Annotated in this window: 57 protein-coding genes (1 of these 57 running past the window's edge); 33 read left to right on the forward strand and 24 right to left on the reverse strand. The window is 72.5% G+C overall.

Features of this window, described 5'->3' with window-relative positions; translation table 11 throughout:
* Positions 1 to 137: 137 nt before the first annotated feature.
* Both IO20_RS0112060 and IO20_RS0112065 read left to right on the forward strand, forming a co-directional pair.
* Positions 138 to 1,349: a pyridoxal phosphate-dependent aminotransferase gene (locus IO20_RS0112060; RefSeq protein ID WP_030548793.1), complete on the forward strand. Its 1,212-nt coding sequence runs from the start codon at positions 138 to 140 to the stop codon at positions 1,347 to 1,349.
* A 113-nt stretch (positions 1,350 to 1,462) separates the two neighbouring features.
* Positions 1,463 to 1,864, forward strand: coding sequence for an SCO4983 family protein (locus IO20_RS0112065; RefSeq protein WP_030218002.1), 402 nt, complete (start codon positions 1,463 to 1,465; stop codon positions 1,862 to 1,864).
* Positions 1,865 to 1,916: 52 nt separating this feature from the next.
* Here the strand turns inward: IO20_RS0112065 and IO20_RS0112070 are convergent, their stop codons facing one another.
* Positions 1,917 to 2,345 (reverse strand): hypothetical protein, encoded by a 429-nt coding sequence (locus tag IO20_RS0112070; RefSeq protein WP_030548795.1) that lies wholly within the window; start codon positions 2,343 to 2,345, stop codon positions 1,917 to 1,919.
* Positions 2,346 to 2,446: 101 nt separating this feature from the next.
* On the opposite strand from IO20_RS0112070, the gene IO20_RS0112075 reads away from it, so the two are divergent.
* The 5 genes from IO20_RS0112075 to IO20_RS0112095 are packed head-to-tail and all read left to right on the forward strand — an operon-like array spanning position 2,447 to position 7,928.
* A complete protein-coding gene (locus IO20_RS0112075) occupies positions 2,447 to 3,583 on the forward strand; it encodes a hypothetical protein (RefSeq protein WP_211270364.1) in 1,137 nt (378 codons plus the stop codon).
* Entirely contained in the window at positions 3,580 to 4,818 is a 1,239-nt protein-coding gene (locus IO20_RS0112080) for a toxic anion resistance protein (RefSeq protein ID WP_037635275.1), read from the forward strand. The genes IO20_RS0112075 and IO20_RS0112080 overlap by 4 nt, the downstream gene beginning before the upstream one ends.
* Positions 4,815 to 6,413, forward strand: coding sequence for a substrate-binding and vWA domain-containing protein (locus IO20_RS0112085; protein ID WP_030548799.1), 1,599 nt, complete (start codon positions 4,815 to 4,817; stop codon positions 6,411 to 6,413). Before IO20_RS0112080 ends, IO20_RS0112085 begins: the two co-directional genes overlap by 4 nt.
* Positions 6,400 to 6,990 carry a prefoldin domain-containing protein gene (locus IO20_RS0112090; protein ID WP_030548800.1) on the forward strand — a complete coding sequence of 197 codons (591 nt, stop codon included), beginning with the start codon at positions 6,400 to 6,402 and terminating at the stop codon, positions 6,988 to 6,990. Before IO20_RS0112085 ends, IO20_RS0112090 begins: the two co-directional genes overlap by 14 nt.
* A 17-nt stretch (positions 6,991 to 7,007) precedes the next feature.
* On the forward strand, positions 7,008 to 7,928 hold the full coding sequence (locus IO20_RS0112095) for a poly-gamma-glutamate hydrolase family protein (protein WP_030548802.1): 921 nt from the start codon (positions 7,008 to 7,010) through the stop codon (positions 7,926 to 7,928).
* A gap of 133 nt (positions 7,929 to 8,061) precedes the next feature.
* Here IO20_RS0112095 and IO20_RS0112100 read toward each other — a convergent pair whose 3' ends face one another.
* Positions 8,062 to 9,885, reverse strand: coding sequence for a phosphoenolpyruvate carboxykinase (GTP) (locus IO20_RS0112100; protein ID WP_030548804.1), 1,824 nt, complete (start codon positions 9,883 to 9,885; stop codon positions 8,062 to 8,064).
* Between the two features lie 196 nt (positions 9,886 to 10,081).
* Here IO20_RS0112100 and trhA point away from each other — a divergent pair, with 196 nt between their 5' ends.
* Positions 10,082 to 10,756: a PAQR family membrane homeostasis protein TrhA gene (trhA, locus tag IO20_RS0112105; RefSeq protein ID WP_030548806.1), complete on the forward strand. Its 675-nt coding sequence runs from the start codon at positions 10,082 to 10,084 to the stop codon at positions 10,754 to 10,756.
* 22 nt (positions 10,757 to 10,778) lie between these two features.
* Here trhA and IO20_RS0112110 read toward each other — a convergent pair whose 3' ends face one another.
* Genes IO20_RS0112110 through IO20_RS0112120 form a run of 3 tightly spaced genes read right to left on the reverse strand, consistent with a single transcriptional unit; the run spans position 10,779 to position 12,975 of the window.
* Positions 10,779 to 11,801 carry a glycoside hydrolase family 26 protein gene (locus IO20_RS0112110; protein WP_030548808.1) on the reverse strand — a complete coding sequence of 341 codons (1,023 nt, stop codon included), beginning with the start codon at positions 11,799 to 11,801 and terminating at the stop codon, positions 10,779 to 10,781.
* A gap of 1 nt (position 11,802) precedes the next feature.
* Complete coding sequence (locus IO20_RS0112115) at positions 11,803 to 12,453, reverse strand: vitamin K epoxide reductase family protein (RefSeq protein WP_037635278.1); 651 nt, start codon at positions 12,451 to 12,453, stop codon at positions 11,803 to 11,805.
* Between the two features lie 18 nt (positions 12,454 to 12,471).
* A complete protein-coding gene (locus IO20_RS0112120; RefSeq protein ID WP_030548812.1) occupies positions 12,472 to 12,975 on the reverse strand; it encodes a DUF5949 family protein in 504 nt (167 codons plus the stop codon).
* A gap of 176 nt (positions 12,976 to 13,151) precedes the next feature.
* Between IO20_RS0112120 and IO20_RS0112125 the strand changes: the two genes are divergently transcribed.
* Both IO20_RS0112125 and IO20_RS0112130 read left to right on the forward strand, forming a co-directional pair.
* On the forward strand, positions 13,152 to 13,565 hold the full coding sequence (locus IO20_RS0112125; RefSeq protein WP_030548814.1) for a tyrosinase family oxidase copper chaperone: 414 nt from the start codon (positions 13,152 to 13,154) through the stop codon (positions 13,563 to 13,565).
* Positions 13,549 to 14,415: a tyrosinase family protein gene (locus IO20_RS0112130; RefSeq protein WP_030548817.1), complete on the forward strand. Its 867-nt coding sequence runs from the start codon at positions 13,549 to 13,551 to the stop codon at positions 14,413 to 14,415. The genes IO20_RS0112125 and IO20_RS0112130 overlap by 17 nt, the downstream gene beginning before the upstream one ends.
* Positions 14,416 to 14,482: 67 nt before the next feature.
* Here the strand turns inward: IO20_RS0112130 and IO20_RS0112135 are convergent, their stop codons facing one another.
* The 6 genes from IO20_RS0112135 to IO20_RS0112160 form a co-directional block, all read right to left on the reverse strand.
* Positions 14,483 to 14,764 carry a chaplin gene (locus IO20_RS0112135; protein WP_030548819.1) on the reverse strand — a complete coding sequence of 94 codons (282 nt, stop codon included), beginning with the start codon at positions 14,762 to 14,764 and terminating at the stop codon, positions 14,483 to 14,485.
* Between the two features lie 278 nt (positions 14,765 to 15,042).
* Positions 15,043 to 15,555 (reverse strand): hypothetical protein, encoded by a 513-nt coding sequence (locus tag IO20_RS0112140; RefSeq protein WP_030548820.1) that lies wholly within the window; start codon positions 15,553 to 15,555, stop codon positions 15,043 to 15,045.
* A gap of 121 nt (positions 15,556 to 15,676) precedes the next feature.
* The gene (locus tag IO20_RS41320) at positions 15,677 to 16,819 is read right to left on the reverse strand and encodes a hypothetical protein (RefSeq protein ID WP_051874374.1); all 1,143 of its coding nucleotides are present in this window, start codon (positions 16,817 to 16,819) and stop codon (positions 15,677 to 15,679) included.
* Between the two features lie 233 nt (positions 16,820 to 17,052).
* Positions 17,053 to 17,334: a hypothetical protein gene (locus IO20_RS0112150; RefSeq protein WP_030548823.1), complete on the reverse strand. Its 282-nt coding sequence runs from the start codon at positions 17,332 to 17,334 to the stop codon at positions 17,053 to 17,055.
* Between the two features lie 235 nt (positions 17,335 to 17,569).
* Positions 17,570 to 18,427 carry a hypothetical protein gene (locus IO20_RS40260; RefSeq protein WP_051874375.1) on the reverse strand — a complete coding sequence of 286 codons (858 nt, stop codon included), beginning with the start codon at positions 18,425 to 18,427 and terminating at the stop codon, positions 17,570 to 17,572.
* 278 nt (positions 18,428 to 18,705) lie between these two features.
* Positions 18,706 to 18,945: a chaplin gene (locus tag IO20_RS0112160; RefSeq protein ID WP_030548827.1), complete on the reverse strand. Its 240-nt coding sequence runs from the start codon at positions 18,943 to 18,945 to the stop codon at positions 18,706 to 18,708.
* A gap of 403 nt (positions 18,946 to 19,348) precedes the next feature.
* On the opposite strand from IO20_RS0112160, the gene IO20_RS0112165 reads away from it, so the two are divergent.
* The 9 genes from IO20_RS0112165 to IO20_RS0112205 all read left to right on the forward strand — a co-directional run bounded on the left by IO20_RS0112165 (position 19,349) and on the right by IO20_RS0112205 (position 29,587).
* Positions 19,349 to 20,044 carry a hypothetical protein gene (locus IO20_RS0112165; protein WP_342668754.1) on the forward strand — a complete coding sequence of 232 codons (696 nt, stop codon included), beginning with the start codon at positions 19,349 to 19,351 and terminating at the stop codon, positions 20,042 to 20,044.
* Between the two features lie 4 nt (positions 20,045 to 20,048).
* Entirely contained in the window at positions 20,049 to 21,182 is a 1,134-nt protein-coding gene (locus IO20_RS0112170) for a glycosyltransferase (RefSeq protein WP_037635328.1), read from the forward strand.
* Positions 21,179 to 22,630 (forward strand): sugar transferase, encoded by a 1,452-nt coding sequence (locus IO20_RS0112175; protein WP_030548840.1) that lies wholly within the window; start codon positions 21,179 to 21,181, stop codon positions 22,628 to 22,630. The genes IO20_RS0112170 and IO20_RS0112175 overlap by 4 nt, the downstream gene beginning before the upstream one ends.
* Before the next feature lie 2 nt (positions 22,631 to 22,632).
* Positions 22,633 to 23,943 (forward strand): O-antigen ligase family protein, encoded by a 1,311-nt coding sequence (locus IO20_RS0112180; protein ID WP_030548842.1) that lies wholly within the window; start codon positions 22,633 to 22,635, stop codon positions 23,941 to 23,943.
* 178 nt (positions 23,944 to 24,121) lie between these two features.
* Positions 24,122 to 25,909: a murein biosynthesis integral membrane protein MurJ gene (gene murJ, locus IO20_RS0112185; protein ID WP_051874399.1), complete on the forward strand. Its 1,788-nt coding sequence runs from the start codon at positions 24,122 to 24,124 to the stop codon at positions 25,907 to 25,909.
* A complete protein-coding gene (locus IO20_RS0112190) occupies positions 25,806 to 26,609 on the forward strand; it encodes a polysaccharide deacetylase family protein (protein ID WP_051874400.1) in 804 nt (267 codons plus the stop codon). The genes murJ and IO20_RS0112190 overlap by 104 nt, the downstream gene beginning before the upstream one ends.
* Positions 26,606 to 27,739: a glycosyltransferase gene (locus IO20_RS0112195; protein ID WP_030548846.1), complete on the forward strand. Its 1,134-nt coding sequence runs from the start codon at positions 26,606 to 26,608 to the stop codon at positions 27,737 to 27,739. Before IO20_RS0112190 ends, IO20_RS0112195 begins: the two co-directional genes overlap by 4 nt.
* A gap of 13 nt (positions 27,740 to 27,752) precedes the next feature.
* On the forward strand, positions 27,753 to 28,430 hold the full coding sequence (locus IO20_RS0112200; protein ID WP_030548848.1) for a YveK family protein: 678 nt from the start codon (positions 27,753 to 27,755) through the stop codon (positions 28,428 to 28,430).
* Positions 28,427 to 29,587 (forward strand): GNAT family N-acetyltransferase, encoded by a 1,161-nt coding sequence (locus tag IO20_RS0112205; protein ID WP_030548850.1) that lies wholly within the window; start codon positions 28,427 to 28,429, stop codon positions 29,585 to 29,587. The genes IO20_RS0112200 and IO20_RS0112205 overlap by 4 nt, the downstream gene beginning before the upstream one ends.
* Before the next feature lie 36 nt (positions 29,588 to 29,623).
* Here IO20_RS0112205 and IO20_RS0112210 read toward each other — a convergent pair whose 3' ends face one another.
* Both IO20_RS0112210 and IO20_RS40265 read right to left on the reverse strand, forming a co-directional pair.
* Positions 29,624 to 31,243, reverse strand: a complete 1,620-nt coding sequence (locus IO20_RS0112210) for a glycoside hydrolase family 26 protein (protein ID WP_030548851.1) — start codon at positions 31,241 to 31,243, stop codon at positions 29,624 to 29,626.
* A gap of 424 nt (positions 31,244 to 31,667) precedes the next feature.
* Positions 31,668 to 32,036: a hypothetical protein gene (locus tag IO20_RS40265; protein ID WP_051874377.1), complete on the reverse strand. Its 369-nt coding sequence runs from the start codon at positions 32,034 to 32,036 to the stop codon at positions 31,668 to 31,670.
* On the opposite strand from IO20_RS40265, the gene IO20_RS40960 reads away from it, so the two are divergent.
* The gene (locus IO20_RS40960) at positions 32,035 to 32,469 is read left to right on the forward strand and encodes a hypothetical protein (protein ID WP_051874378.1); all 435 of its coding nucleotides are present in this window, start codon (positions 32,035 to 32,037) and stop codon (positions 32,467 to 32,469) included. The genes IO20_RS40265 and IO20_RS40960 overlap by 2 nt on opposite strands.
* Positions 32,470 to 32,878: 409 nt before the next feature.
* Here IO20_RS40960 and IO20_RS0112225 read toward each other — a convergent pair whose 3' ends face one another.
* Positions 32,879 to 33,112, reverse strand: coding sequence for a chaplin (locus IO20_RS0112225; protein ID WP_030548852.1), 234 nt, complete (start codon positions 33,110 to 33,112; stop codon positions 32,879 to 32,881).
* 179 nt (positions 33,113 to 33,291) lie between these two features.
* Complete coding sequence (locus IO20_RS0112230; protein WP_030548854.1) at positions 33,292 to 33,705, reverse strand: rodlin; 414 nt, start codon at positions 33,703 to 33,705, stop codon at positions 33,292 to 33,294.
* Positions 33,706 to 33,925: 220 nt separating this feature from the next.
* Here IO20_RS0112230 and IO20_RS0112235 point away from each other — a divergent pair, with 220 nt between their 5' ends.
* The 3 genes from IO20_RS0112235 to IO20_RS0112250 all read left to right on the forward strand — a co-directional run bounded on the left by IO20_RS0112235 (position 33,926) and on the right by IO20_RS0112250 (position 36,285).
* Positions 33,926 to 34,336, forward strand: a complete 411-nt coding sequence (locus tag IO20_RS0112235; RefSeq protein WP_030217900.1) for a rodlin — start codon at positions 33,926 to 33,928, stop codon at positions 34,334 to 34,336.
* Positions 34,337 to 34,739: 403 nt separating this feature from the next.
* Positions 34,740 to 35,783, forward strand: coding sequence for an LCP family protein (locus IO20_RS0112245; RefSeq protein WP_030548857.1), 1,044 nt, complete (start codon positions 34,740 to 34,742; stop codon positions 35,781 to 35,783).
* A 94-nt stretch (positions 35,784 to 35,877) separates the two neighbouring features.
* Positions 35,878 to 36,285, forward strand: a complete 408-nt coding sequence (locus IO20_RS0112250) for a rodlin (RefSeq protein WP_030548859.1) — start codon at positions 35,878 to 35,880, stop codon at positions 36,283 to 36,285.
* 80 nt (positions 36,286 to 36,365) lie between these two features.
* Here IO20_RS0112250 and IO20_RS0112255 read toward each other — a convergent pair whose 3' ends face one another.
* The 3 genes from IO20_RS0112255 to mca form a co-directional block, all read right to left on the reverse strand.
* Positions 36,366 to 38,387 (reverse strand): thioredoxin domain-containing protein, encoded by a 2,022-nt coding sequence (locus tag IO20_RS0112255; RefSeq protein ID WP_030548861.1) that lies wholly within the window; start codon positions 38,385 to 38,387, stop codon positions 36,366 to 36,368.
* 125 nt (positions 38,388 to 38,512) lie between these two features.
* Positions 38,513 to 38,749 (reverse strand): hypothetical protein, encoded by a 237-nt coding sequence (locus IO20_RS0112260; RefSeq protein ID WP_030217888.1) that lies wholly within the window; start codon positions 38,747 to 38,749, stop codon positions 38,513 to 38,515.
* Entirely contained in the window at positions 38,742 to 39,623 is an 882-nt protein-coding gene (gene mca, locus IO20_RS0112265) for a mycothiol conjugate amidase Mca (protein WP_030548863.1), read from the reverse strand. The genes IO20_RS0112260 and mca overlap by 8 nt, the downstream gene beginning before the upstream one ends.
* A gap of 98 nt (positions 39,624 to 39,721) precedes the next feature.
* Between mca and IO20_RS0112270 the strand changes: the two genes are divergently transcribed.
* From IO20_RS0112270 to IO20_RS0112285, 4 genes are all read left to right on the forward strand, one after another.
* Positions 39,722 to 40,123, forward strand: coding sequence for a DUF4307 domain-containing protein (locus IO20_RS0112270; protein WP_030548865.1), 402 nt, complete (start codon positions 39,722 to 39,724; stop codon positions 40,121 to 40,123).
* A gap of 189 nt (positions 40,124 to 40,312) precedes the next feature.
* The gene (greA, locus tag IO20_RS0112275; RefSeq protein ID WP_030548867.1) at positions 40,313 to 40,810 is read left to right on the forward strand and encodes a transcription elongation factor GreA; all 498 of its coding nucleotides are present in this window, start codon (positions 40,313 to 40,315) and stop codon (positions 40,808 to 40,810) included.
* Between the two features lie 119 nt (positions 40,811 to 40,929).
* Complete coding sequence (locus IO20_RS0112280; RefSeq protein WP_030548869.1) at positions 40,930 to 43,398, forward strand: protein kinase domain-containing protein; 2,469 nt, start codon at positions 40,930 to 40,932, stop codon at positions 43,396 to 43,398.
* Positions 43,399 to 43,402: 4 nt separating this feature from the next.
* The gene (locus IO20_RS0112285) at positions 43,403 to 45,718 is read left to right on the forward strand and encodes a protein kinase domain-containing protein (protein ID WP_030548871.1); all 2,316 of its coding nucleotides are present in this window, start codon (positions 43,403 to 43,405) and stop codon (positions 45,716 to 45,718) included.
* Positions 45,719 to 45,740: 22 nt separating this feature from the next.
* Here the strand turns inward: IO20_RS0112285 and IO20_RS0112290 are convergent, their stop codons facing one another.
* From IO20_RS0112290 to ilvA, 3 genes are all read right to left on the reverse strand, one after another.
* The gene (locus IO20_RS0112290; protein WP_030548873.1) at positions 45,741 to 46,592 is read right to left on the reverse strand and encodes an ABC transporter permease; all 852 of its coding nucleotides are present in this window, start codon (positions 46,590 to 46,592) and stop codon (positions 45,741 to 45,743) included.
* Positions 46,589 to 47,578, reverse strand: coding sequence for a daunorubicin resistance protein DrrA family ABC transporter ATP-binding protein (locus IO20_RS0112295; RefSeq protein WP_030548874.1), 990 nt, complete (start codon positions 47,576 to 47,578; stop codon positions 46,589 to 46,591). Before IO20_RS0112295 ends, IO20_RS0112290 begins: the two co-directional genes overlap by 4 nt.
* A gap of 110 nt (positions 47,579 to 47,688) precedes the next feature.
* Positions 47,689 to 48,918 (reverse strand): threonine ammonia-lyase, encoded by a 1,230-nt coding sequence (gene ilvA, locus IO20_RS0112300; RefSeq protein ID WP_030548876.1) that lies wholly within the window; start codon positions 48,916 to 48,918, stop codon positions 47,689 to 47,691.
* A gap of 148 nt (positions 48,919 to 49,066) precedes the next feature.
* On the opposite strand from ilvA, the gene IO20_RS0112305 reads away from it, so the two are divergent.
* Genes IO20_RS0112305 through IO20_RS0112320 form a run of 4 tightly spaced genes read left to right on the forward strand, consistent with a single transcriptional unit; the run spans position 49,067 to position 50,622 of the window.
* Positions 49,067 to 49,639 carry a MarR family winged helix-turn-helix transcriptional regulator gene (locus tag IO20_RS0112305; RefSeq protein ID WP_030548878.1) on the forward strand — a complete coding sequence of 191 codons (573 nt, stop codon included), beginning with the start codon at positions 49,067 to 49,069 and terminating at the stop codon, positions 49,637 to 49,639.
* Between the two features lie 31 nt (positions 49,640 to 49,670).
* Entirely contained in the window at positions 49,671 to 50,141 is a 471-nt protein-coding gene (locus IO20_RS0112310) for a sigma factor-like helix-turn-helix DNA-binding protein (RefSeq protein WP_030548880.1), read from the forward strand.
* Positions 50,138 to 50,389, forward strand: coding sequence for a hypothetical protein (locus IO20_RS0112315; protein WP_030548882.1), 252 nt, complete (start codon positions 50,138 to 50,140; stop codon positions 50,387 to 50,389). The genes IO20_RS0112310 and IO20_RS0112315 overlap by 4 nt, the downstream gene beginning before the upstream one ends.
* 41 nt (positions 50,390 to 50,430) lie before the next feature.
* On the forward strand, positions 50,431 to 50,622 hold the full coding sequence (locus IO20_RS0112320; protein ID WP_030217838.1) for a DUF1059 domain-containing protein: 192 nt from the start codon (positions 50,431 to 50,433) through the stop codon (positions 50,620 to 50,622).
* A 93-nt stretch (positions 50,623 to 50,715) separates the two neighbouring features.
* On the opposite strand, the gene IO20_RS0112325 is transcribed toward IO20_RS0112320, so the two are convergent.
* A complete protein-coding gene (locus IO20_RS0112325; RefSeq protein WP_030548885.1) occupies positions 50,716 to 51,870 on the reverse strand; it encodes a cystathionine gamma-synthase in 1,155 nt (384 codons plus the stop codon).
* 72 nt (positions 51,871 to 51,942) lie between these two features.
* Here IO20_RS0112325 and IO20_RS0112330 point away from each other — a divergent pair, with 72 nt between their 5' ends.
* Positions 51,943 to 53,049, forward strand: a complete 1,107-nt coding sequence (locus tag IO20_RS0112330; RefSeq protein ID WP_030548887.1) for a hypothetical protein — start codon at positions 51,943 to 51,945, stop codon at positions 53,047 to 53,049.
* Between the two features lie 75 nt (positions 53,050 to 53,124).
* A complete protein-coding gene (gene msrA / locus IO20_RS0112335) occupies positions 53,125 to 53,793 on the forward strand; it encodes a peptide-methionine (S)-S-oxide reductase MsrA (protein ID WP_030548889.1) in 669 nt (222 codons plus the stop codon).
* A gap of 123 nt (positions 53,794 to 53,916) precedes the next feature.
* Here msrA and IO20_RS0112340 read toward each other — a convergent pair whose 3' ends face one another.
* A complete protein-coding gene (locus tag IO20_RS0112340; RefSeq protein WP_030548891.1) occupies positions 53,917 to 54,273 on the reverse strand; it encodes a DUF1330 domain-containing protein in 357 nt (118 codons plus the stop codon).
* Positions 54,274 to 54,354: 81 nt separating this feature from the next.
* A protein-coding gene (locus IO20_RS0112345; protein ID WP_030548892.1) for an NAD(P)-dependent alcohol dehydrogenase crosses the window boundary here: on the reverse strand, positions 54,355 to 55,283 show its 3' portion. Its footprint extends 124 nt past the window's final position; 929 of the gene's 1,053 nt are visible here — the last part of the coding sequence; its start codon lies beyond the right edge, outside the window; the stop codon is at positions 54,355 to 54,357.

Here is a 55,283-nt window from a genome sequence, read left to right on the forward strand (position 1 = left end):
GCCCCCGACCGGCCCCCGACCGGCCCCCGCGAATCGAGCGCCTCCCCCGCCCCCCGACCTGCGCCGCGACCGCCCTCCGTGTCCGACGTGTCCCAAAACACGAGGCGTCCCGGCCCACCCGGCCGTAAGCTCTCGTCATGCAGGTGATCCAGTCCACGAAGCTCGCCAACGTCTGTTACGAAATCCGGGGTCCGGTGCTCGAAGAGGCGATGCGGCTTGAGGCCGCGGGTCATCGCATCCTCAAGCTCAACACCGGAAACCCGGCCGCCTTCGGCTTCGAGTGCCCGCCCGCCATCCTCGAGGACGTGCTGCGGAACCTCTCCGAGGCGCACGGCTACGGCGACGCGAAGGGGCTGCTCTCGGCCCGCCGCGCGGTGATGAGCCACTACGAGACCAAGGGCATCCCGCTCTCCGTCGAGGACATCTACCTCGGCAACGGCGTCTCGGAACTGATCCAGATGTCGATGCAGGCGCTGCTCGACGACGGCGACGAAGTCCTCGTCCCGGCCCCGGACTATCCGCTGTGGACCGCTTCGGTCTCGCTGGCGGGCGGTACGGCCGTGCACTACCGCTGCGACGAGCAGGCCGACTGGATGCCGGACCTCGCCGACATCGAGCGGAAGATCACCGACCGCACCAAGGCGATCGTGATCATCAACCCGAACAACCCGACCGGCGCGGTCTACGACGACGAGATGCTCCGCTCCCTGACGGAGATCGCCCGGCGGCACAACCTCGTGGTCTGCTCGGACGAGATCTACGACAAGATCCTCTACGACGGCGCCACGCACACCCCGACCGCCGCCGTCGCCCCCGATCTGCTCTGCCTCACCTTCAACGGGATGAGCAAGAACTACCGGGTGGCGGGCTTCCGCTCGGGCTGGCTCGCGGTCTGCGGCCCGAAGCACCACGCGTCCTCGTACATCGAGGGCCTGACGATCCTCGCCAACATGCGCCTCTGCGCGAACATGCCGGCGCAGCACGCGGTGGCCGCCGCGCTGCAGGGCCGGCAGTCGATCGAGGACCTGGTGCTGCCGGGCGGGCGGCTCCTGGAGCAGCGGGACACGGCGTACGAGCTGCTGACGCAGATCCCGGGCGTGACGTGCGTGAAGCCGAAGGGCGCGCTGTACCTCTTCCCGCGTCTCGACCCGAACGTCTACAAGATCAAGGACGACCGGCAGATGGTCCTGGACCTGCTGCGGGCCGAGAAGATCATGGTGGTGCACGGGACGGGCTTCAACTGGCGCGAGCCGGACCACTTCCGGATCGTCACGCTGCCGGCGGCGGCGGACCTGGCGGACGCGGTGACCAGGATCGGGCGCTTCCTGGACGGCTACAGCCAGCCCTGAGGCCGACTCCCGACCGACCGCACCCGGGCCTCACCCCCGCCCCACTCGGACTTCACTCAACTTTAGACGGGATCTAAGCTAGGATGGCTCCAGAGCACTGAGGAGGCCATCCCATGTACGAACCGATCCGCCCCAAGTCGGTCCACCGGATGGCCGACGACGCCCACGACGCGTACCCGCACCGCTCCCGCGAGGAGGAGCTGGACATCCAGCTCGCCGGACACCTGTCCGCCCTGCTCGCCGTCACCGACGAACTCGGCGACACCGAGGCCGGCGAGCAGATCGCCCGGCAGGTGGCGCGGTTGCGCGGCACACCGCCCGCGCGCCACGCGGGCCTGAGCGGCTCGCCCTCGCGAGACCTGCACCGCAAGGCGCACGCCCTCGCGGGCCGCGCCCTGCTCGTCGCCGCCTCCCGGCCCGACACGGCCGCCGCGATCCTCGCCGCCGGGCGCATGGACGCGCACACCGCGGCACTGGCCGGGGAACCCACCCTGGCCGCGGCCGGCACCCCCTGACGGCCCCGGTCCGCGCGCCACGAACCGCGCGGACCGGGCGCCACCCACACCCCTACGGACCGACCGCGGCGCCCGTCGTCGGTGCGGTCGACCTGAAGTCCGCCTCGTACACGACACACCGCGGTACGCCCGGCCCGTACGCCTCGGCACCCGCGACGACCGTCCGACCGGTCGCCCCGACCGCGAGGTCCTCGACGACGCCGACGCCCCGGTCGACGGCCTCCCCCCGCTCGTCCTGGAACTCGACCGTCACCGTGTAGGTGCCCCGGCGGCCCGCTTCGCTGGTGACCGACAGTTCCGCCACCGGCCGCCCGGACACCCTGTCGACGGCGCAGCGGGCCACCGTCACGTCCTCCGACGGGAACCGCAGGTTCTCGTGGTTCTCCCCCACGGCGTACACGTACGCGGCGATGCCACCGAGCGGCACCAGCACGACGAGCGAGCCCACCACCCACAGCACCACGACCACCCAGCGCGGCATCGCGCCACCCCCCCTCTTCGGCGGGGTTCACGGTACATCCCCCTCCGGTTCGGTACCGGGATCGCTCCTTCACACCCCGTACACCCAACTCCCCCTGGAATGTGGGTTTCCGCGAGCACGCTGCCCGCGTGAGACGCATCCTGGGAATCGTCCTCGCCGTCCTGCTCCTCGGCGGCGTGGCCGCCGTCCTCGTGACGGGCGGCGACAAGGACACGGGCACGGCAACGAAGACCGTGCGAGGAGTCATCGGGTCGGAGAAGGCGGAGTTCTTCGCCGACCCGCAGGTGGTGAAGGCCCTGGCCGCGAAGGGCTTCACCGTGGGCACCGAGACCTCCGGGTCCTGGGACATGGAGGAACTGCCCCTGGAAGGCTACGACTTCGCCTTTCCCTCCTCCAAGGGGCCGGCCGACCAGCTCCGCGCGAAGGCCCAGAAGCAAGGCGCGGACACGGCGACGACCGCGCCCCTGCGGCCCTTCTACTCGCCGCTCGTCGTCGTCGCGCACAGCGCCGCCGCCCGGGTCCTCGCCGGGAACGGCCTGGCGACCCTCGGCCCGCGCGGCACGAGCGGCACCCTGAAGATGGACGCCTACCTCGCGGCGGCCCGCGCCGACCGGACCTGGCAGCAGCTCAAGGGCTCCGCCGGGCACGCCGAGCTGAGCGGCACCCTCTTCATCACCTCCACCGATCCGCTCGCCTCCAACTCCGGCGCCCTCTACCTCGCCGCCGCGAGCTACGTCGCCGACGGCGGGCGCGTCGCGAACGACAAGGCCGCCGTCACCCGCACGGCCCCACTGCTCCGCAAGCTCGTCCAGGTGCAGGGCTCCCAGCAGTCCGGCTCGGACGCCCCCTTCCGGGACTTCGTCAGCGGCGTCGGCAATCCGCTCGTCCTGGTGTACGAGTCGCAGGTCGCCGCGCAGCTCCTGGCCGGCCGCCCGATGGGGGACCTCGTCGTCCTCTACCCGGACACCACGGTCAACAGCGACCACACCCTCGTACCGATCACCCCGAACGGCCGGGCGCTCGGCGAACTCCTCTCCACCGACCCGGAGCTGCGCAAGCTCGTGGTCCGCCACGGCTTCCGGCCGCAGGGCGCGGCGAACGAGTTCACCACCGCGACCGACCGGCACGCCGCCTACCTCAACCAGACGCTGACCGGAGTCCGCCAGGCGCCCGTGCCCACCGGCAAGGTGCTGCGCGAGATGGCCTCGCGGGCCCGCGACCAGGGGGACACCGCATGACCACGCCCCAGGACCCGAGAAGGACGATGGCCCTGACACCGCCGGAGCACGACACCCCGCTCGTCCTCACCCCGCCCGAGCCCGTTCCCGCGGTCCGCGCGGAACAGGCCTCAGGACTGGTGCCGATGGACGAGGCCACCCGTACGGAGATGTCCCGCCGGGCCGTCGAGTACGTGGGCTCGCTGTCCGGCCTCGACCCGCGCTCCCCCGAGTTCGCGGGCCGCGTCGGCGAGATCGCGGCGCTCGGCGCGGGCGAGATGCGCGCCGCCGCCCAGCAGTCGAACCGCATGCTCGACCGCACGGTCCGCTCGCTCGGCTCCGGCGGCTCGGGAGGATCCGGCGGCTCCGGCGGCGACGCCCAGTCCCGCGTCGGCTCCTCCCTCGTCGAACTCCGGCGCACCGTCGAGGACCTGGACCCCCGAGACGCCCCCGGCAAGGGCCTCAAGGGGCTGCTCTCGAAGCTCCCCGGCGGCAACAGGCTGCGCGACCACGTCGCCAAGTACGCCTCCTCGCAGGCCACCCTGAACCGGATCGTCGGCTCGCTCCGCAGCGGCCAGGACGAACTGCGACGCGACAACGCCGCGTTGCTGACGGAACGGGCCCGGCTGTGGGAGACCATGGGCAAGCTCCAGGAGTACGCGGTGCTCACCGACGCCCTCGACGCGGCCGTGGAGGAGCGCGTCGCCCTCGCGTCCGACCCGGTCCAGGCGGACGCGCTCCGCGCCGACCTCCTCTTCCCCGTCCGGCAGAAGCACCAGGACCTGCTGACCCAGCTCGCCGTCTGCGCCCAGGGATACCTGGCGATGGACGTCGTCCGGCGGAACAACGACGAGCTGATCAAGGGAGTGGACCGGGCGGCGACGACGACCCTGTCGGCGCTGCGGATCGCGGTGATGCTCGCCTCCGCGCTCGAGAACCAGCGGAAGGTCACCGAGCAGGTGAACGTGCTGCGCTCGACGACCGAGGACCTGATCCGCGGCAACGCCGAGATGCTGTCCACGCAGGCCGGCGAGATCCAGCGGATCGCGGCGGACCCGGCCGTGGGCGCCGAGACGCTCCGTACCGCGTTCCAGCAGATCTACCGGACGCTCGACGCCATCGACACCTACAAGGCACGGGCGACGGAGTCGATGGCGGCGACCGTCGAGTCCCTGACGGCCGAACTGCAGCAGGCGAGCGCGCACTTGGACCGCAGTCGCCGCACGAGCGCCCTGGAGGGTGGCACCCCCGCATGAGGACCTCCAAGGCCCCCCGCACCCGCCTCCTGAGGCGTACGTTCGCCGCACTCGGCCTCGCCCTGCTCGTGACGGCCACCGGAAGCTCCTGCGACACCGACCGCACAGGGCCCGACGGCGAGGGCGCGAAGATCGTCCCCGGCGTCCTGCGCGTCCTCGCCTCCTCCGAGCTCACCGACATGGAGCCCGTCCTCGACACGGCCACGCGGACGACCGGCATCCAGGTCCGCCCCACCTACGTCGGCACCCTCGACGCCGTCGAGCAGATCGCCTCGGGCAGGGCCGACAAGGAGTACGACGCGGTCTGGCTCTCCTCCAACGACTACCTCCGGCTCGACCCGGACACCGCGCGCCGGATCACCGCCGAGACGCCGATCATGACCTCGCCGGTCGCGCTCGGGGTGCGGCCCGCCACCGTCGCCCGGCTCGGCTGGGACCCGGCGAAGGTCACCTGGTCGCAGCTGCACCGGGCCGTCGCCGACGGCAGACTCAGCTACGGCATGACGGACCCGAAGCGCTCCAACTCGGGCTTCTCCGCCCTCGTCTCGGTGGCCTCGGGGCTCTCCGGCGCGCAGTCCGCGCTGACCGGGTCGGACGTCCGCCGGGCCACCCCGAAGCTCAAGGAGTTCTTCACCGGGCAGAAGCTGACCTCGGGCTCCTCCGGCTGGCTGGCCGCCGCGTACGGCCGTCGCGACGACGTCGACGCGCTCGTCAACTACGAGTCGGTGCTGCTGTCCTCGTTCCCGTCCGGCGAACTGACCGTGATCCGCCCGACCGACGGCGTGGTCACCGCCGACTACCCGCTCAGCGTGCTCACCTCCGCCCGCCCCGAGGCGAAGGACGCGGCGCGCCGGCTCACCGAGTACCTCCGCTCCCCCGAGGTCCAGGAGCGGATCACCGGGGCGACGCTCCGCCGCCCGGTGGTCCCGGGCGTCCGCCCGGCGTCCGCGCTCGCCCGTGACCTGCGGCGCGAGCTGCCGTTCCCGGGCAGCCGGGCCGTGGCGGACGGGCTGCTCGACGCGTACGACAACACCCTGCGCAGGCCCTCCCGCACGGTCTACGTGCTCGACACCTCGGGTTCCATGAGCGGCGAGCGGCTCGAACGGCTCAAGACCGCCCTCGCCGAGCTGACCGGTGACTTCCGGGACCGGGAGGAGGTCACCCTGATGCCCTTCGGATCGGCGGTGAAGAAGGCCGAGGTCCGTACCCACACGGTCGACCCGGCCTCACCACAGAAGACGCTCGACGCGATCAGGTCCGACGCGGGGAAACTCTCGGCCTCGGGCGGCACCGCGATCTACTCCAGCGTCCAGGAGGCGTACCGCTTCCTCGGCAGGGCGCCCGGTGACACGTTCACCTCGATCGTCCTCATGACGGACGGGGAGAACACCGACGGCGACCCGGCCACCGCCTTCGACGCCTTCTACCGCTCGCTGCCCGCCGAGCAGAAGCGCACCCCGGTCTTCCCGATCCTCTTCGGGGACTCCGACCGTGGCGAGCTCGACCACATCGCGGGCCTGACCGGCGGGCAGCTCTTCGACGCCACCAAGGGGTCCCTCGACGGCGCCTTCGAGGAGATCCGTGGCTACCAGTAACCCGCTGCTGCGGTACGCCGAGTCCCGCAAGAACCTCGTCGGGAGCGCCTGCGGCCTGGCCGGTGTGGGCATCACCCTCACCGGCGCGGCGGGCGCCCTCTGGCCCCTGGTGGTCGCGGGCCTGTACGGGGCGGGGGCGCTGCTCGCCCCGCCGGAGCGCCCGGACACTCCGCACTTCCCGAGCGCCGACGAGCAACTGGGCGCCCTGCGGGTCGACTTCGCCAAGCTCCGCGCGTACCTGGCCGAGGTGGAGCTGCCCCCCGCCCCGCGCGAGCGCCTCACGGCACTCGGCACCCTGGTGGAGGCCCTCCTCGAACCGGGCTGGGTGAGCGACCCGGAGCACCTCCACGTGCTGGCCCGCGCGGTCCGCCTGGACATCCCTGAGGCCGTCGACACGTTCGTACGGACACGGTGGTGGTCACGGTTCACCGCGGGCGCCGAGGCGCCGGAGAGCCACCTCGAACGGCAGCTGGCCGCGCTCCACGAGGAGGCGACGTCGATCGCCGCCGCCCTCCAGGAGGCGGAGGCGATCCGTCAGCACATCCACACGGAGTACGTGGAGGGCCGCGGCGACTGATCGACTACGTTCCGTACATGACGTTCTCCGATCGCCCCGCCTCCCGCCGCACCGTCCTGACCGGCCTGGCCGCCGCCACCGTCGCCGCCCCGTTCTTCGGCCAACTCGCGGCCTCGGCACCGGCCTACGCCGGCACCGAGAACGACCTCTACGACAACAACACCGACCTCTACACCAGCACGGAGAACCCGGTCACGGAGGGCACGGACTACGGCCGCCGGTACAGGCGCCACGAGCAGCTCGACAGATACCTGAGCAAGCCGTCCGCACCGCCGAAGACGGCGATCATGGCCATCCACGGCGGCCAGATCGAGCGCGGCACCTCCGAACTCTGCCTGGCGATAGCGGGTTACGACCCGGCGGACGTGGAGAAGCCGCTCGTCACCCAGGGCTTCCACGACTACTGGATGTTCGAGGGCATGCGCTCGGTCGACAACAGGGAGCTGCACGTCAGTTCGGTGAACTGCGACGACCACGTGGCCCGGGGCATCGCCGCGAGCCACCTCAACGTGCTGAGCCTGCACGGCTGCCAGTACAGCCAGCTGGCCATGCCGGAGAAGATGATCTGGCCCTCGGTCTCCGACCCCAAGCTCGTCGTCGTCGGCGGTCTGAACACGGTCTTCCGCGCGGCCCTCGTGACGGAGCTGAACCAGGCCGGCTTCCCGGCGGTCGACGCCTTCGCCCCCGAGTACGCGGAGAACCTCAGGAACTACGCCGGAGGCATCACGACCAACATCTGCAACCGGACGGCGACCGGCACCGGCGCCCAGCTGGAGATCACCGAGGACATGCGCAGGTCCCTCTTCGGCCCCCAGGTGACGGACTTCGACTGGAAGAGCGGCCGGCTCGAGACCTGGGACAACGCGCGCTTCCGCGGCTTCACGGACGCCTGCCGCCGCGCCATAGCCACCGTCGAGGCCGGCCAGGTCATCCTCTGACCCCGGACGCGGACATGCGCCGGCCCCCGGAGCCTGAGGGGGCGCCGGGGGCCGGTTGCGTCGTGGTGGGCCGTCGTGACCCCACTGGTCAGGGCGGTGTTTCGGGGCAACCCACCACGAGTCTTCGAGGGGACTAGCCCAGGCGCTCCACGAGCGCGCGGTACTCGTCCCACAGCTCCTTCGGCGTGTGGTCGCCGAAGGTGTTGAGGTGGTCGGGGACGAGGGCGGCCTCTTCGCGCCACACGTCACGGTCGACCTTGAGGAGGAACTCCAGGTCCTCGGCCGGCAGGTCCAGGCCGTCGGTGTCGAGGGACTCCGGGGTCGGCAGGATGCCGATCGGGGTCTCGACGCCCTCGGCCTTGCCCTCCAGGCGCTCGACGATCCACTTCAGGACGCGGCTGTTCTCGCCGAAACCGGGCCAGACGAACTTGCCGGCCTCGTTCTTGCGGAACCAGTTCACGTAGTAGATCTTCGGCAGCTTGGCGGCGTCGGCGGTCGCGCCCACCTTGACCCAGTGGGCCATGTAGTCGCCCATGTTGTAGCCGCAGAACGGCAGCATGGCGAAGGGGTCGCGGCGCAGCTCGCCGACCTTGCCCTCGGCGGCGGCGGTCTTCTCGGAGGCGACGTTCGCGCCGAGGAAGACGCCGTGGTTCCAGTCGAAGGACTCGGTGACCAGCGGGACGGCGGAGGCGCGGCGGCCGCCGAAGAGGATCGCCGAGATCGGCACGCCCTTCGGGTCCTCCCACTCCGGCGCGATGATCGGGCACTGCCCGGCCGGCACGGTGAAGCGGGCGTTGGGGTGGGCGGCGGGCGTCTCGGACGCGGGCGTCCAGTCGTTGCCCTTCCAGTCCGTGAGGTGCGCGGGGGCCGTCTCGGTCATCCCCTCCCACCACACGTCGCCGTCGTCCGTGAGGGCGACGTTGGTGAAGACGGAGTTGCCCCACATGGTCTTCATGGCGTTGGCGTTGGTGTGCTCGCCGGTGCCGGGCGCGACGCCGAAGAAGCCGGCCTCGGGGTTGATCGCGTACAGACGCCCGTCCTCGCCGAAGCGCATCCAGGCGATGTCGTCGCCGATGGTCTCGACGGTCCAGCCGGGGATCGTGGGCTCCAGCATGGCCAGGTTGGTCTTGCCGCAGGCCGAAGGGAACGCGGCGGCGACGTACTTCGAGTCGCCGTCCGGCGGGGTCAGCTTGAGGATGAGCATGTGCTCGGCGAGCCAGCCCTCGTCGCGGGCCATGACGGAGGCGATGCGGAGCGCGTAGCACTTCTTGCCGAGCAGGGCGTTGCCGCCGTAGCCCGAGCCGTACGACCAGATCTCGCGGCTCTCGGGGAAGTGCGAGATGTACTTGGTGGAGTTGCAGGGCCACGGCACGTCCTCCTGGCCCTCCTCCAGGGGGGCGCCGAGGGTGTGGACGGCCTTGACGAAGAAGCCGTCGGTGCCGAGCTCGTCGAGGACGGCCTGTCCCATGCGGGTCATGGTGCGCATGGAGACGGCGACGTAGGCGGAGTCGGTGATCTCGACGCCGATGGCGGAGAGCGGGGAGCCGACGGGGCCCATGCAGAAGGGCACGACGTACATGGTGCGGCCACGCATCGAGCCACGGAAGATGCCCTCGGAGCCCGCGAAGAGCTCCTTCATCTCGGCCGGGGCCTTCCAGTGGTTGGTCGGGCCCGCGTCCTCCTCCTTCTCGGAGCAGATGAAGGTCCGGTCCTCGACGCGCGCGACGTCGGTCGGGTCGGAGGCGGCGTAGTACGAGTTCGGGCGCAGCGCCGGGTCGAGCTTCGTGAAGGTACCCCTGGCGACGAGCTCCTCGCAGAGGCGCTCGTACTCGGCCTCGGAGCCGTCGCACCAGACGATGTCGTCCGGCTGGGTGATCTCGGCGATCTCGCTCACCCAGGAGACGAGCTCCTGGTGCTGGGTCGGAAGGGTCTGGGGAGCCGCGTTCTCGCGCGCCACGATTGCTCCTTGTAGAGGGGTTTTTTGGTGTGTGCCCCGTGGGGGCCGCGACCCGGATGCTTCGTAGCTGCTCATCCGGTGCCGACCGCACTCATTTGATCATCCGACGGATCCGCCCATATGTCCAGAGGGCCGCCCACGTGAGCATCGCCACTCATATCCGGGACCTACGGGCGCGTAGGTACGATTCGTTCTCATGACAGCTGCCACGCCGGAAGCCACCCCGATCGAGCTCCCGACGAAGCCCAGGCTCAGAGGATGGCTGCACGCGGGCATGTTCCCCGCCGTGATCGTCGCCGGCCTCGTCCTGGTCGCCTTTGCCGGCACTCCCCGGGCCCGCATCGCCTGCGGGATCTTCGCCCTCACCGCCTGCCTGCTCTTCGGCACCAGCGCGCTGTACCACCGCGGCACCTGGGGTCCGCGCGGCGAGGCGATCCTCCGGCGCCTCGACCACGCCAACATCTTCCTGATCATCGCGGGCACCTACACCCCGCTCACCCTGCTGCTGCTCCCCGACTCCACGGCCAAGCCGCTCATGTGGGCGATCTGGGCGGCGGCCCTCGCCGGGATCGCCTTCCGGGTCTTCTGGGTCGGCGCCCCGCGCTGGCTGTACACGCCCTGCTACATCGCGATGGGCTGGGCCGCCGTCTTCTTCCTGCCCGACTTCATGCGCACGGGCGGCATCGCCGTCCTCGTCCTGGTGATCGTCGGCGGACTGCTCTACAGCGCGGGCGGGGTCATCTACGGCATCAAGCGCCCGAACCCGTCCCCGCGTTACTTCGGCTTCCACGAGGTCTTCCACTCGCTGACCCTGGCCGCCTTCATCGCCCACTACGTGGGCATCTCCCTGGTGGCCTACCAGCACGCCTGACGGACCCGGCCGGCCCGGCCTCTCACGGACGGGCCGGCGCCCCCAGCGCGTCCCTGACCACCCGCGCCGACTCCGGGTTGTCCGCGCACCCCCACACGCCGTGCGGACAGTAGTCGGTGACCGTCTGGTACACCGGCCGGTGCGTCGCGAACCAGTCGAGCATCCCCCGTACGTACGCCGGATTGTCCCCGTTCCGGAAGAGCCCCCACTCCGGGTACGAGACCGGCTTGCCGTGCGCCGCCGCGAACCGGACGTGGTGCTCGAGGCCGTACTCCTCCGCCACCTGGTCCTCGAAGGCGAGCCCGGCGGGCTGGTCGTACGCGTCCAGCCCGATGATGTCGACGACGTCGTCCCCCGGGTAGCAGCGCGGCCACTCCACGGCGTCCCGCCCCCGGCTCGGCGTGAAGTCGAATCGGAACCGCTCCCCCGGCACCGCCCGCAGCACCCCGACCACCCTGCGCCAGTACGACTTCCAGGCCGCCGGGTCCGGCCCGCAGCGATGGCTGTACGTGGTGCCGTTCATCTCCCAGCCGAGCACCAGGACCGCGTCCTCGAGGCCGTGCTCCACCAGCCGCTCCCCCAGCACCCGGAAGTGCCGGTCGAACGAACCCGCGGCACCTTCGCGCAGCCCCTCCCGCACCTCGGCGTCCGGCAGCCCCGCCTCGCTGCGGTCGAGCAGCGGCACGTTGAGCACGAAGAGACGTCCGGGCCTGGCCTTCTTCCAGCGCGCCCAGGGCCCGAACAGCGCCGGATGGCCCTCGATGTTGGACCAGCGGTCGCCCGGCAGATAGGTGTGTCCGACGGTCAGGGTCTCGCCGCCGAGCCAGGCCTGCGCCTGCGCGATCCTGCGCACCCCCGCCTCGTCGGAGCCCGTGAAGAACCCCGAGGGCACCCCGGGCAGCGGCCGCCGCTCCGGTTCGGGCGCGGCCCGGGTGCCGGTGTGCCGCTCGCCCGGCGCGATCCGTTCGGACACGGTCAGGAGCACGAGAACGGCCGCGAGCAGCACGGCGAGTGCGGCCCACGGCCTGAGCGGGGGACGGCTCACGTCAGCTCGTCCAGAATTCCCACCATCGGGTCAGGATCAGCATCCCGATGATCCCGACGTGCAGGACGGGCAGGGCGAACGCGAACTCGCCGAAGAAGGTCCGCAACCCGGCCGGGGCGGGAATCGTCCCGTGCCGGACGTTGTGCGCGGTGACGTACCAGAACATGACGATGGTGGCGACCCAGGCCAGGCAGCACCACAGGCACAGCGCGTTGATCTCGTACAGCGACTGGTACATCAGCCAGGTGCAGAAGCCGACACCGAAGAGCATTCCGGCGTTGAGGCCGAGCCACAGCCAGCCCCGGTAGCGGGCCCCGGCGAGGAGCCCGGCGCCGAGGGCGACGACGACGGCGTACGTGACGAGCCCGAGCATCGGGTTGGGGAAGCCGAAGACGGCGGCCTGCTCGCTCTTCATGATGTTGCCGCAGGAGACGACCGGGTTCAGGCTGCACCCGGGCTGGAAGCCGGGGTCCTCCAGGAGCTTGAACTTGTCGATCGTGATTACCCAGCCGGCGAGCACGCCGGCCGCCCCGGTGATCACCAGCATCCAGGCGAAGGCACGGCCCGCGCCGATCGTCCCCACGGCCTCCCGCGCGGACTCCTCCTCCTGCCGCCGGCCCGGCACCCCGCTCCGTACGTTCACCGTCGCCATGACGCGGCCCTTTCCCGCTCAGCCCTGGAGGCGCCGGACCGGCATCTGGACGTGGGCGCTGTCCGCGAGCATCTCCTCGTCGGAGACGAAGGCACGCAGCCGCGCCTCGTCGACGGGCTGTCCGGGGACGCCCTCGGGCCAGGGGCGCACGGAGCAGATCAGGTAGACCTTGCCGCTCTCGCGGGCGGCCGCCTGCCACTCCTCGGGTACCGGGCACTGCACCTTCAGGAAGGGCAGGTTGAGCACGGCGGAGCCGCCCTCGACGAGCAGCGAGGCGTTGATCCCGGCGTCCTTGTCCAGATCGAAGAGCCGGTCGCCGACGGAGAGGCCCATGGCCTCCAGGGCCGTCCGCATGGCCTGCTGACCGGCCTCCGGTCCGTCCCGGCCGTCGCCGAGCGAGTACGCCATGAGGAACGGCGTCCCGGCCGACTCGGCGGAGGGCTCGCTGGACCACGGAATCACCGTGAGAGTTCCCAGCGGAGAGGCGCTGCGCGCCGAGGAAACGACGTTGGAAGTGGTCATGAATCCGGATGCTAATGCTCCAACCGTCCTTTCCCCGCGCCGCTTTCACCCGAACGGCCGACATTCACGTCGCCGGCATTTCCGCCGCAACGAACGCGGGTTTTCATCGTTGTGCCCCTGAGGGCTCCCCCTGCTCATGGCGAGGGAACCCCCAGCCGACCCCGAGGAGATCACTCATGATCGTCCCGCGCCGCGTCGCACTGCGGTCCCTCTTCGCCCTGGCCGTCACCGCTTTCACCGGCGGCGCGCTCGGCCGCATCGCGAGCCGCCCGCCGTCCGGGGAGCACCCGGCGGGGCCGCGCGATCCGCACGCGTTCGACGAGATGTACGGGGGCCGCCACATCCTGGGCTTCTCCGGGCCCGAGGGCGAGCCGGTGGCCCTCGTCGACGGCCGGCCGCTGCATCTGATGCGCTGCGCCGACGGCGGTTACGTCACCCCGATCGACCACTACGAGTCCTGCCCGACGCCGCGGGCGGCCGTCCGCGCGGCGGTGGACGAGCTGGGCACGGCCCCGCTCTCCCCGCTCGCCGCCGCCCATGGCGTCCACACCGACCCGACGGGAGGGAGCCCGCGTGGTGTACACGCGTAAGAACCAGCGCGATCTGACCGTCGCCGAGCGCCGGAAGTTCGTCGCAGCGGTCCTCGAACTCAAGCGCACGGGGACGTACGACCGCTTCGTACGCACCCATATCGACCACTACACGGCCGACGGAGAGGGCCGTCTCCGGGTCGCCCACATGACGCCGAGCTTCCTGCCCTGGCACCGCAAGTTCCTGCTGGAGTTCGAGACGGCCCTGCGCCGGATCGACCCGACGGTCTCCGTCCCGTACTGGGACTGGACCCGCGACAACACTCCGACGTCCTCGATCTGGGGCGAGGACTTCATGGGCGGCAACGGGCGCCGCGCCGACCTCCAGGTGATGACCGGCCCGTTCGCGCACTCCGGCGGGCACTGGACGATCACCCAGTCGATGACCGAAGGCCGCTTCCTGACCAGGGACTTCGGCCGCCCGCGCGATCCTGTCGCCCTCCCGACGCGGGCGCAGCTCGACGAGGTGATGCGGGAGCGGGTGTACGACGTGGCGCCCTGGAACTCGACGAGCGCCTCCGGCTTCCGGAACCGTCTGGAGGGCTGGGCCCCGGGCCGGGGCAACGAACGGTTCCGCATCCACAACCGGGTGCACCGCTGGGTCGGTGGTCTGATGCTGGGCGGCGGTTCCGTGAACGACCCGGTGTTCTGGCTGCACCACTCCTTCGTCGACCTGGTCTGGTCGCGGTGGCAGCAGCGCAACCCCGGCGCCGCCTATCTGCCGGCGGAGCCGCCGCCGCTCGGGGACGCGCAGTACCGCAAGGTCGTCGCCCGGCACGAGCCGATGGCGCCCTGGGGAGTGTCCCCGGCGTCCATGTTCGACCACAGCCGGATCTACCGGTACGTCTGAGGCCCCCCGCACACACGTGTCCCCCCGACCCTCACGGGTCGGGGGGACACGGTCGGAGCGGGGGGGATCAGCCGCCGTAGCCGCCGTCACCGTTGTCGTGGCCGTTGCCGTCGGCGTTGACGCAGGTGTTGCCGAAGGCCGGGTTCAGCAGGCCGATGACGCTGACGGTGTTGCCGCAGAGGTTGACCGGGACGTGGACCGGGACCTGGACGACGTTGCCCGAGACGACACCGGGCGAGTGGGCGGCGACAGCCTCGGCGCCCGAGTCGGCGACGGCCAGGCCGGCTCCGCTGAGGGCAACGGCACCCGTGCCGGCGAGAACAGCGGCAGCCTTCGCGATGCGAGACATCAAGAACTCCTTGGACGTGGAAAGCGACCGCAGGAATCACGGTCGTCGTTCCCCTTCAACGCCGGGCACGGGGGCGGGTCACGGCCGTTGAGCCGAAAGGGAAGAAGGAAAATCCAAAAAGTGGCCCGCGGACCGGAATGCGTCCGCCGCCGGATACGACGGGACGACCTCGGTCCGCGGGCTGCGGCCATGCGACAAGCCTCTTGTTGCAACGACCGAATCGCCTTGGGGTGGCGGGGAAGAATCGTGTCTTCACCCGCCCGGGGGGCGAGGTGGGGTCAGTCCGCGGCCGGGGCCAGCCCCAGCTGGGGGTCGAGGGCGCCGCTGAGCACCGGGGTGAGGACGCCGACCTGAGGCTTGGCGAGGTCCGGAAGGCCGCGGAGCCCGTTGCCGCGCGGGGCCTCCACGGGGTTGCCGACGACGGCGCCGGGGGTGGCCGCCCTCATCTCCGAGTGCGGGCTGCTGAGCAGGGCACGGCCGGGCTCGCTGCCCTTGAGGAGCTCGGGCAGCGGCGCGTCGACGACGGTCTCCGGCAGGGTGCTGGTGAGCGGCACGCTGGGCAGCGTGAGGTCCGGCAGCGCGCCGAGGCCCTTCTGGAAGCCGGTGGGTGCGCCGGGCATGGGGACGGGCACGCCGGTGGCCACGGTCGGCGCGTCCATCGGAAGGACCGGCTCGAGGCCCTGGAGGGGGATGATCACCGGGGCCTCGACGGCGGCGGCGGGGGAGGCCAGGGCGGCGGAGGCGAATGCGGTCATGAGGAGCCCCATGCCCGCGTGAGAACGCAGAGTCATGTGCGGTGAACGAGCCCCTTGGCCGAAACGTGGCGGAACTAACCCGTGTGCAGCAACGTACCGGGCCCCCACCGGTGAAGGCGGGGGCCCGGGTTGACGCGTCGGGCGTCGGGCGTCGGAATCAGTGACGCCTGGCGATCCGTCCGCCGCGGAGGTAGAAGACGCCGCCACCGATGATCAGCGCGGCGCTGATCGCGGCCGCGCCCATGAGGGCGGGGTCGCTGCCGGTGTCGGGGAGTTCGGGCTGACCGGGTGTGGTCGGCGGGGTGGTCGGCTCCTCGCAACCGGGCTCCGGCTCCTCGCCGGGCTCGGGCTCCTCGCACTCACCGGGCTCGCCCGGGTTCGTCGGAGGAACGGTCGTCGTCGGCGGAGTGGTCGGCGTCGGCGGAGTGGTCGGCGGGGTCGTGGGCTCCTCGCAGCCGGGCTCCGGCTCCTCACCCGGCTCGGGCTCCTCGCACTCACCCGGCTCGCCCGGATGCGTCGGCGGAGTCGTCGGCGGAGTGGTCGGCGGGGTCGTAGGCTCCTCGCAACCGGGCTCCGGCTCCTCACCCGGCTCGGGCTCCTCGCACTCACCCGGCTCGCCCGGGTTCGTCGGAGGAACGGTCGTCGTCGGCGGAGTGGTCGGCGTCGGCGGAGTGGTCGGCGGGGTCGTGGGCTCCTCGCAACCGGGCTCCGGCTCCTCACCCGGCTCGGGCTCCTCGCACTCACCCGGCTCGCCCGGATGCGTCGGCGGACTCGTCGGCGGGTGCGTGGGCGGATACGTCGGGGGGTGCGTCGGCGGGTACGTGGGGGGCGTCGTGGGTTCGCCCGGATGGGTCGGTTCCCCCGGATGCGTGGGCTCCCCCGGATGCGTGGGCTCGCCCGGATGCGTGGGCTCGCCCGGATGCGTGGGCTCGCCCGGATGCGTGGGCTCGCCCGGATGGGTCGGCTCGCCCGGATGCGTGGGCTCGCCCGGATGGGTCGGCTCCCCCGGATGGGTCGGCTCGCCGGGGTGCGTGGGCTCCCCCGGTCCGTCGCCGTAGCCGCCGGGCCCCTCCGCCTGGGCGCAGAGGTCGCCGACTGCCGCGGCGACGAAACCGCCGAGGTCCATGGTCTTGCCGCAGACGTCCGCCGGCAGAGGGGACACGTGGCCCGGGGTTCCGGTGCCCGGCCCGTCGCCCGTGGCGGGGTGGGAGTTCGCGGCCAGGGCAAATCCGCCGCTCAGCGACAGGATGCCGGTTACGGCCGCCGCGGTGAGAACTTTCCTGCTGATGATGGACCGCATACCGCTCTTCCTCTGGAGAAGGGGAGAGACCGGCGAGGATCCCCCCTCGCTCCGACCGGCCTGATCCACGCAGACGTTCGCGTGGGACTGGCCAGAAGGTATGGGTCGGTGGCCCCCGCACCGCGGGGGCCACACGGCAGCTGATCAGAAAATCATTCGATCAGCCGACCGTGGGGTACGGCTGCGCGTGCGCGCCGTAAATGCCCTGCTGGGTCAGTACTGCTGAGAGGGCGTCAGCCACCGAGCGGCAGGCCGCCGGGAACCGGGAGGCCGCCGAGCAGCGGGGCGCCCTTGGTGGCGTCGTTCAGCTGGGTGGCGGTGTCCGTGACGGTCTTGACCGGCGAGCCTTCCGTGGTGCTGCTCAGCACGTCCGACTTCAGCCCATTGGCGGCGATCGCTTCGAGGCCACCGTTCAGGCTGGTGGGGGTCATCGCCTCCGTGGCCATGGCGGGCGCGGCGGCACCGAGCGCCATCAGCGATCCGGCGACGACCGCGGCGACCTTGGTGGGCTTCATGGGGTGAATCCTTCCTCTGTGCTTTCAAGTCACGTACGACACAAGCCTCTTGACCGAAACCTGTGCTTTGTACTGCTTCTGTAACGAGAGGTGCGCTCCCCGGAAACTCCGAGAGGAAGGATTTCTCGACACTGCACCCGATCGATGTGGACCGGTGTGATGGGACGACCGCACACGCCCGATCCGGCCCGGCGGATGCCGGGCCGGATCGGGCGCGCGGATGACGACCGGTCGGCTACCGGACCGGCAGCGGCGGCTTGACCGGCAGTTCGGGCACGTCGACCGGGGGCTTCACCGGCGGGTCGACGGGCAGCTCCGGCGGGTCCACCGGCAGCTCGGGCGCGGTGACCGGGAGCGACGGCAGCGAAGGCAGGCCGGCCAGGTCGGGAGCGGGCAGGCCGCTGCCGAGGACCGTGGCGACGGCCAGGTTGACCAGCGAGGTCAGGGTCGCCGTGACCTGCGGTACGACCCCGCCCGCGTTGCCGGACGTGACGGCGGCGAGGAGGGCGGCGACCGCCTTCTCGACGGTGGCGAGGGCGTCGTCGACGACGTCGGCCGGGGCGGCGGCCTTGCCTGCCCACGCGGCCTTCGCTCCGGCCGCGACGGGCAGACCGACCGGTGGCTTCACGGGCAGGGCGGGGGCTTCCACAGGCGGCTTCGCCGGAAGGTCGACCGGGGTCTCGACGGCCGGCGGGGTGACGGGAAGCTCCGCGGGCGGGGTCACCGGGAGGTCCGTGGAGGGCGGCGTGACGGGCGCGTCCGGCAGCGGGGCCGGGGCGGCGGCCTTGGCCTCGTCGACGGCGGCCGCGATCTTGGCCTTGAGGGCCTCGGCGTCGGTCGCGGGGAGCTGACCCTCGTCGGCCTTGAGCGCGGCCGTGACGAGTTCGGTCACCGGGGAGGTCACCGAGCCGAGGTCGCCGAGCGCCTCCGCCTGGGACAGGAGGGCGGCGGCTTCGGGAAGGGGTGCGCGCGCGGCCCGGTCGGCCGCGGTGGACGGATGGTGTTCGCCGGCGATGGCGGGTCCCGCCGTGCCGAGGGTGATGACGGCGGATATCGCCAGGGCGGTGAGACGGCGTGTAGCCAGGGGACGCATATGTGTTCCTTTTCCTTATGCGTCGGACAAGTTCCCTCTCACCGTGCCTGCGGGTATAGCGCTCCGCAACCGTAGAACTACGGAGCGCCACACCTCCGTTCGGGTGAATCCACCCTGCGCGCCTGCCCCTCCGAGGGGCGTACGCCGTTGCACCGAACGGCGCACGACGGTGCGGCCGAACGAGGAACGGACCAACAGCCGACAGCGGAGAAGCCGGTGCGCCCACCCCGGAAGGGATGGGCGCACCGGCTTCGGAAGGACCGATCAGGCGTGCCGGATCAGGCGTTGACGCAGGCGTTGCCGAAGGCCGGGTTCAGCGCGCCGATGACGCTGACCGTGTTGCCGCAGAGGTTGACCGGGATGTGCACCGGGACCTGGACGACGTTGCCGGAGCCGACACCGGGGGACTTCACGGCCGCGGCCTCGGCGCCGGCGTCGGCGACAGCGGCACCGGCGGCACCGGCGACGGCGGCGGCGGCACCCACGGTGAGGACAACGGCCTTGGCGATACGGGACATGGGGAGGTGCTCCTCGATCGAAATTCAACGCGGACTGCGCGGACTGTTCGGCCCGGCTCTCTCAACAACGCTCCGGTTTTTCATCGGTTGCTCTCCCGAACGGGTGACGTTCAACCGATCTTTGGGCCATAGGGGGGCCATTGGAGGGAGTGGGCGTGGAATGGCGCAACACGCTCAACGAGGAACCTGCCCCGCGGATACGGGAGTTAGCGTTTCCGGGCATCTAATGCGTACTATCGCCCCGCGTCGGGGTTATAACGTTCCCGAACGTTGCTTCCGGGCCCGCCGCGCGTTCACCCATTTCGTGCGGACGACACCTTCCCCTCTCCCGGCCTTCACGGGTCTTCCCTTCCTTCTCTCATCAAAGCGGAGAACCTGTATGCGGAATTCAGCGGTTCTTGCTGTGCGACGCAGCGTGTTGTGCGCCCTGTCGTGTGCGGCCCTGTCCGCCGCGCTGCCGGTCGCCTCCGCCGCCGCACCCCAGCCAAGGGAGGCGAGCCGCGTACCCTTCGCCGCGCGCTACCAGGCCGTGCAGCACGGTGGGATCGTGCGCGCCGCCAACTCCTCGGCGAAGGGCGTGAAGGGCACCGAGTCGGCCAACGACGGCGCCGCGATCGCGTACGTCGACGTGGACAGCGATCCGAACACGTACAACTCCAGCCGCGCCGAGCTCGCCGTCCCCGAAGGCGCCCGGGTCGCCTGGGCCCGCCTCTACTGGGGCGGCAACCTGCGGGTCCCGCTCGACGGAAACGGTTATGACAAGGCGTCGGACGGCCTGCTCGGCGTGGTCGCCTATGGCGGTGACCGCGGAACTTCCGGGGATTACCTGGCGGTGGAAACGAGTCACCGGAAGAGCACCCGGCTCTCCGATTCCGCCAATTCCGCGGACGACGTGATGAACTCCAGCATCACCGAATTCGGCGCCGGCAGGACGGTCCGCTTTCCCGATGGTACGAACACCATGGGGTACGACTCCGACGTCTTCGACCTGCGCGGGGCGCTGCGCGACGGGGCCGACCGTGTCCACGTCCGGCTCGGCAGCCGGCAGGACACCGTCTGGCTCGGTGCGCTCTTCCTCCAGGCCGACGTCCGGCGCTGACGTGCTGCCCTCATCCGACGCGGACCCCGCGTCCCTCACCGTCCTGCACACGGTCCAGCCCGGTGACGGCGGGGTCGCCCGTGTCGTCATCGACCTGGTCCGCGCGCAGCTCGCCGCCGGCCTTCGGGTCGCGGTCGCCTGCCCGCCCGGCACGTCCCTCTCCGCGGCCGTCCGCGCCGAGGGCGCCGACACCCACGACTGGCGGGCCGGTCGGGAACCCGGTCCCCGACTGGTCCGCGAGACGAGGGAGCTGGCCCGGGTGATCCGTACCGTCCGGCCCGGACTCGTGCACGCGCACAGCGCCAAGGCCGGGCTCTGCGCCCGACTCGCCCTGCGGGGAGGGATTCCGACGGTGTATCAGCCGCACGCCTGGTCCTTCGAGGCGGTCGAGGGAAGGACCGCCTCGCTCGCCCGGCGCTGGGAACGCTTCGGCGCCCGCTGGACGCACCGGATCGTCTGCGTGAGCGAGGCCGAGCGGCGTACCGGCGAGGCCGCCGGCGTCACGGCGGACTGGACCGTCGTCCACAACGGTGTGGACGTGGCCCGGTTCGCGACCGGAGGCCCGCCCGGCAACCCCGCGCCCACCGTCGTCTGCGTGGGCCGGCTCTGCCGCCAGAAGGGGCAGGACGTCCTGCTCGCCGCCTGGCCCGCCGTCCTCGCGGAGGTGCCCACGGCCCGTCTCGTGCTGGTCGGCGAAGGACCCGACGGCGAACGGCTGCGCGCCGCCGCAGGCCCCTCGGTGCGGTTCACCGGAGCCGTCGACGACACCGCCCCCTGGTACCGGGCCGCCGACGTGGTCGTCCTGCCGTCCCGCTGGGAGGGCATGGCGCTCGCGCCCCTGGAGGCCATGGCGAGCGGCCGGCCGGTCGTCGTCAGCGACGTCGACGGCGCCCGCGAGAGCCTGCCGCCCGCCCATGAACCCCTCTGCCTGGTCCCGCCCGAGGACCCGGCCGCGCTCGCCACCGCTCTCGGCCGCCTCCTCGGCAGGCAGGAGCTGCGGCACCGCCTGGGCCGCGAGGCCCACGAGCACGTACTCAGCAGATTCGATGTCCGGCGCACCGGCGCGGCCGTCGCGGACGTCTACCGCGACCTGGCCGGAGCGCGAGGCACCGAGCACAGAGAGCCGATTGCGCAGTGACCACGGAAAGCACCAGCGTCCCCTCCTCGCCGGGCCCCTGGCCCACCGCGGGCCAGGCCTTCGGCCTCGCCTCCCTCGCGCCGCGCCCCGGCACGACCGACCGGCTCGCGCTGCCTCGGCACCGCCGCGCCCGGGTCCGGTCCGGCGTGGCACCGCTCGTGACGGTCGACTGCCTCGCCGTCGTCGCCGCCGCCACACTGCTCAGCGCGGCGCACCACGACGCACGGCTCCTGCTGCCGGTCCTGGCGGTCGTCCTGGTCCTCGACGGGCACGCCGGGCTCTACCGGCCCGCCGCCCACACCCGGGCCCTCGACGAACTGCCCGCGCTGGCCTCCCGCGCCGGGTTCGCCTGGTGTCTGGCCGCGGCCGGGATCGCCGCGTACTCGCCCGCCCTGGCGATCGGTCCGCTGCGGCTCTGCGCCGCCTATCTGACCCACGTGGGCGTCGTCAGCCTCGTCAGAGCCCTGCTGCTCGCCCGGCGGCGCCGGACCGCGCGCGCCCATCCCCGGTCGGCGCTCGTCGTCGGCGGGGCGGGGGCCGCGCGCCGGTTCGCCGCCGCGGCGGCCCAGCACCCCGAGTACGGGATGCGGCCGGTCGGCATCGTCGGCGTGCCCGAGCAGGGCGGCGCGTCCAGGACGGCCAGGGAGGCCGGGCTTCCGGTGCTCACCACGACCGAGGAGATCCACCGGGCCGTCATCCAGAACACCGTGCGCGACGCGGTGTTCCTCGACGACGACCCGGCCCTGGTGACGCTCTTCCAGCACTACGGCTGCACCACCTGGCGGGTCGGCGGCCGGCACCAGGACGGGCCGATGGGCGAGCACCTGTGGGGGTACGCCTGGCACCGGATCGTCCCGCTCGCCGAGCGGCGCGGGCTGACCGCCAAGCGGGTCCTCGACATCGCGCTCGCCGCGCCGGCCCTGGCGCTCGCGCTGCCGGTGCTGCTGCTCTGCGCGCTCGCCGTACGGCTGTCCGACGGCCCCGGGGTCCTGTTCCGGCAGGAGCGGGTCGGGCAGCACGGGCGCCACTTCACGCTGCTCAAGTTCCGTACGCTCCGGCCCTCCGACGACGCCGAGTCGGCGACCCGCTGGAACGTGGCGGGCGACCGGCGGATGAGCGCGGCGGGCAGCTTCCTGCGGAAGAGCTCGCTCGACGAGCTGCCGCAGCTGTGGAACGTACTGCGCGGCGACATGAGCCTGGTCGGGCCGCGTCCCGAACGGCCTTATTTCGTCGCACAGTTCAGCAAGATCCACACCGGGTACGCGGCCCGCCACCGGATGCCGGTGGGCCTGACCGGCCTGGCGCAGGTGCACGGGCTTCGCGGCGACACCTCGATCGAGGACCGCTGCCGCTTCGACAACCACTACATCGAACACTGGTCGCTCTGGCAGGACGTCTGCATCCTGTTGCGTACGGCGGCCGGGCTCGTCCGACCCACAGGGAGCTGACGATGGCCACGGCCGTTACCGTGCCGGCGGTCGGCCCGGACGTGAGGGACTGGGCCCGCAGGGCCGGGGCGCTCTCTCCGGTCCTCGCCGTGATCGCGCTCCTCCTCGTCCCCGGAGGCGGCGGAGCGCAGGGCGGCACCGGCGGTACGGGGACGGTCGCCGACGCGGCCTCCGGGCTCCTCGTCCTCATCTGTCTCGTCCGGGTGCTGCGCGGCGGCGCCCGGCCGCTGACGCGGGCGGCGGCCGTCGTCCTCGGCCTGCCGGTCCTCGGGATCTGCCTGGCCGCGATCACCTCGAACGACCCGGCCGCGAGCCTGCCGGGCGTCGCCCGCTACGTACAGATCTTCGTCCTCGTCCCGGCGGCCGTGCTCCTGATGATCCGCGACCGGCGGGACTTCGCCGTGGTCGCCTGGGGCCTGGTCGGGCTCGCGCTGCTCCAGGGCGCGGTGGGCGTCGCCCAGTACCTGACCGGCACGGGCGCCTCGTACCAGGGCGAGGACATCCGGGCCGTCGGCACCTTCGGGCCCACCGACGTGATGGGCATGGCGACCGTCGTGTCGTACGGGGTCGTCGTCGTCGCCGGCATCGCGCTCGGCAGCGGTCCCGGCCGGACCCGTACGGCGGCCCTCGTCTGCACCGGGCTGCTGTTCGTGCCGCTCGTACTGTCCTTCAGCCGGGGCGCGTGGATCGCGACCGTGCTCGCCTGCGCGATCCAGCTGCTGCTCTCCGGTCCCCGGCGGGCGGCGCGGGTGGCGCTCGTCGCGGGCGCGCTCGGCGTGGTCCTCGTCGGCGGCCTGGGCGTCGGTTCGGCGATGGTGAAGGAGCGGGTCACCAGCATCACCCAGGTGGCCGGGGCGCCGGACCAGTCGGTGACGGACCGGTACACGATGTGGGCGGCGGCCGGGCGGATGTGGCGCGCGGAGCCGGTCACGGGCGTCGGCCTCAAGGGCTTCCCCGCCTACCGCGACTCCAACGCCTCGCTCGCCCTGTCCTCGGGCAGCGACACGGCGGGCGCGGGCGCCGCCTTCCAGCGGCAGCCGCTGCTCTCCCCGCACAACATGTACCTCCTGGTCCTGAGCGAGCAGGGCCTGTTCGGGCTGCTCGCCCTCGCGGGCAGCTGGGTGGCGCTGCTCGTCGGGGCGCTGCGGCGGCGGCGCCTCGGCGCGGACTGCGCGCTCGTCGCGACGGGCCTGCTCTCCTGGCAGCTCATCGACTTCTTCTACGCCGACATCGGCGGCCCCTCGACGGTCCTCATGTCGGTCGTGCTCGGCCTCGCGGCCTGGTGGGCGCTCGCGGAGGTCCGGCGTGCGTGACCCGTGGGCCGGGGAACCGGAGCCCACGGACACCCCGCGGGCCGGCGAACCGCGCCCCTCGGGCGCCCCTGTCCGCGGCACCCCGCTGACCGACCCCTGGGCGACCGTGCCTCCGGGCCCCACGGACTCCTCGTGGGCCCCGGAGGCCGTCGTGCTGTCGGGGACCCGTCCCACCGCGATGGCCGGCGCCCGGCACGTGACGGTTCGGCGCCTTCCCTCCGTCGCCCCTTCCCCGCCTCCCCCCGTCCCCCGTCCCCCCGGACGCCGTGCGCACGCCCGGGGGCGGGCACCCCGGACCGGTGCGCCCCAGGGCAAAGGCTTTCTCGCGAAGGCCGCCGCCGTCACCGCGGGGCTCACCGCCGCCGGGGCGGTGCTCGGGCTCGTACGGGACCAGATCCTGGCCGGGTACTTCGGGGCCGGGGCGGAGACCGACGCGTTCCTGGTGGCGTGGACGGTGCCCGAGTTCGCGTCGACGCTCCTCATCGAGGACGCGATGGCGCTGATCCTCGTGCCCGCCTTCTCCCGGGCCCTGGCCCGCCGTTCCGGCGTCCTGTCGGGCGATCCGGTGCGCGCCCTCGTACGGGGCACGCTCCCCCGGATCGTCCTCGCCCTCGGCATCGCCGCCGCCCTCCTCGTCATCGCCGCGCCGCTCCTCGTGTCGGCGCTCGCGCCGGGGCTGTCCGACCCGGCGCTCGCCGTCGACTGCACGCGGCTGACGGGGACCTGCGTGCTGACCTTCGCGCTGGTCGGCTACTGCTCGGCCGCGCTGCGCGCGCACGGCTCCTTCCTGCCACCGGCCTCGATCTACGTGGCGTACAACGTCGGCATCATCGGCACCATCGTGGTGCTGCGCGAGCCGTGGGGGGTGCGCTCGGCCGCCGCCGGGGTCGCCGTCGGCGGCATCCTGATGGTCCTGGTCCAGGCGCCCTCGCTCATCCGTGAGCTGCGGACCCGGCCCGTACCGATGCGGGAGCCCGAGGCGCTCGTCCCCTCCGGCGCGGGTGAGGGGCGGATCCTGCTCCTCGGACTGATCGCGCCCGTCGTCGCGTTCTCGCTGTCCCGGCAGTCCCAGACCCTGATCGAACGCTTCCTCGCCTCCCCGCTGCCGGCCGGCGCGATCTCGCATCTGAACTACGCGCAGAAGGTCGCGCAGATCCCGATGATCCTGTCGCTGATGCTGTGCACGGTCAGCTTCCCCGTGGTCGCCCGCGCGCTCGCGGCGGGTGACACGGAGGCGGCCCGCCGCCGGGTCGAGCGGGATCTGCTGCTCGCCGCCGTCGTCGTCCTCGTTGGCGCGTCGACGGTGATCGCCGCCGCCCCACGGATCATCGAGCTCCTCTTCGAAAGGGGGGAGTTCAGCGGCGCCGACACCACCGCCACGGCCGCCGTCATGCGGGTGTACGCCCTCGGCCTGCTCGGTCAGACGATGGTCGGCGCCCTGGTCCGCTGCTACTTCTCCGCCGCCCGCCCCCTCTGGTACCCGGCCGCCGCCATGGCCGCCGGGCTCGTCACGACCGCCGCCGCCGGCGTCCCCGGCGCCCACCACTGGGGCGCCGTCGGCATCGCCGCCGCCAACGCGCTCGGCATCACGCTGACCGCCGTGCTGCTGCTGCGCGGCGCGCACCGGCAGGCCGTCCCGGTCCGGGTCGACCGGCTCGGCGAGGGGCTGCTGCGGCTCGCCACCGCGTCCGCCTGGGCCACCGGCGTCGGCTGGCTGTGCTCGATCGCGATCGACCCCGCCGCCCTCGCCGTCACCGTCGCGGGCCTGGCCGTCGTCGGCGTCTTCCTGCTCTTCATCGCCTGCGCCGCCAAGGCGCCCGACATTCCGCCCCTGCCCCGCTCCGCCTTCCGGAGGACCCTCCATGCCCGCCGCCACCGCGCTGCGCCGTCTGCTGCCGAAGCCGCCCCTGTGGGTGAAACCGCCTCTGTGGGTGGCGATGTACCACTCGATCACGGACACCGCTGACGACCCGTACCGGGTGACCGTGTCCCCCGTGCGCTTCGCCCGGCAGCTGCACTGGCTCGGCGACCGGGGACTGCGCGGGGTCTCGGTGCGGGAGCTGCTGGCCGCCACCGCCGAGGGGCGCGCGAAGGGGCTCGTCGGCCTGACCTTCGACGACGGGTACGCGGACTTCCTCGACTCGGCGCTGCCCCTGCTCCGCCGGCACGGCTTCACCGCCACCGTGTACGTCCTGCCGGGCCGGCTCGGCGGCGAGAACGCCTGGGACACCGCCGGACCGCGCAAGTCGCTGCTGTCCGAGGACCAGATCGTGCGGATCGCCGAGGCCGGCATGGAGATCGGCTCGCACGGACTCACGCACGTGGCGCTCCCCGAGGTCGACGACGCGGTGCTCGGGGCCGAGACCAGGGAGAGCCGCGTCCTCCTGGAGGACATGACCGGCGGTCCCGTTGACGGCTTCTGCTACCCGTACGGGAAGGTCGACCCGCGCGCCATCCACGCCGTGCGCAAGGCCGGCTACCGCTACGCCTGCGCGATCGACCCGGGCCCGCACACGGGCGCGTACGCGCTGCCCCGCGTCCACATCGGGGAGGACGACACCTCCTGGCGGCTCACCGCCAAGCGCCTCCTGCACCCGGTGCGCCGCCGCCACCCGGCCGACCTGTTCCCCGCCCCGTACGGCCCCGCCGTGGTCGGTGCGCCGTGAAGGTCCTGCACGTCATCACCGGGCTCGGCATCGGCGGCGCCGAACAGCAGCTGCGGCTGCTCCTTCGCCATCTGCCGGTCCAGAGCGGGGTGGTGACCCTCACCAACCCTGGAGCCGTCGCCGCGGGGATCGAGGCGGACGGCACCCCCGTCACCCATCTGGGCATGACGGGCAACCGCGACCTCGGGGCGCTGCCCCGCCTCGCCCGGATCGTCCGGCAGGGCCGATACGACCTCGTCCACACGCATCTGTACCGGGCGTGCGTGTACGGCAGGACGGCGGCCCGGCTGGCCGGGGTACGGAACGTCATCGCCACCGAGCACTCCCTCGGCGAGACGCAGATCGAGGGCAGGCCGCTCTCGGCCGGCACCCGCGCGCTCTATCTGGCCTCCGAGCGGCTCGGCACCTCCACGGTCGCCGTGTCGCCGAGCGTGGCCCGCCGGCTCGCCGACTGGGGGGTGCCCCCCGACCGCATCCGGGTCGTCCCCAACGGCATCGAGACGGACCGCTTCGCCTTCGACGCGCGGGCCCGCCGCCTCACCCGGGGCGTCCTCGGCATCCCCGAGGACGCGTACGTCGTCGGCGGGGTCGGGCGGCTCACGCCGGGGAAGCGGTTCGACCGGCTCGTCCGGGCGGTGGCCTCGGTCCCGGAGGCCCGGCTGCTCCTCGTCGGCGACGGCGACCAGCGGGAGGAGCTGCTGCGGGTGGCCCGCGAGTGCGGCGGCGCCGGCCGGGTGCTCCTCGCCGGGGCCTGCGAGGACCCGCCGACCGTCACCTCGGTCGGACCCTCGCTGCCCGAACTGCTGTCCGCCATGGACGTCTTCGTGTCCACCTCCCCCGACGAGACCTTCGGGCTCGCCGTCGTCGAAGCCCTCGCCGCCGGCCTGCCCGTGCTCTACGTGGCGTGTCCCGCGATCGACGACCTGGCCCCGGAGGCGGCGCCGGGGGCGCGCCGGATCGGCGAGCCCGTACCGGAGCTGGTCTCCGCGCTGCGCGGCATCCGGGACGCCCGGCTCGCCCGGCTGCCGCTGCCGGCGGCGGCCCGCCGCTACGACATCGCGCACAGCGCGGGTCAGTTGATGTCCCTCTACGACCAGGCCGTCCACGGCACCCCCTCCCCCGTGAAGTGAGAGAGCCCGACCCATGAAGACCACCCCACCTCGTGCCTTCCTCCCCGCCCGCCTGCGCGCGCCGGGCCGCTGGGCGGTGCTCCCCGCCGCCGTCCTCGCCGGAGCCGTGATCGGCGGCGGCTACGGGGCCCTCAAGACCCCGGAGTACGCGGCGGTCAGCTACGTCATCGTCGTACCGGCCGAGAAGTCGGACCCGGCGGCGGCGCTCGGCTTCGCCCAGGCGTACGGGCGGGTCGCCACCGACATCGCGGTCACCGGCGACGCCCAGGTGTGGGCGGGGGTCAGCGCCGGCACCCTGCGGAAGAGCGTGCAGGCCGCGACCTCGCCGGACGCGCCGATGATCTCGATCACGGCGCGGGCCGAGAAGCCCGCGAAGGCCGTGTCGATGGCCGACGGGGTGGCCCGCGCGCTCGTCCTCAACAGCACGCACGTGGCGGGCAGCACAGGCGTGAAGGTCGTCCAGTTCTCCCGCGCCACCAAGCCGGTCGCCCCGGTCTCCCCGTCCGCGCCGCTCTCCGCGCTCGTCGGCGGCTGCGCCGGCGGTCTCCTCGGCGGCCTGGCCCTCCTGGTCCGCCCGAAGCGCGCCGCGTCCCGCGAGGCCAGGCACTCCCGCCAGCCGGCGTCCGCCGCGTCCGCGTCCGCCGCCGTGCCCGCCCCCGCGGTCGCCGCACACCAGGCGGAGTCGGTGTGACCCCGAGAGCCACGGAAGCCGCGAGAGCCCTGCGGACGGAGATCTGCCGTGACGAGGAGACCTTCGGGCGCCTCACGGCCGAATGGACGGCGCTGTACGGGCGCTGTTCCTCCGCCACCCCCTTCCAGTCCCACGCCTGGCTGCACTCCTGGTGGCTCTCGTACGGCCGCCCCGGTGCGCTGCGGGTGGTGCTCGTACGGCGTGAGGACGGCGGCCTCGTCGCCGCCGCGCCCCTGATGCGGGCCCGGGGGCCGCTGCCGGCCCTCACCCAGCTCGGAGGCACGATCACCGACTTCACGGACGTCCTCCTCGACGACGGCTGCCCGGAGGCCGCGCCCGCCCTGGCCCGCGGGATCGCCAGGGCCGCCAGGGGCGCGGTGATCGACCTGCGGGAGGTACGGCCAGGGGCGGCCAGCGAGCAGGTGTTCGCCCGGTGGCGCGGCCCGCGACGCCGGCTCCCCGACTCGCTGTGCCTGGAACTGCCCGCCGTACCCATGGAAGGGCTCCTCGAACGGATCCCCTCGGGGAAGGCCCAGCGGGTCCGCGCCAAGCTGCGCAAGCTGGACGCCCTCGGCATCGACGCGCGGGTCGTCAGCGGCGACGAGGTGCCGGCGGCGCTCGACCGACTCCTGAAGCTGCATCAGCTCCAGTGGCGGGGACGCGGGGTGACCGCCGAGCACACCAGCGACCGGTTCGCCCAGCACCTCACCCGGGCCGTGCGGCCGATGGTGGAGCGCGGGGACGCCATGGTCACCGAGTTCCGGCTCGCCGGGGACGTCGTCGCCGCCGACCTCACCCTGATGTCCCCGCGACTGGCCGGCGGCTATCTGTACGGCGCCGATCCGGCCCTGCGGGCCCGCAAGGTCGATGTCGCGACGATGCTGCTCCGGCACGGCGCCGGGGAGACCAGCGCCGGCGGACGGGCCACCCTGAGCATGCTGCGGGGCACGGAGGCGTACAAGCACCACTGGCGGCCCGAGACCGTCGGCAACCAACGGCTCATGCTCGCCGGGCGGGGCACGGCCCCACTGCTCTGGCTCCGCGCGGGCGCCGCCGACGCCCGCCGCTGGGCGGCCCGGCAGGCGCGTGAACGCGCCTGGGTGGGCCGGGCGCTCGGCCGCCTCCCGGGCCGCGCACCGCACAGCGGCGGCGGATGAGCTCCGCCGCCGCCGTGAGTGTCCGGCTCGGGCCGGTCAGAAGGGCCAGACGCCGGTCAGGGCGTCCTTCCAGTCGAGGTCGACCTCGTCCTTCCAGTTGTCCTTCGGGACACAGACGGGCCCACCGATCCAACTCTCGACCCATGAACCGAGGTTCACGGTCCAACAGGAGGGCTTGGGCTCGGGCTTCGGCTCCGGCTTGGGCTCGGGCTTGGGCTCGGGCTTCGGCTCCGGCTTGGGTTCCGGCTTGGGCTCGGGCTTGGGTTCCGGCTTGGGCTCGGGCTTCGGTTCCGGCTTGGGTTCCGGCTTGGGCTCGGGCTTCGGTTCCGGCTTGGGCTCGGGCTTCGGCTCGGGCTTCGGCTCCGGCTTGGGCTCGGGCTTCGGTTCCGGCTTGGGTTCCGGCTTCGGCTCGGGCTTCGGCTCCGGCTTCGGCTCCGGCTTCGGCTCGGGCTTGGGCTCGGGCTTGGGCACGGGCTTCGGCTCCGGCTTCGGCTCCGGCTTCGGCTCGGGCTTCGGCTCCGGCTTCGGCTCGGGAACCGTCGGGTCCGTCGGCAACTCCGGCTCGGTCGGCAACTCCGGCTCCGTCGGAAGCTCGGGCTCCGTCGGCAGTTCCGGCTCGGTCGGAATCTCCGGCTCCGGCGGTAGTTCCGGTTCCGTGCCGTACATCATCTGCCGGAACGTCTGCGACGAGCGCGGATTGTCGTCGCACTGCCAGACGCCGTGCGGGCAGTAATCGGTGATCGTGTGGTACAGCGGTTTGTGCTGCCGCATCCATTCCAGCATGCGTCGCATGTACTCGGGGTTGTCGCCGTTCCGGAAGAGACCCCATTCGGGATAGGAGATCTCCTTTCCGTGCTCGGCGGCGAAGTCGATCTGCTTCTGGAGCCCGTACGGTTCGCTGACGTGCTGGTCGAAGTCGGAGCCCGGCGGCTGGTCGTAGGAATCCATGCCGATGATGTCGACGACGTCGTCACCCGGGTAGCACTCGGTCCACGGGATGGCGTCGCGGCCGCGGCTCGGGTTGAAGTCGAAGCGGAATTCCTGGCCGGGTACGGAACGCATCGCGCCGACGATCCGGTTCCAGTACTTCTTCCACGCCGTGGGGTCGGGTGCGCAGCGGTGGGTGTAGGTGGTGCCGTTCATCTCCCAGCCGAGGACGATGACGGTGTCCGTGGCCTGAAGCTCGACGAGGCGCTCGGCAAGGGTGCGGAAGTGGTGGTCGAAGTAACCGGCCGCGCCGAGCTGGAGCTGACGGCGGACCTCGGCGTCGGAGACTCCGGCCTCGTTGCGTTCCAGCATGGGCACGTTGAGGACGAAGAGCCGGTCGGCCTTCTCGTTGCGCCAGTCCGCCCAGGCGTCGAGGAAGCCGGGCGGGCCCTCGATGTTCTTCCAGAGGTCGCCGGGCAGGTAGGTGTGGCCGACGCGGAGTTCGCGTCCGCCGAGCCAGCTCTGCAGGTGTTCGATGCGGGCGACCCCGAGTGCGCCCGAGTCGAGGAAGGCTCCCATGGCACTGGAGAGGTTCGGCCCGGGGTCTCTGGCCGCCACGGTTTCGGTGGCGTGCGCGGGGGACGAGAGCACGACTGAGCCCGAGGCGAGGAGACCGGCGGTGAACACCCCCAGCCACATTCTCGATGTTCTCCGGTGTGCAGCTGCCATGGCCACTCCTTCACATACGCCTTTTGATGATCCGTCAGTCCGATTCTCCGAAAGTATTCCTAATGAGCCGACCGTGGACGGTGGCTCGCTCTGATCAGTAGTCCATTAGAGAGTTTCATCGCCCAGTTGGGGCACCCACCCGAGATGAAGGGTGCCGTGCCGTCAGAGTTTCGACACCCTCGTACCCGCCGTCCCCGTACGACTCGACCGGAACCCCTTCCATCACGGCACTCTCGGCGCCGCCCGCTCTCTCGGGCGAGCGGGAATCCAGGTGCACGCCGCCGTCGAATCGCCGACGAGCCCGGTCACCCGCTCCCGCCATCTCCGCTCGGCCCGCGTCCGGCACGGCACGGATTCCTCCGCCGAACTCGCCGCCCTGCTCACCCGGATCGCGGACGAGATCACCGACGACCCGTCACATCCCTTACTGCCCATTCCGCTCGACGACGTCAGTGCCCTCGCCCTGGCCCGTCGGCGGTCCGCACTCTCCCCGCGCCTCCTGCTGCCCGAGCAGACCGAGGAGCAGCTGTTGCGGGTCGCCGACAGGGCCGCGCTCGCCGGGACCTGTGCGGCCCTGGGCCTCCCCCACCCCCGTACCCGGATCCCCACCGGCGCCGACGAGCCCGCCGCCATGGCCCGGTCGCTCGGCCTGCCGGTGGTCGCCAAGTGGAGCAGGCCCTGGCTGCTCCCGGCCGGCGGCGGGCTGCGCAGCACCTCGGTGCTGCGGTCGCTCGCCGAAGTACGGGAGCTGTACGCCCGCACCCCGGAGGCCGGCAGCCTGCTGCTGCTTCATGGAGGTCCCCGGGCCGCTGCGGGAGCTGCCCCGGCGGTACGTCACCCACTCCAGCCACCACGGCGCACTCGACCGCTTCGCAGGCCGGGACGTCACCGTCGTCGGGGCCGGTCAGGCCGCCCTGGAGACGGCCGCGCTCCTCGCCGAGGGGGGCGCCGCCGCGGTCCGGATCGTCGCCCGCGGGAACTGGCTGAACTGGAACAACCTGCCCCCGGCCCCCGACCGCGGCCTGTGGCCCGCGCTGCGCGCCCCGCACACGGGACTGGGCTGCGGCTGGAGGAACAAGCTGTACGCCGACACCCCGGGCGTCTTCCGGCGCCTGGTGGCTCCGGGAGCGGTTCGCGGAGGTCGCGGACGTACGCCTGGGGCTGCGGATCATCTCGGCGACGGTGACGGGGGACGAGCGGCTCCGGCTGGAGGCGGCCGGTCCTGACGGGACGGCGGTCCTGGAGGCCGACCACGTCGTCGCGGCCACCGGCTTCACCCCGAGCCTGGACCGGGCCGGGGTGCTCTCGCCCGCGCTGCGCGGCGCGCTCCGCACGGTCGGCGCGGGCGTCGCCCCGGAGGTCGGCGGCCTCTTCGGGTCCTCCTGGCCGGGCCTCTTCCTGGCCGGGCTCCTCACCGCCCCTTCGTACGGTCCCTCGATGCGGTTCGTTCGGCGCCGAGTACACGGCGCCGCGGCTGGTGCGGGGGGTGCGGCGGCTGCGGTCGGACGCCCGGGGCGGCTCGGTGGGCCGGCCGCGTACGGGCGGGAAGGCGCCGGTCCCGGCATGACGGAGGGCCGGCCCCGGGGAGCGGATGCTCTCCGGGGCCGGCCCCTGTGTCCGCGTGGCGCCGTGGGGTCAGGCGTTGACGCAGGTGTTGCCGAACGCCGGGTTCAGCAGGGCAATCACGTTCACGCTGTTGCCACAGGCGTTGATCGGCACGTGGATCGGGACCTGGACCACGTTGCCCGAGAGGACGCCCGGCGAGCCGATCGCCGCACCGTGGGCGTCCGCGTCCGCGAAGGCGGGCGACGCCGCACCCATGGCCATGATGATTCCGGCGACGACGGCCGCAGCCTTCTTACAGTTCATTTCGTCTGGATCCTTTCCGGGACGGAAGACATTGCACAAAAGACAACGAACGTGCCGCACAAAGGAAACCGCAACCGACACGACATTCGCTTTTTCACTCCATTGCGCGCACGGACCGCACAGAACAGGGCCGGCGGGAACATGAACGTTCCCGCCGGCCCTGTCGTGCGCGATACGGATCAGCCGTTGTAGGCGCCGTTCCCGGAGAGGACCGGAATGTCCTCCAGGATGTGCGACAGCGGCTCGTCACCCTTGGCCTGGGTGGAGTTCTCCGCGCACTGCTGGTTCTGCGGGGAGGACAGGACGTTGACGTCCTGGACCGCGACCGGGACGAGGATGCCGACGACCGAGCCGACGTTGCCCTTGACCGGGACGCCGAGGCACAGCTTGTTCAGCGAGCCCTGGACGGCCGAGAACTGCGGGCTCATGTCGCCCTTGGTCTTCGAGTTGCCGAACGACTGGTGCGCGCCGTTGCCGCTGAGCGAGGTCGTACCGCCGTCGTCGGCGATGGCGAGCGCCGGGGAGGCCGCCGCAGCAGAAGCGCCGACAACAGAGGCCGTAACAGCCGCAGCCGCCATAATCTTCTTGATCACGGTGATTCCGTTCCTGTTCCCACCAATCGACCTGATTGATGCGACGGGCTCAACTGCGGTCGTCCCCCCGGGGTTCCGGCACTTCACCCGTTCGACTGGGACCACGTTTCGCGCTGCCGAGTGCGCTCCGCCAAGCAGGTGACACAGCGGAACCCCAGGGTCCGAATGCCGGTTGATCAGGTCGCTCCCTGCACGGAGCCGGTTCTAGAAGGGAACTCTTGTGATCAAGAAGGTTATGGCCACCGCGGCCGCGGCCGTCTCCATCGTCGGCGCCTCCGCCGCCGTGGCCTCCCCGGCGCTCGCCATCTCCAACGACGGCGGCACCACCTCCCTGAGCGGCAACCACGCTCACCAGGAGTACGGAAACTCCGCCACCTACGGCAACATGAGCCCCCAGTTCGCGCTGGTCCAGGGCTCCCTGAACAAGCCGTGCGTCGGCCTGCCGGCCAAGCTCAACGCCGGTTCGATCGTCGGCCTGATCCCGATCGCCGTCCAGGACATCAACGTGCTGTCCTCCCCGCAGAACCAGCAGTGCACCGAGAACTCCACCCAGGCCAAGGGTGACGAGCCGCTCTCGCACATCCTGGACGACATCCCGGTCCTCTCGGGCAACGGCGTCGGCAACAACTGACGTTCCGCCTTCGCGCGACGTTCACACGTCAGGGGCCGCCCTCCGGGGCGGCCCCTTTCGCTGCCGTGCGTTCCCTCTTCACCACGTCGGCCAGACCGGCGTCGCCATCAGGCGTTCCCACTCCCGGTCCGGCACCCCAGGGACCGCCCGGCCCGCCTGGACCCACTGGTCCACCAGGGCGGAATAGACCGGGAAAGGTGTCCGTTCCGCCGGGGACGGGTCGCTCACATATCGGCTCTTCGGAATGAAGGCCATCCGTTCCCATTTCCCGGGATCCGGCGCCATCTTCGCTCCTTCCGCTGCGATTCCCGCATCATTCCACAGGCGTCGCAGGAGAGTGATTCGTCCTGTTCATGTCGCGTCGCGTACCTGTGTGCGAGAACGCTCGAATTACCGTGCGGGCATGAAATTCCCGCCTCCCCTGCGGCCCCGACGACCGCTGCTCGTCGCGGCGGCGATCACCGCCCTCGCCGCCCTCGCCCCCGGCGCGCTCGCCACCGCCGTGCCCACCGAACTCCCCGCCCCGGAGCGGGGGCTGAACCTCCTCGTGGTCGGCATCGACAGCCGCAAGGGCGTCACCGAGGACGAGAAGAAGCGCTACCGGCTCGGCGGGAAGGAGTGCGACTGCACGGACGTGATGATGCTCGTGCACGTCTCGGCGGACAACGACCGCGTCGACGTCGTGAGTCTGCCCCGTGACTCGCTCACCACCTTCCCCGACCAGCACCGCGACCAGCGCACCGGGAAGCTGCACGCCGCTCACCAGGCGAAGATCAACGGAGCCTGGGCGGAGGGCGGTTCCTCCTTCGCGGTCGAGGTCGTGGAGTCGGCGACCGGACTGCCCGTCCACCGCTACCTGGAGATCGACTTCCGGCGCTTCATGGACACCGTGGACCACGTCGAAGGAGGGGTCCCCATCTGCACGGAGGCGCCCCTCAAGGACTCGGTCACCGGGCTCGACCTGGCGCCGGGAACCAAGCCGGTCGGCGGCGGCGAGGCGCTGCAGTACGTGCGGTCGCGCCGGGCCGACGGGCAGATGGACTTCGGCCGGATGCGGAAGCAGCAGAAGTTCGTGGTGAACACCCTGGAACGGCTCCGCGACGGCGTCCTCGACGATCCCGCCCGGCTCGGAGCCCTCGCGGCGACCCTGCGCGGGACGGCCGCGGCCGAGCGGGGCATCTCGGCGACGGAACTCCTCACGCTCGCCGCGCGGCTCCGGAACCTGCCCCCGGAGCGTACGACCTTCGCCACCGTGCCCGTACGCGGCTTCAACCCGAACATCGCGGGGGTCGGGTCCACCGTCGGCTGGGACGAGGAGGGCGCCGCGAAGGTCTTCGGGCGGCTGCGCGAGGACCGCCCGCTGCCCGCGGCCGGCGAGGTCGCGCCCAGTGAGGTCTCCGTGGCCACCTACCGTCCCGACCCGGGCGGTTCGCTCATCTGCCCGTAGTCCGTCCGGTGGACATCGCGGAACCTCCGCGCCTCCGACCAGTTGATCAGCACGGCTCGGCACTCAGCGAGCCAGTATCCGAAAGGCCTGAACAATGAAGAAGCTGTTGGCTACGGCTGCTGTGGCCGCGTCGGTCCTCGGCGCGACGGCGGCGGGTGCCGGTCAGGCGCTCGCCATCGCCGACGACGGTGGCACCACGTCGCTGTCCGGCAACGGTGCGCACCAGGAGTTCGGCAACTCCTCCACGCACGGCGACATGAGCCCGCAGTTCGCGCTCGTCCAGGGCTCCCTGAACAAGCCGTGCATCGGCCTGCCGGCCAAGGTCAACGCCGGTTCGATCGTCGGCCTGATCCCGATCGCGGTCCAGGACATCAACGTCCTGTCCTCCCCGCAGAACCAGCAGTGCACGGAGAACTCCACCCAGGCCAAGGGTGACGAGCCGCTGTCGCACATCCTCAGCGACATCCCCGTGCTGTCCGGCAACGGCGCCGGCAACAGCTGAGCGACGACGCTCGGCCACGGTGCGGCCCCGCCGCCCCTCCTCGGAGGGGTCGCGGGGCCGTCCCCGTTCGGGCCGGGACCTCAGAGCTTCCGGCGCAGCTCTTCCGGGTCGGTGACCGGCGCGTCACAGGTGAAGTGACGGCACACGTACGCGGCCGGTGACCCGCCCACGAGGGGCCGGTCCTTCAGGAGCGGGAACTCCTCGCCGCCGGGGGCTCCGGCGGCGACCACCGCGCCGGGGGCGGTGGCCCGGAGCGCGGTGCGCCGCAGCGCCTGGAAGGCCTCGTCGTCGGGGGCGCCCACGACGGCGATCTCCCGGGGCCCGTCGAGGAGGGCCTCGGCGACGGCGAGGCCCCAGCCGATGAAGCGGGGGGCACGCGGGCCGAGGGCCTTGACGACCCCGAGGGCTCCCTCGGCGGCGGCCCGGTGGGCCTCGGAACCGGTGTGGGCGGCGTACGAGAGCAGCGCGCCGGCGGCTGCGGTCCAGCCGGACGGGGTGGCGTTGTCCGTGGGGTCCTGCGGGCGGCGGATCAGCGTCTCGGCGTCGTGGGCCGTGTCGTACAGGGCCCCGCCCTCGGCGGTGAAGCGGTCGAGGACGATGTCCAGGAGGAAGCCGGCGAACTCCAGCCAGGCGCCCTCGCCGGTGACGGCGGCGAGGGCGAGGAAGCCCTCGGCGACATCGGCGTAGTCCTCGAGGACTCCCGCGTTGGTGCCGGCCCGGCCGTCCTTCGAGGTGCGGGTGAGCCGGGCGGACTCGTCCATGTGGACCCGTACGAGCAGGTCGGCCGCCTCGGTCGCGCGGTCGACGAGGTCGGGGCGGTCGAAGAGGGCTCCGACCTCGGCGAGGGCGGCGATGGCGAGGCCGTTCCAGGCGGCGACGACCTTGTCGTCGCGCCCCGGGCGCTCGCGCTCCTCGCGGGCGGCGAGGAGCCGGGCGCGGATCGAGGCGATCCGGTCGGCGTCGGCCGGGCCCGCCTCCGGCGGGAGCTGGAGGACGGAGCTGCCGTGCTCGAAGGTGCCGCCCTCGGTGACGCCGTAGTGGGCGGCGGCGAGGGCGGCGTCCTGCTCGCCCAGGACCGCGGCGAGCTGTTCGGGGGTCCAGACGTAGAAGGCGCCCTCGACGTGCTTGCCGGTGCCGTCGTCGGAGTCGGCGTCGAGCGCGGAGGCGAAGCCGCCCTCGGGGGTGCGGAGCTCGCGGACCAGGAAGTCGGCGGTCTCCAGGGCGACCCGGCGGGCCAGGTCGCTGCCCGTGGCCTTCCACAGGTGCGCGTACACCCGGCACAGCAGGGCGTTGTCGTACAGCATCTTCTCGAAGTGGGGCACGACCCAGGCGCGGTCGACGGCGTAGCGGGCGAAGCCGCCGCCGAGCTGGTCGTAGATGCCGCCGCGGGCCATGGCCTCGCCGGTGTCGGCAGCCATCTGGAGTGCGCCCTCGGAGCCCGTACGGGCGTGGTGGCGGAGCAGGAACTCCAGGGCCATCGACGGCGGGAACTTGGGGGCGCCGCCGAAGCCGCCGCGGGTCGCGTCGTACTCGCGGGTGAGGCCGAGGAGGGCCTGCGCGAGGTCCTCCTCGCCGGGGACGCCTTCGCCGCCGTAGGCGAGGGAGCGGCCCGAGAGGTCCTTGACGATGCGCTCGGCGACCTCGCCGACCTCGTCCCGCCGGTCGGCCCAGGCACCCCTGACACCCTCCAGGACCTCGGGGAAGGACGGCATGCCGTGGCGGGGCTCGGGCGGGAAGTACGTACCGAAGTAGAAGGGGGCGGCGTCCGGGGTGAGGAAGACGGTCATCGGCCAGCCGCCCTGGCCGGTCGCGGCCTGGACGGCCTCCATGTAGACGGCGTCGACGTCGGGGCGCTCCTCGCGGTCGACCTTGACGGCGACGAAGTGCTCGTTGACCAGGGCCGCGGTGGTGTCGTCCTCGAAGGACTCGTGCGCCATGACGTGGCACCAGTGGCAGGAGCTGTACCCGACGCTGAGCAGCACGGGGACGTCGCGGCGCCGGGCCTCCTCGAAGGCCTCGGCCGACCACGGCCACCAGTCGACCGGGTTGTCGGCGTGCTGAAGGAGGTACGGGGAGGTCTCATGGGCCAGTCGGTTCGGCATGGTCCCATCCTGCCGCAGCGGTCTCCCGCCGTGCCCGGTGTCCCGCGCGGCGCGCTCATGCCGGGATACGGAAGAGCCCTCCGGCCCGTACCCGTCGGAGAGGTACGGGCCGGAGGGCGCCTCCACTACTTGCCGGGGGTGCCGGCCGGGGTGTCCTGCCCGGCCGCCGGGTCCGGGGCCTCCTCGAAGGAGACCTTGCCCATGTGCCGGTTCATCGACTTCATCAGCTGCCAGACCGCGAGGGCCAGGACCGCGAAGACGACGAAGCCGAGGACGCCGGGGGTCACCTTGTTCTTGTCCAGCTCTTCGGCGGCGAAGGGGACAAGCTGGGTCAGTGCCAGGTGTGCGCTCATGTCAGGCATTGTCGCGGATGCCCGCGAAGAGATCTTCCTCGGGGAGGGAGGTCGGGACCAGCGACTTGCTGAGCTCGTACTCCTCCGTCGGCCAGACCTCCTTCTGGATCTCCATCGGCACCCGGAACCAGCCGCCGTCGGGGTCGATCTGGGTGCGGTGGGCGATCAGGGCCTTGTCGCGGACCTCGAAGAAGTCGGCGCAGGGCACGAAGGTGGTGAGCGTCCGCTCCTTGCGCTCGAACTCGCTCCAGCGCTCCAGCCACTCGCCGTACGGGGACTCCAGGCCGCGGGCCAGCAGCGCCTCGTGCAGGGCGGTGGTGCGGGGACGGTTGAAGCCCTGGTTGTAGTAGAGCTTCAGGGGCTCCCAGGCCGGGCCGAACTCGGCCTCCGGGTACTTCTCGGTGTCGGTCGCGCCGTCGAAGGCCACCATCGTGATCTTGTGGGTCATGATGTGGTCGGGGTGCGGGTACCCGCCGTTCTCGTCGTAGGTCGTGACGACCTGCGGGCGGAACGCGCGGATCTTGCGGACCAGCGCGCCGGCGGCCGTGTCGACGTCCTCCAGGGCGAAGCAGCCCTCGGGAAGCGGCGGCAGCGGGTCGCCCTCGGGCAGGCCCGAGTCGACGAAGCCCAGCCACTCCTGGGAGACGCCGAGGATCTCGCGGGCCTCGTCCATCTCCTTGCGGCGCACCTCGTGGATGTTCGCCTCGATGTAGGGGTCGCCCTGAAGCTGCGGGTTGAGGACCGAGCCACGCTCGCCGCCCGTGCACGTCACCACCATGACGTCCACCCCCTCGGACACGTACTTGGCCATCGTGGCCGCACCCTTGCTCGACTCGTCGTCGGGGTGGGCGTGCACGGCCATCAGTCGAAGCTGCTCAGTCAAGACTCGATCCTCAGTGATTCGACGCGGAGGGTGGTCTCTATAGTGACGGAATCGGGGGAACGAAAATTCCGCCACCCCCGGCTTCGAGAGGATCGATCATGAGCGCGGTGCGAGAGCAGCTGCCCGAGGGGCGCTACGGGCGCTCCGCGGACGAGGCGGCGGACCGCAAGCTCAAGATCACGGGCGCGGTGCTCGGGGTCCTCTTCCTCGGCCTGATGGGCTGGTTCGGCTGGCACTACGTCGTCGACAGCAAGATCAGCGCCGAGATGATCAAGTTCGACGTGGTCAGCGCCACCGAGGTCCAGGTGCACCTGGAGATCCGCAAGGACGAGGGCGTCAAGGGCGTCTGCACCCTGCGCTCGCGCTCCGAGGACGGCGCCGAGGTGGCCCGCAAGGACGTGCGGATCGACGACCCCGGCAGCCGGATCGACCGCGTCTTCTCGCTCCGCACCACCGCCCACGCGACGAGTGCCGAACTCGTGGGGTGTACGGCCCGGTAGCGGTGGGTAGGGAGCGGGTGTCGAGTCCCGGCGAGTCACCGCGGTGACCTGGGATGACGCCATTCCTGATGGTTATGTCCTCCCGCTTTTCGCCACTCATTGTTAGGCTCGTGGTTTCGCCCACCCGGGACACACAGCTTTCCCGTGTAGGGCGATGCTTTGTATTCCCAGTACCTACGAGGAGCACCTGTGACCCAGACCAGCGACAACGTCACCTGGCTCACCCAGGAGGCGTACAACAAGCTCAAGGACGAGCTTGAGTACCTGTCTGGTCCCGCGCGTACCGAGATCGCCGCCAAGATCGCCGCCGCGCGCGAAGAGGGCGACCTGCGCGAGAACGGCGGGTACCACGCGGCCAAGGAGGAGCAGGGCAAGCAGGAGCTCCGGGTCCGCCAGCTCACCCAGCTGCTCCAGCACGCCAAGGTCGGCGAGGCCCCGGCGGACGACGGCGTCGTCGAGCCGGGCATGGTCGTGACGATCGCCTTCGACGGTGACGAGAACGACACGATGACCTTCCTGCTCGCCTCCCGCGAGTACGCGAGCGGTGACATCGAGACCTACTCGCCGCAGTCGCCGCTCGGCGTCGGCGTCAACGGCAAGAAGGCCGGTGACGACGCCGAGTACGAGCTGCCGAACGGCAAGAAGGCCGCGGTGAAGATCCTCAGCGCGAAGCCGTACACCGGCTGAGGCACTTGCTCCACCGATCCAGGCAACGGGCCGGACCCCTCGGGGGTCCGGCCCTTCGCCTTGCGGCGGACATGCCATGATGCGGACCTGACGTCGCGTCACCAGGGGGAGGGTGCGAAGTGCTGGGACCGCTGCGCGAGGGCACGCCACGCCGAATCGGACCGTACGAGGTGCTCGCGCGCCTCGGCGCGGGCGGCATGGGAGAGGTGTTCCTCGGACGGGACGGGGCCGCGGACGGCCCCGCCTCGGGGGACGGGCCGGTGGCCGGGGACGGGGCCGGGCCGGTGGGCGGGGCCTGGCCCGTGGCCGGGGCCTTCGTCGCCGTGAAGACCGTCCGGCGGGACGTCGCGGGCTCCCCCGCCTTCCGGGACCGCTTCCGCCGTGAGATCAAGGTCGCCGCGCTCGTCGACAGCCCGTACGCCGCCGCCCCGCTCGGCGGCGACGCCGACGCCGAGGTCCCCTGGCTGGCCACCGCGTACGTCCCCGGGCCCAGCCTCTCGCAGGCCGTACGGCGCGGCGGCGCCCTTCCCGTCGCCACCGTCCGCGCCCTCGGCGCCGACGTCGCCCGCGCCCTCGCCGACCTGCACCGGGCCGGGGTCCTGCACCGGGACCTCAAGCCCGGCAACGTGATGCTCTCCGTCGACGGGCCCCGGCTCATCGACTTCGGCATCGCCCGCAGCGACACCGCGACCACCATGACCGCCACCGGCCTGATGGTCGGCACCCCCGCCTTCATGTCCCCCGAGCACGTGGCGGGCGCCCGCCGGGTGACCGCCGCCTCCGACGTGTTCTGCCTCGGCTCGCTGCTCTGTTACGCGGCGACCGGCGAGGACCCCTTCGGCGACGGGCCGCTCGCCGCCGTCCTCTACCGCGTCAGCCAGGCCGAGGCCGACCTGAGCCGGGTGCCGGACGAGCTGCGCGGGACCGTCGCCGCCTGCCTGGCCCTGGACCCGGCGGCCCGGCCCACCCCCGAGGCGCTCGCGGAGCTGCTCGGGGGCGGGGCTCCGAAGGTCTTCCCTTGGCCGGAGGGCGTACGGGACCACATCGGCGAGTACGGGACGGAGCTCGCCCAGCTCGTGGCCTCGGGCGGGCCGCTCCTGGAGGTCGGGCCGGCGGCCGGCCCGGTCGTCACCCCGGCCGTCCCCGGCCTGCACTCCGTCCCGACCCTCGGGCCCGTCGCCCCGCCCTCCGCTCCCCGGCGCGCGCGGCGGCGGCGTGTCCTCGCCGCCGCGCTGGCCCTCGCGGTCGTGGCCGGTGGCCTCGGCGCGTACCTGCTGTGGCCGGAGGACGAGAAGGAGCCCCGGGCCCCCGCGAAGGCCGCCCCCGCCGCCGGGCCCCGCGTCCCCGGCGTCGACGACCGGGGCCTCGCCGACGCCTCGGGCGTCGTCCCGCAGAACGCGGCGCAGCGGCCGGCCGGCTGGAAGCCGTGGCAGGCGAAGCTGACGGCGCCCGCGTTCGGCTGCTCGGCCGACGAGAAGGTGCTCGTGTGCCGGACGACGGACGGGCGGTACGAGGCGCTGGACCCGGCGAGCGGGAGGAAGCTGTGGGACGTTCCGCGGGTGGCGGACACGCCCGGTGAGACCTACATCAGCCCCACCGGCTACCCCTTCGTGAGCGGGGCAGCCACCCGCCCCACGGTCCACGACGGAGCCGTGGCCCTCGTCGCCGGCTACACGCTCCAGGTCCGCGACGCGCGGACGGGGGCGGTGCGCTGGGAGAAGCCGGCCCTGGGACCGCAGAACCTCTGGGACACCCGGCCCGTCGTCGCCGACGGGATCGTCTTCGCGGCGACGGAACTCGCCGAGGACGGCAGCGGGGAGCTGGTCGCCCTGACGGCGTTCTCCCTGGCCGACGGACGGCGGCTCTGGTCGCACGGCCTCACCAACGGGGCCATCTCCAGCGCGGAACGCAAGGCCTACGAGCCGGTTGCCTACGCCGACGGGGTCGTCTACGCCCTCAGCCAGGGCGGTCTCGTGGCCTACGACGGCAGGAAGGGAACCCTCCTCGGACAGGTCGAGCCGGACGCCGAAGCGTGCCGCGAGATCAAGGTGCTCGGCGCGTCGGCGTACTGCGTCGGCGCCGGGTCCGGCGACGACACCGACACCTCGCTGCACCTGCTCGACGCCCGCACCCTCGCCCCGCGGGCGACACTCCCCGGCTCGCTCGGCGCGGCGGTCCCCACGGCGATCGGTCCGCACGCCGTCGTGACCTTCGACAAGGGGGTGCGGATCCTCGACCCGCGCAGCGGGAAGACGCTCGCCGCCCACCCGGCCAGGGCCACGCCCGCCGGGCTCGGCCAGAGCTGGTCATCGCCCCTGCTCGCCGGCGGCCAGGTCGTGTACGCCGACTATTCCTCGCTCTTCACCGTGCGGCTCGGCGCCGACGGCACACCGGGCGGGCTCAAGGTCACTCCCGTGCCGGGGGCGCCGGGACCGCGTGTCGCCGAGGAGGACTTCGACATCGAACACGGCCACACGATCAGCAAGCAGTTCCGGGAGCCCGAGGTCCTGCCGGTCGGCGGGATCGCGTACGTCGTCTATGACGAGGGCGCCGTCGCGTCCGTCGAGCTCCCCGGCGAGAAGGAGTAGTCCGTTGCTGGAAGCCCTGCCCCCGGGACGGCCCCCACGGCTCATCGGCCCCTACCGGCTGCTGGCGCGCCTCGGCGCGGGCGGGATGGGCGAGGTGCATCTCGCGTGCCGGGCCGACGACCCGACGGCCGATCCGCACCGGATGGTCGCGGTGAAGACCGTACGGGAGGACCTGGAGGTCGACGGGGACTTCAGGACCCGCTTCCGGCGCGAGATCGCGGCGGCCCGGACCGTGGACGGGCCCGGGGTGGCGCGGCTCCTCGACGCCGACGCCGACGCCTCCTCGCCCTGGCTGGCGACCGAGTACGTGCCGGGGCCCTCGCTCGCGGAGGCGGTCGTACGGGCGGGGGCGCTGCCCATCGAAGCCGTCCGGGCTCTGGGCGCCCAGCTCGCCCACGCCCTGGACGCCGTGCACCGGGTGCAGGTGCTGCACCGGGACCTGAAGCCGGCGAACGTGCTGCTCGGCGCGGCCGGGCCCAAGCTGATCGACTTCGGCATCGCCCAGGCCTTCGAGGCGACGGCGCTGACCTCGACCGGCCTTGTCGTCGGCTCGCCCGGGTTCATGTCGCCCGAGCACCTGGTGGGGAGCCGGGCGGTGGTGCCGGCGTCGGACGTGTTCTGTCTGGGCGCGGTGCTCGCGTTCGCGGCGAGCGGGCGGGGGCCGTTCCACGACGACGAGATGGCGGCCGTGATCTTCCGGATCAGCCGGGCGGAAGCCGACCTGGACCCGGTTCCGGAGGAGCTGCGGCCCGTTCTCGCGCGCTGTCTGCGGCTCGACCCGGCGGAGCGGCCTTCGGCGGCCGAGGTGGCGGAGCTGCTCGGAGGCGGGGAGCCGCCCGAGGTCTTCCCCTGGCCCGCCGGGGTGCTGTCGCTGCTCGCCGAGTCACGGGAGGCGGCCCGGCGGGCCGGGGAGGCGGCCGCCTCCGGCGCGGGCGTGGCGGATCTGCCGACGCTCGGCCCTGTCGTGCCGTACTCCCCCACGGCCATGAGCGACCGGCCGGTGCTCCCGCCCGTCCCTGTCGAGCGGCGCCGTCCGTGGGGCGCGGTCGTGGCAGGCGCGGTGGCGGTGGCGGTGCTCGCGACGGCGGGTGTGGTGCTGCTGAACCGCACGGACGGGCAGGGCGGGGCCTCCACGGGCGGGGCCGGGGGGCCGGGGACGCCCTCGGCGTCCTCCGGCACCACGGCCCCCGCGACCCTGAGCCAGGTCGTCCTGCCGTACGGCGGCAGGGGCCGCGACAACGACTTCGGCGGAGCCGGTACGGACCGCGCGTACCGCCCGGCGGGCTGGTCGCCGTGGCTGGCGCGCACCGAGGCGGCGAACGGCTCGTGCGCGCTCTCCCCGGAGGTACTGGTCTGCTCGGGCGCCGGTGGGGCGCTGGTGGGGCTCGACGCGGCCGACGGCCGCGAGCTGTGGTCCGTGCCGGGCCGGCCCGACGAGTTCGGGATCATGGCCAACGCCCAGTACCCGGCGGTGGTCGGCGACCACGTCCACGTGACGGGAGCGGCGGGCGTGACCGCGTACGGGCTCCGGGACGGCGTCCGGAAGGGGCCGCCGACCGGCCCCGGCCCCGACTGGGCCCCGAAGAGGACCGACTTCGCGGACGGCGTCCTCTACACGACCTACTTCCGCCTGGATCAGGTCGAGACCGGGGCGAGCTCGGGGCTCGTGACCGCCGTGCGGCTCGACGGCGGCGGGGGCGCGGGCCGGGAGCTGTGGCGGAGTCCGATCGACGTCACTCCGGAGGAGATCGTGGCGGCGAACGGTCTGGTGTATCTGTCCGCCCTGGGCACCCTGGTGGCCCTGGACGCGGGGGACGGGAAAGAGGCCGGGCGCGCGGCGGAGCCCTGCCTGGACATGAGCGTGCACGAGCGGACCGGCAGCGTGGTCTGCCGTGATCAGGAGGCGGACGCGGTGGTCGTCCTCGACGGCGGTTCGCTGAAGCGTCTGCGTACCTTCGGTCAGGCGGTGACCGTCCGGCCCGCCGTGAGCGCGGCCGGCCTCGTCGCCACGGTCAGCGGACGACGGGTGACCGTGTACGACCTGGCGAGCGGTAAGCAGCGGTGGAGCGCCGAACCGCCCGTCGCCCAGTCGGAGGTGGGGCAGGTCGTGTTCGCCGACGACCGTGTCCTGACAGCGGCGAGCGACTACGTCGTCTCGTACCCCGCGGCCGGACCAGGCTCCGACGACGAGATCGACTCGTTCGCGCCCAACCTTCCGGACGACTTCAAGGCGGAGGCCGCGGGAGAGCTGATGGCCGCCGGAGGGGCGCTCTTCCTCGCCCTCCCCGACGGCCTCGTCGTCACCGGCTACCTGCCCTGACCCGTACGGGCCAGGGCAGGCCTCACCCCGTCGCCGAGCGGTACTTCCGCACCGACAGCGTCCTGAACACCACGATGATCAGCACCGACCAGAGGAGCGACGCCCACACCGGGTGCTGCATCGGCCAGGCGTCGGACGTCGAGACGCCCGGGTTGCCGAACAGCACGCGGCAGGCCTGGACCGTCGCGCTGAACGGGTTCCACTCGGCGATGGTCTGCAGCCAGGACGGCAGCTTGCTGGAGTCCACGAACGCGTTCGAGATGAACGTGACCGGGAAGAGCCAGATCAGTCCGCCCGAGGTCGCGGCCTCGGGAGTGCGGACCGAGAGGCCGATCAGGGCACCGATCCAGGAGAAGGCGTAGCCGAGGAGGAGCAGGAGGGCGAACGCGCCGAGCGCCTTCGGGACGCCCTCGTGGATGCGCCAGCCGACCAGGAGGGCGACGATCGCGAGCACGAAGAGGGTGAGCGTCGTCTGCACCAGGTCGGCGAGGGTGCGGCCGGTGAGGACCGCGCCACGGGCCATCGGCAGGGCACGGAAGCGGTCGATGAGGCCCTTGTGCATGTCGTCGGCGATGCCCGCGCCCGCGCCCGCCGTGGCGAACGTGACGGTCTGGGCGAAGATGCCGGCCATCAGGAACTCGCGGTAGACGGCCGGGGAGGTCGTCCCGCCGATCTGCATGGAGCCGCCGAAGACGTAGCTGAACAGCACCACGAACATGATCGGCTGGATCAGCCCGAAGATGATCATCTCGGGGATCCGGGACATCCTGATCAGGTTGCGGCGGGCGATGACCAGCGAGTCGCCGACGGACTGGACGACTCCGCCGCGCGGGCGCGGGGCCAGGCGGCCCGTGCCCTCCAAGGTGGTGGTCACGTGAGGGCCTCCTTCTCGTCCCCCTCGTCCCGCTCGGCCGCGTGGCCGGTGAGGGAGATGAAGACGTCGTCGAGGGTGGGGCGGCGCAGTCCGATGTCGTCGATCTCGACGCCGATGGCGTCCAGGTCGCGGATCACCTCGGCGAGGAGCTTGGCGCCGCCGGTGACGGGCACGATGAGCTTGCGGGTGTGGTGCTCGACGGACACCTCGCCGCGGCCGTCGCCGGCGACGCCGTAGCGGGCGAGGACGTCCCGGGCGCCGGTGATCATCTCCGGTTCGTGGACGACGACCTCGACGCGCTCGCCGCCCGTCTGCGCCTTCAGCTGGTCGGAGGTGCCGCGCGCGATGACCTTGCCCCGGTCGACGACGGCGATGTCGTCGGCGAGGCGGTCGGCCTCCTCCAGGTACTGGGTGGTGAGGAGCAGGGTCGTACCGCCCGCGACGAGTTCCTTGATGACCTCCCACAGCGCCTGCCGGTTGCGGGGGTCGAGGCCGGTGGTCGGCTCGTCCATGAACATCACCGGCGGGGCGACGACCAGGGCCGCCGCGAGGTCGAGGCGGCGGCGCATGCCGCCGGAGTACGTCTTGGCCGTACGGTCGGCGGCGTCGGCGAGGCCGAAGCGCTCCAGGAGTTCGCCGGCCCTGGCCTTCGCGGCCTTCGCCCTCATCTGGTAGAGCTGCCCGACCATCTGGAGGTTCTCGCGGCCCGTGAGGTACTCGTCGACGGCCGCGAACTGGCCGGAGAGACCGATCGAGCGGCGGACCTCGTTGGGGTGCTTCAGGACGTCGACCCCGGCGACGACGGCCTTCCCGCTGTCCGGCCGGAGGAGGGTGGTCAGCACGCGGACGGTGGTCGTCTTCCCCGCGCCGTTCGGGCCGAGCAGACCCAGGACGGTGCCCTCCGGCACGTCCAGGTCCACGCCGTCCAGAGCTCGTACGTCGCCGAAGGTCTTCACCAGACCCTCGGCATGGATCGCGCCTGGCATGTGGATTCTCCTGGGGAGAGGAGGCGTTTTCCCGACCGATCCTAGGAGCGGCGGGCCCGCCGCGCCCAGTGAATTTGTGACGCGCGCCACATGATCATGGGGGGTGCAGGTCAGCCCAGGATCGTGTACCCGGCGTCCCGCAGGGCGTCCTCCACCTCGCGGCAGTGCTCCGGGCCCTTCGTCTCCAGGTGGAGTTCGACCTCCGCCTCCGTCAGGCCGAGCCGCGGGTCGGTCCGTACGTGGCTGACGTCCAGGACGTTCGCGTCGGCCACCGTGAGCACCGCGAGCAGGGTCGCCAGGGCCCCCGGCCGGTCCGTGACCCGCAGCCGCAGGCTCAGATAGCGGCCGCCGGCGGCCATGCCGTGCCGCAGGATGCGCTGGAGCAGCAGCGGGTCGACGTTCCCGCCGGAGAGGACGGCCACGACCGGCCCCCGGAAGGCCTTCGGGTCGCTGAGCAGGGCCGCGACCGGGCTGGCGCCCGCCGGTTCGACGACCAGCTTCGCCCGCTCCAGGCAGAGCAGCAGCGCCGACGACAGCGCGTCCTCGGAGACCGTGACGACCTCGTCGACGTACTCCTGGACCAGCGAGAACGGCACGTCTCCCGGCCGCCCCACCTTGATCCCGTCCGCCATCGTCACCGGCGACTCGACCACCACGGGATGCCCGGCGGCCAGGGAGGGCGGGTACGCGGCCGCGCCCTCCGCCTGCACGCCGATCACCTTCACGTCCGGGCGCAGTGACTTCACCGCGAGTCCGATGCCGGCCGCGAGACCGCCGCCGCCGACGCCCACGAGGATCGTCCGGACCTCCGGGCACTGCTCCAGGATCTCCAGGCCCACCGTGCCCTGCCCGACGATGATGTCGGGGTGGTCGAAGGGGTGGATGAAGACCGCCCCCGTCTCCCGCGCGTACTGCTCCGCCGCCGCCAGCGTCTCGTCCACGACATGGCCGTGCAGCCGCACCTCGGCGCCGTACTCGCGGGTCGCCGCGACCTTCGGCAGCGGGGCGCCGACCGGCATGAAGACGGTGGCGCGCACCCCGAGGAGCTTCGAGGCGAGCGCGACGCCCTGCGCGTGGTTCCCGGCCGAGGCCGCGACGACCCCGGCGGCCCGCTCCTCGGGCCGCAGCCCGGCGATCCGCACGTACGCCCCGCGCAGCTTGAAGGAGCCGGTCCGCTGGAGGTTCTCGCACTTGAGCTGGACCGGCGCTCCCACCAGCGACGACAGATGGCGGCTGCCCTCCATCGCCGTCACCCTGGCCACCCCGGCCAGCATCTTCTGAGCCCCCCGCACGTCGTCCAGCATGAGGTGATGCAAGGGGTCTCGCGTACGGAAGCTCATGACACCAAGTCTCGCAGCTCACGGTACTCATGGCCGCCCGGCGGACAGCGGCCCAACCGGTTTGCGCAGCCCCGGTACGGACCTCCCCGGGGCCGCGTACTCTGTCCCCCACCGACCGACCACCCCCGCACGAGAGAGACCCACAGCCATGCCCACATCTCAGGACATGACGACTGAGCTCGACCCCGGTCTCCTCGACGCCCTCCAGCACCAGGTGGCCGTCTTCGCCCGCCGGGCCGAGCAGACCCGCCTCGGCGGCACCGGCCAGCTGCGGAACTCCATGGACCGCGCGGCCTACCTCCTGCTCAACCGCCTTGACCAGGAAGGCCCGATGGGCGTCAAGGCGCTCGCCGCCGGCATGGGGATCGACTCGTCGACGGTCACCCGGCAGGTCGCGCCGCTCGTCGACACCGGCCTGGTGAAGCGCACCTCGCACCCGGAGGACGGGCGGGCGGTCGTCCTCCAGCTCTCGCAGCGCGGCCTGACCCGCCTGGAGGAGGTCCGCTCCTCGCGCCGCCAGCTGATGGTGGAGGTCACCGAGGGCTGGACGCCGGCCGAGCGCGAGTCGTTCTGCACGCTGCTCACGCGCTTCAACACCGCGCTGTCCGCACGGCAGTCGGCGCACCTGGGCCATCCGGCCACCGAACACGCCGCCGAATCCGCCACGGAGTCCGCGGCGCCCTCCTCAGCCGAAACGAGCGAGTCCACGCCGACCTCTTGACCCCGCCCCCGCGCTGTCCTCAGATGAGGACGTGCGAGAGCATCGAAGCGGCAGCGGCGCCGAACACGCCTACCGCACCCGTGAGTTCGAGGCATTCGTGGCCGGAGCCGCGGGCCGGCTCCTGCACGCCGCGACCCTCCTCACCGCCGAGACCCGCACCCACAACCCGCACGCCCGGACGCTGCTGACCGCCGCCCTCGCCCACACGTACGCGGTGTGGGGCCGGCTGCGCGACGAGGACCCCTACGACCTGACCCGGCGCGACCTCGCCGCCCGCTTCGCGCGCACCGCCCGGCGCTACCGCGCGGGCCGGGGCGGGGTCCTCTCCGCCCTCCACCCGCAGGAACGGCTCGTCGTCGTCCTCCGGTTGTACGAGGGCGTCGCCGAGGAGCAGGTCGGGGCGCTGCTCGGGCTGCCGGAAGCGCGTGTCCGCGCCGTCTGCGCCCGCTCGGTCGCGGCGCTCAGGACGGCCGCCGAACGCGACGCCGGAACCGCCGCGTGACCCGGCACGAGGACAAGGAGGCGGCGGTCCGGCGGATGCTCGACACCCCGCACCCGCCGGTCCCCGCGGACCTCGCCGTACGGGCGGCGGCGACCGGGGCCCGGCGCGCCCGCCTGGAGCGGGTGGCCCGCCGGCTGCTGTGGGGCCTGTTCGTCGTCGCGGCGGTCACGTTCGCCGTGTGGGCGTCGGCGGCCCGGCCCTGGGAGGTCCCGCCGGCCGAGACGACGCCACCGCTCGAAGGCTGGTGAAGACGGGCCTAGCCTGGAGGGGGGCCCGTCTGGAGGTCGTTATGGCCAGGAAAGCAACCGACTGCCGCGACGCCCCGAGCGTCTCCGGCTGTTCGCTCTACATGTCGGGCGAGGAGGACGAACTTCTGCGGGCGGCCGTCGCGCACGCGGTCTCCGTGCACGAGCACACGGACACTCCCGAGCTCCGCGAGGAGGTCCGGGCCTCGATGAAGGACCCGCTGCCCGGCACCTGAACAGGGCGGGACCCGGGCGCCCTGGGCGTCCGGGCCTTCGCTCGGGCGCCCGGGCCTTCCGTACGACGGTCGGCCCGGGGCCCTCCGTACGACTTAACCCAGGGCCTGGCGCAGGTCGGCGAGGAGGTCGTCGGCGTTCTCGATGCCCACCGAGAGGCGGACGAGGTCCGCGGGGACCTCGAGGGCGGAGCCGGCGACGGACGCGTGGGTCATCCGGCCCGGGTGCTCGATCAGCGACTCGACGCCGCCCAGCGACTCGCCCAGGGTGAAGAGCTGAGCGCGGTTGCAGACCTCGACCGCCGCCTCTTCCCCGCCCTGCACGCGGAACGAGATCATGCCGCCGAAGGAACGCATCTGCTTGGCCGCGATCTCGTGCCCCGGGTGCTCCGGAAGGCCCGGGTAGAGGACCTGGGTGACCTTCGGGTGCTGGGTCAGCATCTCGACGACCTTCGCCGCGTTCTCGCTGTGGCGGTCCATGCGCACGGCGAGCGTCTTGATGCCGCGCAGCACGATCCACGAGTCGAAGGGACCGGCCACCGCGCCCATCGCGTTCTGGTGGTACGCCAGCTCCTCCCCGAGCGCCGCGTCGGCCGTCACCAGGGCGCCGCCGACGACGTCCGAGTGCCCGCCCATGTACTTCGTGAGCGAGTGCACGACGACGTCCGCGCCGAGCGCGAGCGGCTGCTGCAGGTACGGCGAGGCGAAGGTGTTGTCGACGACCAGCTTCACGCCGGCCTGCCGTGCGACGCCCGCGACGGCCTCGATGTCGGTGATGCCGAGGAGCGGGTTCGACGGGGTCTCGACCCAGATCAGCTTCGTGCGGTCGTTGACGGCGTCCCGCACCGCGTCGATGTCGGACGTGTTCGCCACCGAGAAGTCCACGCCCCAGCGCTCCACGACCTTGGCGAACAGCCGGAACGTGCCGCCGTACGCGTCGTTCGGGATGACCACGTGGTCGCCGGGCGCGAGCAGCGCGCGCAGCAGGCAGTCCTCGGCCGCCAGGCCCGAGGCGAAGGCGAGACCGCGTCGGCCGCCCTCCAGGGCCGCCAGGTTCTCCTCAAGGGCCGTACGGGTCGGGTTGGCGCTGCGGCTGTACTCGTAACCGCCGCGCAGCCCGCCCACGCCGTCCTGCTTGTAGGTGGACACCTGGTAGATGGGCGGGACGACCGCGCCGGTCAGCGGGTCGGCGGTGTTGCCCGCGTGGATCGCGCGGGTCTCGAAGCTCTGGTGAGAGTGCTGGTCGCTCATGGTCAGGAGCGTAGTCCCGCGCACCCCCCGGCGCCTGGATCGTCTCACGCGCCGTCCTGGACAATGGGACGCATGGAGATTCTCTGGTTCCTGATCGCGCTCGGGCTGCTGTTCGGCATCCTCGGCCCCTACCTGCTGCGCCGCCGGGGTGGCGGGATCCGGTTGGCCGCGCCGGGCTCGCCGGACGCGGCGGATCCGGAGGCGTACGGATTCGTACGGCAGGAGGACCAGGACGTACGGCTCCCGGGCGCCGACGACGAACTGCTGCACGTCCTCGACGTCGTCCAGGCCACCCAGGACTGGCGGGCCGCGTCCCGGCTGCTCGCCGCCACCGACAAGGACGGCGAGGTGCGCTGGCAGCGCGTCCAGGCCTTCGCGGGCGCCGCGTCCCTCGAACTCCAGGAGCGGCCGGGCGTGGGCGGCGCGTGGCTGCGGGCCTGGCGTGCCGAGGCCCCGAAGGACGCGGGCGGCGCGGCCGTCCACGCGGAGTTCCTCGTCCAGCAGGCCTGGCGCTCGTCGACGGCCGGCACCGACGACTTCCGGATCATCCTGGAGGAGGCGCGGAAGGTCACCGAGGAGGCGGCGCTTCTCGCGCCGGGCGACCCGGTCCCGTACATCACGCAGCTGGCCGTGGCACGCGGTCTCGGCTACGGCCACGAGCAGTTCGACCAGGTGTGGGCGCAGGTCATCGACCGGGCGCCGCAGCACATGGGCGCCCATCTGGCGGCCCTGCACTACTGGTGCGAGAAGTGGCACGGCTCCCGCGAGGAGGCCGACCACTTCGCGACGACGGCCGCGGCGCGTGCGCCGCGCGGCTCGCTGCTCGCCGCGCTGCCGCTGTTCGCGGTGCACGAGCACGTGCCGGACGTGGTGCTCGTGCAGGACTTCTTCCGTACGGCGGTGGTGTCGAAGGCGATGGACGGCGCGCTGTACGCCGTCCACTCGGCCCGGCCCGACGACCCGATGCTGGCGCACGTCCGCCATCTGCTCGTCTACTTCCTGGTCCGCTCGGAGCGCTGGGCGGAGGCCATGCATCAACTGGTGAAGGTCGACGGGCACGTGGGCTCGGTGCCGTGGACGCTGAGCGGGGACCCGGCGGCGCAGTTCACGATCTTCCGGAACCTGGCGGTGGCCGGGTACGAGGCGAACGGCGGAAGCCCGGCGACGCTGCCGCGGTGAGCGCATGAGGCGGGGGGAAGGTTTCCCCCCGCCTCCTTGTTGTGTCCACTGCCGACCGTCGAGGAGAGATGCAGCATGTTCCTGTCCCGCACCCCCGTCCTCCCCACCCCCGAGCAGGCCCTGCGCGGCCGCCCCGAGCCCGAGTTCTCGGTCCCCGAGCGCCACACCGTCCTCGGCAACCCCCTCCTCGGCCCGTACCCGGAGGGCGGCCTGGAGGTCGCCGACTTCGCCCTCGGCTGTTTCTGGGGCGCCGAGCGCAAGTTCTGGCAGACCGACGGCGTCTGGACGACCCTCGTCGGCTACCAGGGCGGCTACACGGAGAACCCGGCGTACGAGGAGGTCTGCTCGGGCCTGACCGGCCACACCGAGGCCGTCCGGGTCGTCTTCGACCCGTCGAAGGTCTCGTACGAGAGCCTCCTGAAGCTGTTCTGGGAGTCGCACGACCCGACCCAGGGCTTCCGCCAGGGCAACGACGTGGGCACCCAGTACCGCTCGGCGATCCACACCCACTCCCCCGCCCAGGCGGCGGCCGCCGAGGCCTCCCGCGAGGCCTACCAGAAGGTCCTGACGGGCTCGGGCTACGGCACGATCAGCACGGAGATCCTCCCGGCCGACGAGAGCCGCCCGTTCTACCCGGCGGAGCCGTATCACCAGCAGTACCTGCACAAGAACCCCGCGGGTTACTGCGGCATCGGCGGTACGGGCGTGTCGTGCCCGATCGGCGTGGCGAAGGCGGCCGGCTGACGGACGCGCCGCTTAACGGGCCGCTCCTGCAGTGGCTGCGCTTCGCGGAGCTCCTCGTCCATGCCGCGGAGGTGTCCCGCGCCCACCGACTGCAGGGTCCGGCACCCCCGGGTCGAACTCCGTTCAGGCCGTCCCGTGTGACGCGGCGCGCAGGGCCGCGGCGGTCGTCGCCGGGTCGTAGCCGGGGGCGACGCCGTCGATCAGCTGGAGGTCGCCCGCCATGTGGCGGGCGCGCAGCGGGATCAGCTCCTGGTAGGCGGCGGAGTCGTACCAGCGGCGGGCGTGGTCCATCGAGGGGAAGCCGACGAGGACGACCGAGGCGGGCCACTCGCCCTCCTTGACGTCCCGCTCGGGCGCTCCGTGGATGAGGAAGCGGCCGTCGAAGGGGTCGAGGGTGGCCTGGACGCGCTCCATGTACTGGAAGACCTCCTCGTGGAGGACGGCCGTCGGGTGCAGGCTGGCTATCGCGTATGCGGTCATGGGGACAGCGTGCCGGGGCATGCCGTGCGGGTCGATTACCCCGGACGTCATGCCCCGGCACGCACATCGCGTACGGGCTGCTCAGATCGTCGACGCGTCGATCACGAAGCGGTAGCGGACGTCGCTCGCGAGGACCCGCTCGTACGCCTCGTTGATCCGGTCGGCGTCGATCACCTCGATCTCGGCGCCGAGGCCGTGCTGCGCGCAGAAGTCGAGCATCTCCTGCGTCTCGGCGATGCCGCCGATCATCGAGCCCGCGAGGGTCTTGCGGCCGCCGATGAGGGAGAAGAGGTTGAGCGCGACGGGCTCCTCGGGGGCGCCCACGTTGACCAGGGCGCCGTCCGTCTTGACCAGGCTCAGGTAGGCGCCGAAGTCCAGCGGGGCGGAGACCGTGGAGATCACCAGGTCGAAGGTGCCGGCGAGCTCGGTGAAGGTCGCCGGGTCGCTCGTCGCGTAGAAGTGGTCGGCGCCCAGCTTCAGGCCGTCCTCCTGCTTCTTCAGCGACTGGCTGAGGACGGTGACCTCCGCGCCGAGCGCGTGGGCGATCTTGACTCCCATGTGGCCGAGGCCGCCGAGACCGACGATCGCGACCTTCTTGCCGGGGCCGGCCTGCCAGTGGGCGAGCGGCGAGTAGAGGGTGATGCCGGCGCAGAGCAGCGGGGCGGCCTCGTCGAGGGCGATGCCCTCGGGGATGCGCAGGGTGTAGTTCTCGTCGACGACGATGTGGGTGGCGTAGCCGCCGTAGGTGGGCTCGCCGTTCTTGTCGAGGGCGTTGTACGTGCCGGTCATGCCTCCCGTGCAGTACTGCTCCAGGCCCTGGAGGCAGTACTCGCAGGTGCGGCAGGAGTCGACGAAGCAGCCGACGCCGACCCGGTCGCCGACCTGGAACTTCGTCACGCCCGGGCCGACCTCGGCGACGATGCCGGCGATCTCGTGACCGGGGACCATCGGAAAGATGCCCTCGCCCCAGCCGTCCCTGGCCTGGTGGATGTCGGAGTGGCAGATGCCGG

This window comes from Streptomyces exfoliatus (genome assembly GCF_000725545.1).
Classification (GTDB): Bacteria; Actinomycetota; Actinomycetes; order Streptomycetales; family Streptomycetaceae; genus Streptomyces; species Streptomyces exfoliatus.

Coding starts and splice junctions, on each gene's coding strand:
- trhA (WP_030548806.1), top strand. CDS start 10,082: ATGACAGCTGCCACGCCGGAAGCCACCCCGATCGAGCTCCCGACGAAG.
- IO20_RS0112245 (WP_030548857.1), top strand. CDS start 34,740: ATGAAATTCCCGCCTCCCCTGCGGCCCCGACGACCGCTGCTCGTCGCG.
- msrA (WP_030548889.1), top strand. CDS start 53,125: ATGTTCCTGTCCCGCACCCCCGTCCTCCCCACCCCCGAGCAGGCCCTG.
- IO20_RS40265 (WP_051874377.1), bottom strand. CDS start 32,036: ATGAAGCAGCAGCAGGCTGCCGGCCTCCGGGGTGCGGGCGTACAGCTC.
- IO20_RS0112255 (WP_030548861.1), bottom strand. CDS start 38,387: ATGCCGAACCGACTGGCCCATGAGACCTCCCCGTACCTCCTTCAGCAC.
- IO20_RS0112325 (WP_030548885.1), bottom strand. CDS start 51,870: ATGAGCGACCAGCACTCTCACCAGAGCTTCGAGACCCGCGCGATCCAC.
- IO20_RS0112085 (WP_030548799.1), top strand. CDS start 4,815: ATGAGGACCTCCAAGGCCCCCCGCACCCGCCTCCTGAGGCGTACGTTC.
- IO20_RS0112065 (WP_030218002.1), top strand. CDS start 1,463: ATGTACGAACCGATCCGCCCCAAGTCGGTCCACCGGATGGCCGACGAC.
- IO20_RS0112320 (WP_030217838.1), top strand. CDS start 50,431: ATGGCCAGGAAAGCAACCGACTGCCGCGACGCCCCGAGCGTCTCCGGC.
- IO20_RS0112305 (WP_030548878.1), top strand. CDS start 49,067: ATGCCCACATCTCAGGACATGACGACTGAGCTCGACCCCGGTCTCCTC.
- IO20_RS0112270 (WP_030548865.1), top strand. CDS start 39,722: ATGAGCGCGGTGCGAGAGCAGCTGCCCGAGGGGCGCTACGGGCGCTCC.
- IO20_RS0112180 (WP_030548842.1), top strand. CDS start 22,633: ATGGCCACGGCCGTTACCGTGCCGGCGGTCGGCCCGGACGTGAGGGAC.
- IO20_RS0112190 (WP_051874400.1), top strand. CDS start 25,806: ATGCCCGCCGCCACCGCGCTGCGCCGTCTGCTGCCGAAGCCGCCCCTG.
- IO20_RS0112225 (WP_030548852.1), bottom strand. CDS start 33,112: ATGAACTGTAAGAAGGCTGCGGCCGTCGTCGCCGGAATCATCATGGCC.
- ilvA (WP_030548876.1), bottom strand. CDS start 48,918: ATGAGCTTCCGTACGCGAGACCCCTTGCATCACCTCATGCTGGACGAC.
- IO20_RS0112095 (WP_030548802.1), top strand. CDS start 7,008: ATGACGTTCTCCGATCGCCCCGCCTCCCGCCGCACCGTCCTGACCGGC.
- IO20_RS0112210 (WP_030548851.1), bottom strand. CDS start 31,243: ATGGCAGCTGCACACCGGAGAACATCGAGAATGTGGCTGGGGGTGTTC.
- IO20_RS0112060 (WP_030548793.1), top strand. CDS start 138: ATGCAGGTGATCCAGTCCACGAAGCTCGCCAACGTCTGTTACGAAATC.
- IO20_RS0112250 (WP_030548859.1), top strand. CDS start 35,878: ATGAAGAAGCTGTTGGCTACGGCTGCTGTGGCCGCGTCGGTCCTCGGC.
- IO20_RS0112125 (WP_030548814.1), top strand. CDS start 13,152: ATGATCGTCCCGCGCCGCGTCGCACTGCGGTCCCTCTTCGCCCTGGCC.
- IO20_RS0112115 (WP_037635278.1), bottom strand. CDS start 12,453: ATGGCGACGGTGAACGTACGGAGCGGGGTGCCGGGCCGGCGGCAGGAG.
- IO20_RS0112150 (WP_030548823.1), bottom strand. CDS start 17,334: ATGAAGCCCACCAAGGTCGCCGCGGTCGTCGCCGGATCGCTGATGGCG.
- IO20_RS41320 (WP_051874374.1), bottom strand. CDS start 16,819: ATGCGGTCCATCATCAGCAGGAAAGTTCTCACCGCGGCGGCCGTAACC.
- IO20_RS0112330 (WP_030548887.1), top strand. CDS start 51,943: ATGGAGATTCTCTGGTTCCTGATCGCGCTCGGGCTGCTGTTCGGCATC.
- IO20_RS0112160 (WP_030548827.1), bottom strand. CDS start 18,945: ATGTCCCGTATCGCCAAGGCCGTTGTCCTCACCGTGGGTGCCGCCGCC.
- IO20_RS0112070 (WP_030548795.1), bottom strand. CDS start 2,345: ATGCCGCGCTGGGTGGTCGTGGTGCTGTGGGTGGTGGGCTCGCTCGTC.
- murJ (WP_051874399.1), top strand. CDS start 24,122: ATGGCCGGCGCCCGGCACGTGACGGTTCGGCGCCTTCCCTCCGTCGCC.
- IO20_RS0112340 (WP_030548891.1), bottom strand. CDS start 54,273: ATGACCGCATACGCGATAGCCAGCCTGCACCCGACGGCCGTCCTCCAC.
- IO20_RS0112295 (WP_030548874.1), bottom strand. CDS start 47,578: ATGCCAGGCGCGATCCATGCCGAGGGTCTGGTGAAGACCTTCGGCGAC.
- IO20_RS0112120 (WP_030548812.1), bottom strand. CDS start 12,975: ATGACCACTTCCAACGTCGTTTCCTCGGCGCGCAGCGCCTCTCCGCTG.
- IO20_RS0112135 (WP_030548819.1), bottom strand. CDS start 14,764: ATGTCTCGCATCGCGAAGGCTGCCGCTGTTCTCGCCGGCACGGGTGCC.
- IO20_RS0112080 (WP_037635275.1), top strand. CDS start 3,580: ATGACCACGCCCCAGGACCCGAGAAGGACGATGGCCCTGACACCGCCG.
- IO20_RS0112140 (WP_030548820.1), bottom strand. CDS start 15,555: ATGACTCTGCGTTCTCACGCGGGCATGGGGCTCCTCATGACCGCATTC.
- IO20_RS40960 (WP_051874378.1), top strand. CDS start 32,035: ATGGAGGTCCCCGGGCCGCTGCGGGAGCTGCCCCGGCGGTACGTCACC.
- IO20_RS0112200 (WP_030548848.1), top strand. CDS start 27,753: ATGAAGACCACCCCACCTCGTGCCTTCCTCCCCGCCCGCCTGCGCGCG.
- IO20_RS0112260 (WP_030217888.1), bottom strand. CDS start 38,749: ATGCCTGACATGAGCGCACACCTGGCACTGACCCAGCTTGTCCCCTTC.
- IO20_RS40260 (WP_051874375.1), bottom strand. CDS start 18,427: ATGCGTCCCCTGGCTACACGCCGTCTCACCGCCCTGGCGATATCCGCC.